The organism is Microcystis wesenbergii FACHB-1317 (genome assembly GCF_014696875.1).
GTDB lineage: Bacteria > Cyanobacteriota > Cyanobacteriia > Cyanobacteriales > Microcystaceae > Microcystis > Microcystis wesenbergii_A.
In genome coordinates this window covers 1-50,625 of the sequence record NZ_JACJQV010000132.1, presented here as the reverse complement: position 1 = coordinate 50,625, position 50,625 = coordinate 1, and the positions used below count along the sequence as shown (strand labels likewise).

The following is a 50,625-nucleotide window of genomic DNA, read 5'->3' as shown; positions in this document are numbered from 1 at the left end:
AAGACTTAATAGAAGGGATTGAATTGGCTATGTTAGAAGTTACTCAAAAAGATATTCGCAATTGGTTTACTCACTGTTGCTACTGTACCTCATAAGTCAGAGAATTGCTATAACAAAGATCGATCGATTCATCTTTGATATATTTCCGCAGCACTTCTAGGTTATCACCGTAGTATAGTTTATTGACCATAGAGATTAAGGGGATTGACTGCATCCTCAATTGTATTATTATTCCCTCTTAAAGAGGACAAATACAATCGCTCTGGAGAATAATATGATTGTACTAATTAGAAGAAGCGCATCATGTGCGCCCAAAATTTAATTTTTTTAAGTCTATCTAGCCTGAAAATGAGGGGGTCGCAGGCAGGCACGGATTCCCATTCTATAAATAAGTATATGTCAAGTGGTGGGATTTTGTCAAGAGGAATTATAAATCCGTTGAGTAACGCACAGAAAACGGGTTTCTCCGAGAAACCCGTTTTCTACTCATGCAAAAAGAAGCGCATCGTGGTCAGTGAGTTGCTCGAACTGTGTGCGCCCAAAATTTAATTTTTTTTAAGTCTATCTAGCCTGAAAATGAGGGGGTCGCAGGCAGGCACGGATTTCCATTCTATAAATAAGTATATGTCAAGTGGTGGGATTTTGTCAAGAGGAATTATCGTCACCGTCAAATTAATTTCGCCGCTAAAATCAAAGGTTCTTTCCAATCAACTAAAACCCTTATCTTGGGTGAGGTGGGATTCCTAACCGTTGTATGATTGAACAATGCGAAGACTCACAATGACTCGACCCGACGACTGGCACCTTCATCTCCGCGATGGTGCGGCAATGAAAGCGGTTCTACCCCATACGGTGCGTCAGTTTGCCCGTGCCATTATCATGCCGAATTTAAAGCCACCAGTGCGCTCGGTGGCCGATGCTGCCTCCTATCGCGAGCGCATTCTGGCAGCAGTTCCAGAGGGTCAACAGTTCGAGCCACTGATGACCCTCTATCTCACCGATAATACCAGTCCCGAAGAAATCGTGGCAGCGAAAGCCTCCCAGTTTGTCAAAGCGGTGAAATACTACCCGGCCGGTGCCACCACTAATTCCGACTTGGGGGTGACGGACCTTCGTCGGTGCGATGGCGTTTTGGCAGCGATGGAGCAGGTAGATATGCCGCTACTACTGCACGGAGAAGTCACCGATGGTGATATTGATGTGTTCGATCGAGAGAAAGTGTTCATTGAGAAGCACTTAATCCCACTGATAACAAGATTTCCGAAACTGCGTGTCGTCTTTGAACACATTACCACTGCCGATGCGGTCAAGTTTGTTCTATCTGCTAACAACAATGTCGCCGCCACAATTACGCCCCAACATTTATTGTTTAGCCGAAACATTCTCTTTACCGGTGGCATTCGTCCTCATTTTTATTGCCTGCCGATTTTGAAACGAGAGGATCATCGTTTGGCACTTTTGCAAGCGGCAACATCGGGCAATCCCAAGTTTTTTCTAGGGACCGATAGTGCGCCCCATTCTCGCTACAGCAAAGAAAGTTCCTGTGGCTGCGCGGGTTGTTATTCAGCCCTGCACGCCCTAGAGTTGTACGCAGAAGCCTTTGAGAGCGTTGATGCGATCGATCAACTGGAAGGGTTCGCCAGCTGCCACGGTCCAGATTTTTATCAACTCCCCCGGAATACCGAACAAATCACATTAAACAAAACCCCTTGGCGCATTCCCGATGAATTGCCATTTCCCGAATCCGGACTGGTGCCGTTACGAGCGGGTGAAGAGATAAGCTGGCAATTAGGGGAATAAAAACCGCCAGTTTTTATAGTTGCGGTCAAGAATTCACGATTAGTTAAGCTAAGACGCATTTAAAGTGCTTATTCTTAATATTAGCCGAATCTCCCTCAATCCCTTTACTGTTGCCTCTTGCCTCTTGCCTCTTGCCTCGTCTCAACAAGCAATTTAAATTACGAACAGCTTATTTCCCATGACAATGAGGAGGATCGATAACATTGGCAAAAATTGCCCAAAACACCATGAGCAGCATCGGCAACAAACAGATTAGCCATTGATGACCGGTTAGTGGGGCCGTTGCAAACAGACTGTTCATCACCCCCCATTGACTAAACAAAATTTGTAGGGCAACAGCAGCCACAATCCCCAAAATTAGGATCGGTGCATTAGTAATCGAGGTTGACTGACGACGCAGGTAGTTAACTAGGCTCATCCCTAATTGGCTGATACTGAGCAGATAGATAACCCGTGCTGCCACAAGTGATTGAATTGCCATTGTGCGGGCAACGGCAATATCTCCTGTGGTCGATTTAGCCCACTCAAACATACCAAAAATCAGAATCCAGTTAAACAATGAAACAGCCAAAATTCGGCGCAATAGTTTTTTGGTGATCAAAGGTTCATTGGGATTGCGTGGTGGTGACTGCATAATGCCGGGGGATTTTGCTTCAAAGGCCAGGGGAACAGTCATCGTGACCGAGTTGATCATGTTCAACCAGAGTACTTGTAGGGAGAGGATGGGTAAATCTCGCGCCAGTAAAGTACTGATCAGAATCGTCATCGATTCGCCACCATTGACAGGTAAGAGAAAGGAGATTGCTTTGCGTAAGTTTTGATAAACGGTGCGTCCTTCTTCGACAGCGGCCTTGATCGAGGCAAAGTTATCATCAGTGAGGAGCATATCAGCAGATTCCCTGGCGACTTCCGTTCCTCCTTTCCCCATGGCAATGCCGATATCGGCCTGCTTGAGAGCCGGCGCATCATTAACACCATCGCCCGTCATCGCCACGATTTCTCCTTGAGACTGGAGTACTTCCACCAGTTGCAGTTTTTGGGTAGGGGCAACCCTGGCAAATACCGATCCATCGACCACCGCTTGGGCCAGTTGATGATTATCCATTTGCGCTAATTGTTTTCCCTCAAATGCTAAGACTTGTGCTGCCGTTTTAATGCCCATCCGTTCCGCGATCGCCCGCGCCGTGACAAGATGATCACCAGTAATCATCTTGACGCGAATCCCAGCAGTTTGACAGGCATGAACAGCAGCGATCGCCTCTGGACGAGGCGGGTCAATCATGCCCTGTAATCCTAGAAACACCAAGCCTGTTTCGATATCCTCATGGTCGATAGAATGCTGATGGGTCGCGGCTGCTTTTTTGGCGAAGGCAAGCACCCGTAAACCCTGCTCTGCCATCGTTTCTACCGCTTGCTCGATCTGTTCGGCGTTCAGCGCGGTCATCTGACCATAGCGATCGATCATCTGGGAACAACGACGCATCAGCGACTCAACCGATCCCTTGACATAGATCAGACGAGGTATGCCATCATGCAGGGTTGCCATGTATTGGTACTCAGATTCAAAGGGAATTGCATCCAATCGTGGGGTTAAAGACAATAGCCCCAATTGACTGAGACCTGCTTTGGCAGCGGCCGCAATCAGCGCCCCTTCCGTAGGATCCCCCACCACTGACCAATCTTCTCCCGTTTGTTTTAGCCCGGAGTCATTACAAAGCAAACCAGCTACCAGACAATCCCCTAGGGCCGGGGGCAATTCCTCTGCAAAGGGGCTGCCAGGGTTGCCATCGGTGATCAGACTAATTTCGCCCTTGGGACTATAGCCACCACCACTAACGGCGTAATATTGCCCTTCAGTATAAATGGACTGTACAGTCATTTGATTTTCGGTCAGGGTTCCGGTTTTGTCAGAACAAATGACGGTCGCACTCCCCAATGCTTCCACTGCGGGCAGTTTACGAATAATCGCATGACGACGGGCCATGCGGTTGACCCCAATGGCCAAGGTAATCGTTACCACTGCCGGCAGCCCTTCTGGAATCGCACTCACTGCGAGGGCAACGGCAGCTTCAAACATATCGATCCAAGATTTCCCCCGTCCTAACCCGATGGCAAAGGTCAAGGTTGCTAGGGTCAAAATTGCGTAGAGTAGGGTGCGGCTAAATTGGGCAAATTTACGGGTCAGGGGTGTGCTAAGGCTGACTCGGCTTTCCATCGACTGGGAAATCTGCCCCACTTCGGTGGCGTTGGCCGTAGAGACAACAATCCCTTTGCCCTGTCCAAAGGTAACGAAACTCCCTGCGTAGGCCATGTTTGTCCGTTCTGCTAGGGGCGTATCCCCGGGTAAGGGTTCGATCGCTTTTGACCCAGGCAAGGATTCCCCGGTCAGGGCAGACTCATCCACCTGCAAATTGCGGACTTTCAGCAGCCTCAAGTCCGCCGGTACTTTATCCCCCGATGCCAATAAAACGATATCTCCCGGCACCAAATCCCGAGATGGAATCCGGAGGGTTTGTCCCTCTCGCAACACGGTCGCTTCTGTGGTTACGGCTTTGGCTAGGGAAGCGATCGCACCTTCCGCCTTAGCTTCCTGCACATAGCCAATAATGGCATTGATCAGGGTAACTCCCCAAATCACCGAGGCATTCGTCCAAGACCCTAAAAATGCCTTAATAGTACCCGCAAGCAAGAGAATATAGAGTAGTGGCTGATGAAATTGCTGCAAAAACCTCAACCAAGCTGGTTTCCCCGGCTTAAATCGCAGTTCATTCGGGCCATATTTTTCGTAGCGACTGGCCACTTCTTCTGCTGATAAGCCCGCTGACCCATCGCTGGTCAAGTATTCAATCACCTCTGGTTGAGAAAGTTGATGATACAAGGGCAATGATAATTGAACTGGCATCATGCTCTCCAATATTTAGCAGATGGATATTCTGATCCTATCAGTCGGATAGGTTCTTGCTCTTGCTGCACACCATAAGCGCTTTTGTCTTGTATCGGTTCACGATTGTTGATTTTTCCCGATATTAATTCCCCCGTCAGCGACAATTGATTAAGCGGCGGCTGCTCCTAGTTCTCTGGAGAGTTGGCATTGATAGCTTGATTCAGCAACGCCAAAACTCCCTGCTGCTGATACCAAACTGACTTTATTCTAGGAGGTCTTTGGGTGTAATTAGCTGGTAACGCTCGAAGGGTTGATGAATCCAAGGATTATCTGGGTAATATTCCACATAATAGTCAGGTTTGATTATTGATGCTGCTTTGTACCAGATCACCGCAGTTTTGATATTGGTAATCCCGTATTTTTCCTGTAACAAAATCGAGGTTTTTTGGAGAGTGATGCCCGAATCGACCAAATCATCCACTAATAACAAGGGACTGTCCAATTTGGTCTCGATCATGGCTAAATTCGAGGAAATAGTTAATTCTCCCCGAATTTGCTGATTTTGCCCCCCGTAGGAAGCGGCGTAGAGAATGGCTAGGGGTTGACGAAAAAGACGACAGAGAATGTCACCGACGCGCAATCCTCCCTTGGCTAAACAGACAATCTGATGAAATTGCCAACCAGAACGATCGATTTTTACCGCTAATTTTTCGATCAGACGATGGTATTCATCCCAAGAAACATAGACATCGGCCATATTTGCGATTCTCGATTCAGAATTTTTATTTTTCGGCAGGTCGATCACTACTCCAGGCCCACCAAACTCGATCGCATTGACAATGATAGAATTCCTGCCATTTACGACGGGAATCTTCTCCTAAAACGGGAGCGCGGCGATTGATCCAAACGGACTGAGCTTCTTTAGCCTTTGCCCCGCAGTAAGGACAACAAAAATTGTAGGCGTGAACGGCCTTCTCTGTCCAGTCAGGGGGAAAGGGACTAAAAGCATCCATAATGTCTCAGGTAAGGGGGTTAACAGTCAAAAAGGGGCAAGCGGTGTGTTTACGGTATAGGGCTGAATTTCTGCTTCGATAGCTTTTACAGCTTGCAGTGAGCTTGTCGAATCTGCCTTTCTCCCCAAGATGAAGTGTAACCTAATTTGGTATCGTCAACCGACGGCCAACTGGCCAAAACCAGAATAGCCATCGGTTGTAACGGGTGTTAAGTAAGCTGCCCGCGCCTTTAAATTGCTTATTGAGATGAGGCAAGACCCCCCCGATGTCGGGGGGCAAGGGGGGGGGAGATTCAGCTAATCCAAGGATAGGCGGTTAAGATGCGTCTTAGCTTAGCTACTGTTCTGGCGTTGCCTAAAACCAGAGACTTCCTACCTGACCGGGAAGATAACTGTTATAGTTGAGGTCAAACCACCTTGACAGGGCTGGAGTGTGAATTTAATTTTGTCCAACTACTTATGAGTAAATCTCAGGAAAAAAACCGGATTGCCTACCAGGAATGGGGAGATCAAAGTAATTCTCAAGCTTTTGAGCGTTCCATTCCTGAATTACCCCCGAATCAGCAGAATTTACGAGTACAAACCTCCCGCTCTGGTCGGGCGGGAAAAACCGTTACCATAGTTACAGGTTTTCAATGTCAAACCGAAACTCTGACTAAATTATTAAAACAGTTAAAAACCGCTTGCGGAACGGGTGGTACAGTGAAAGAAAATACTATTGAGATCCAAGGAGATCATCGCCAAAAAATCCGACAAATTCTCATTGAATCGGGTTACAAAGCCAAAATTAGCGGAGGATAGCCAAAAATCATGATTCCTTCTTGGTTGCTTATCGGTGTCGTGGGATTTTTGGTGGCGTTAGCTGGGGGATTGCTCAATTCTCGCGATGTCCGTTGGTTTGCGCGCTTACGTCGTCCCGATTGGTTAACCTTTGAAAGATTAATCCCTCTTATCTGGACAATTATCTATATTTGTGGGGCAATTTCTGCTTATTTAGTCTGGGAAGCTCAACCGGCTGATAAGTGGTTTTTGATGGCTTTTTATCTGTTGGTGGAATTGACTATTACTGCCTATACTCCTGTCACCTGTAAACTACGCAGTCTCAAAGCGGGAACGATTATCGGCGGTACGGGTTTTTTCTTGGGTTGTCTTCTGGCACTATTGGTTTTCCCTGTTTCTTCTTGGGCAGGCATCCTACTTCTACCCTACCTGATCTGGAGTCCGATCGGTACCTATGTGACTTGGGAAATGATCCATCTCAATCCTCGGGATGTCTAGATAAGTACCTAAGCAAAATTAATTACACAAATCTAACCCCCCCTTGCCTCTTGCCTCTTGCCTCTTGCCTTTCTTCACTAGGAAATTTATTTTGCACGACTAAGCTAAACGGCTTTTACTTCGGATCACCGATATAGACTCCAAAAGGGTTATAGCTATTGGATCATGCAGGTTAAGCGCCGTTTAGCTTACTTAGGTAAAGTGGGATGGGTTAAAAATTAAGTTTGTTACTTATAGGGAGCATCTCTTAGCTTAAAAACCCACACCCGACACCCTGCCCCCACCGAAAAACTTTTTCAGCACACCCCATATATTTTATCGTTCACAACCGACAACAGAAGCGGTGTAGGTATTACCGATGTGCTGAATACCATTGACAAAAAGATTGACTAGAAAAGGTTGATCATTTGCCCGGACTGTGGCAGTAATTGTTAAGGGTTTATCGGGTTCGATTCGTACTCCATTAGTATTAAAAAATTCCTCGTTAGTTTGATCGCTATACTTGAGAAACAGCCGGATATCAAAGGAGGCAGCCCGGGGGACAGAAACCGTAACGATAAACCTCTGAAAACTTCTACCCCCTGGAACTGCCCAATCGGTATTCCAATTATTACGAGTTATCGTGACACCGAAAGGACCTGGAACAGTGGGTTGTGAGACGGTTTTGGTAATTTCACTACCTTCACCCCCTAATAAAGAAAGTGGCCGACAATTTTGCGCCGCTGCCGGTAGATGTGAGCTTAATAATACCGCCGATAGACTCAATAAGCCGGTGATAGAGGTTAATTTTCTCATTGATTTTGTCTCCAATTAATAGATAGAACCTATCCAAAAATTATAGATGATCATGATGGCAAAAAACGGCGATTTAGCTTAATTGAGGGGAATTACTGAAAAATGCCGATCATCAACCTGAATTTTCAAAAAAGGGTTTAAAATTGATTCATAATTTCCATATAAATATGTTCTAACTGTACCGTCTGACGGGCGAGAGAATCAATATTAATGCCATCGAATGCCCGGATAATCTCGCTTAATTCTAGATGTTCATCTAACCAAAAAGCTAAATCTTTACCGTAAAATTTGGGAGTAAATCCTAATTGTTTACCTCGATTTATGGCCGCTTCTTGATCCTGGGTATCCATGATAATAATTTCTTTCGCAGGAATGTGCTGACGCAGCTGATTTAAATTACCTTCGGCAATAATACGACCTTGTTTTAAAATTCCTATACGTTGACAGAGACGCTGTGCTTCATCGAGGAGATGGGTAGTTAATAAAATTGTCATTCCCTGTCGCCGTAATTCTCCGATTAAATCCCAAATTTCATAGCGAGATTCGATGTCTAAACCGGTAGTTGGTTCATCAAGAATTAATAATTTTGGCTGATGAACAATAGCCACGGCAATATTCATTCGGCGCTGCATTCCACCGCTTAAAGTTTCCACCGGACTACGGGCGCGATCAAGCAAATTTACTGCGGATAAACTGGCTTTAATCCGATGACGACGCTGGGGGCGATCGAGTCCATAAATCTGAGCAAAAAAGTTGAGATTTTCCTCACAAGTAAGGGATTTGTACAATAAATTTTCTTGCGGTGCAACCCCAATTAATTCTTTAGTAACTCTGGAAATTGGCAAATAATTAAAGGTAATTTCTCCCGATGAGGGTTTTAATAAATTACAAATTAAGTTAATAGTGGTGGTTTTTCCCGCACCATTGGGACCAAGTAAACCGTAAATTTCTCCCGCTTCAATATGAAAGTTTAATTGATCTAATACTAAGCGTCTTCCGTAATTTTTTTTGACATTATTAATAGTCAGCATTTTTAATAAAGTAACAAGGATAGTCAGGCTTTTTTAGGCCATCAGCCGTCAGCTAGGTAATAGTACGAATAACAGGTAAATTGGCTAATTACACTGAAAAACTAAGAAGCTGAATAACTGATGGTGGGTTACGGCGAATAGATAAATTAATGATTAAGTCTGATAATTTGTCTCCGCCTAACCCACCCTACCTAACTGATAACTGATCACTGATAACTGATTTACAATCGGCGTTCAAGGTTTAACATTTGTCGATAGGTAAGCCAACCACCTGCTACCATAGCCAGAGCAAAAAGACAGAGAAAGCGAAAATGAGAGCTAATATCTTGGAGATTTTCGCCCTTTGCCCAAACAGCAATTAAAGCTTCATTCATGTGGTAGATCGGGTTATATTTAGCCAGAGATAGAATATTGTCGGGGAATAAAGCAGTCGGGAGAAAAACGCCGCCTAAAATTAATAAAGGAACCCCAAAAGTTCCCACCAAAGCATTAACATCTTCTGTTCTTTTCGCCAGTTGAGTACCGAGGATAAATCCTAAACCCACATAGGCGGTGATACTAAGGAAAATAATTAATAATTCTAGAGGAATTGAGCCTTTAAAAGTGGCTCCATACTGTTTAGCAATAGAATAAACTAAAACTGTCTGACAGGCGGCAATCGCACAATGGGCGAGAAAAATGCCGATAAAATAGGAAACACCGCTTAAAGGCGATAAAAATAACCGTTTAATCGTTTGTTGTTCCCTTTCTGCCACTACCGTCGCCACGGTTCCCCCCAAACAACTAAAGAAAAGTGCCGCCCCGACGAGGGTGGGAGGAGTAGCCAGAGCCATCGCCTCGGCAAGCTCAATTTTGCCTTTTTCTGCCATAATATAGCCATTTAAGAGCAGGACAAGGATCGGGAAAATGCCCCAGAGGATTAAGCTACGCCCGCGCCGGATTAATTCCACTAAAATTCGTTGAGCGATCGCTAAAATTTCCTGCCAATATTTCATAGAATGTTAGTGTAATTGTTTCTCCCTGTAGAGAAATAAGTTTTTCTACTTTCGACTTAGGCTTATTGTAAGTGTTCCAGAGCTTGATCGGCGCGCAATCTTACCACTATTTCCGCTTCTGTCTCCCGAATCTGTCCTAAAAGTTCCCGAATCGCCCCGCGAAATGCCGCCGCCGCAGTTCCTAATCCCTGCAATCCGACGATCGCCGCATATCTAACCACCCACTCTGGATCCCCTTGCGAAAGTTTCTCCAGTGCCGCAAAAACTGCCTTCTGAGCCTCAGAAACCCGACTTTCCTCCAAATCAGACCAAATTATATTTCCTAAGCCTCTAGCCGCCCCTCGCCGCACGCTAAAGGAAAAATCACTCACCGCCGCCTCAAGTAATAAGTCCAATCCTCGCACATCGCCAATTCCTGCTAGGGCGCGGGTTGCCCAAGCTCTCGCCCCATAATTATAACCGTCTAGGTTGGCCAGTAAATAGGGAACCGCCGCTTTGCCAATGGCGATTAAACCATCCACGGCTGCCACGGAGGCACCGGGGTTATTATATCTCAGCACATCGGTGAGGGTGGGTATTGCCGCTTCACTTTTGGCGGCGGCTAAATTTTCCACGGCGGTTAGTAACCCATTGGCTGAGTCGGCTTTTTCGACGGCAATAATTAAAGTTTCAACGGTGGGAAGCATTGGTTATTAGTAGAGGGGATGAGGGTTAGGGAGTGGGGTGTGGGGTGTGGGGTGTGGGGAAGTGGGGAAGTGGGGTGTGGGGTGTGGGGTGTGGGGTGTGGGGTGTGGGGTGTGGGGAGAATAAATAAAATAATCTCCTGTCTCCTGTCTCCTGTCTCCTGTCTCCTGTCTCCTGTCTCCTATATCCTAACCCCACCAACAAACTTTTAAAGATAATTTTATCGCCAAACTTTTTTCTGTAAAATCTGATTAATTTCTTGGGGAAAAGGACAATCATCGGGAAAGTTAAAGGATTGATAATCGGGGTTATCTCGCAAGCTTTTTAAAGCCGTGGCATAGCAATCTAAAAATACTTGATCCCAGTAGGGTTTTAAACTAGGAGAATCGGTTAAAAGTTCCTCTAGTTCCCGTTGACTGCGCCTAATAGTTTCTTGCCAACCTCGATAATCCTCAACGTAATCAGTATAGCAAAGTTTGAGGCATTGTTCTAAGATGGTGGTTAACCGGTTGCGGAGTTCACGTTTTTGACTTCTGCCCAAACTTTCTATCTCCTCGATCAAGTTTTCCCAGTCAACTTGATCAAAGTTTTTTTGTTTTAAAAGAGTGATTGTCTCGTTTAGCCAGCCAACATAATCGGTTTGAATTAGCATAAAAACCTCTGGATTTTATCGGTTTGAATTTAGATAAAAAATAAGCAATGATTAATTACAATAAACTATCCATTAAAGTGAGAATTTCGGAGATATTTTCGCCCCTAGAATTAGTTTTCAGATGGTTTTCTAAAAGTTCCTTGAGGGCAACCAGTTTCAGACTATTTTCCGCCAAAGTATTAGCAATCGCAGGGGCAGCCGGCAGATAACCCGTAGCGCCTAAATCCATTAAAGCAGAACGACGCAGCTGTAATTCTTCCCCTTGTAAGGCATTAATCAGAATATCGCCATAGTCGGGGTTAGCCGTGAGTTGATAGAGGGCGCGGGCAGCCGCATAACGCACTTTTTCGACGAAATGGGTTAAAAACGGTTCGATCAGGGGAATCGCTGCCGTTGCTTGCAGGGTTCCCAATGCTTCGATAATCGCCTCGTAGGGTTGGACTAAATGGGGTTTTCCCGCCACTAAAACAGCCACTTCGATGCCACCCTCTAATAGTTTCTTTAAAGGTGCGATCGCTCTTCGATCCTGAAGCATTGCCAATGCTTGGGCAGCCGATTCGCGCACATAATAATCTTCGCAGTCGAGACAGGCAATTAATGCGGGAAGACAACTGAGATCATCTAATTTCCCTAAAGCGCTGGCGGCGTTGCGTCGCAGGGGATAACCGCCGTCAGGAGTGCGATCGCTTTCGTCTTCTAAAGCGGCAATTAACGCCGAAATCGCCTCCGGTTGACGAACACGAAATCTACCCAACCACCAAGCAGCATAATAACGCGCTCCTAGGTCTTCTCTTTGCTGGATATTAGCGATCGCTTGTTCAACGGTATAGGCCGGATTATCGACGGCAGTAGAGTAAGAATCGCTCATAGACAAGTGAAAATGGGTGTGGGGTGTAGGGTGTGGGGTGTGGGGTGTAGGGTGTGGGGTGTAGGGTGTGGGGTGTGGGGTGTGGGGTGTGGGGTGTGGGGTGTGGGGTGTAGGGTGTAGGGTGTGGGGTGTAGGGTGTAGGGTGTGGGGAAGTGGGGAAGTGGGGTGTGGGGTGTGGGGTGTGGGGTGTGGGGTGTGGGGAGAAAAAAGCTGCCTCCTGACTCCTGACTCCTGACTACCGGCTCCTGACTACCGACTCAGTTTTTCATAGTTGCCGCGCCATTGCCAATACCAGAATAAATTAAACCCCGTTGAGCATCGAGACTAATGATCACCCCTTCGCGGATAATTTTCGTGGCATCTTTAACCCCGACAATCACAGGAATACCCAATTTTAAACCGATAGTAGCGGCGTGATTATTCATCGCGGTATCTTCGGTGATAATTCCGCCAGCTTTCCGCATCATATCCACATATTCGGCGCTGGTGGTGGGAACGACTAAAATCTCCCCGTTACTAAAACTACCCACTTCTCGGGCATTATGGGCTACTCGCGCCCGGCCACTAGCCACACCCTGGCCGATACCCGTACCCTTGCCCAAAAGGGATTTTACCACTTCCACCTTAATTAAATCCGTGGAACCGGCCACCCCTTGCAGAGTTCCCGCCGTCATCACCACTAAGTCACCATCCGCTAGGAGGTTATTTTCCTGGGCAAGATTCATCGCCACTTGAAAAGTTTGGCTGGTGGAGGGTAAATCGAGCAATAACATCGGTTTTACGCCCCAAACTAGCTGTAACTGCTGGGCCACTTCTCGATGGGGGGTAACGGCTAAAATCGGGGTTTTGGGGCGAAATCGGGAGACATTACGGGCAGTAGAGCCAGTTTTTGTCAGGGTAATAATTGCCGCTGCCCCCAATTGTTCGGCAATTTGACTGACTGCCGAGGAAATAGCGTTAGGAATCGATTGTTTATTGTTAGAGCGAGCGGCACTATTGATCTGTTCCCGTTCGATCCTTTCGGCAATGCGGGCCATGGTTGCCACCGCTTCGATGGGATAATGACCCACAGCCGTTTCATTGGAAAGCATGACCGCATCAGTGCCATCTAAAATCGCATTAGCCACGTCCGAAACCTCGGCGCGGGTGGGACGAGGATTACTGGCCATACTGTCAAGCATTTGAGTGGCGGTGATAATCGGGATGCCTAGCTGATTAGCGGTATTAATCAGGCGTTTTTGCAGGATTGGCACGTCTTCGGCTGGTAATTCTACTCCTAAATCTCCCCTAGCCACCATAACACCATCACAGAGGGATAAAATTGCCTCCATTTCCTCGATCGCTTCGTGTTTTTCAATTTTAGCGATCACGGGGATAGATTTACCCGCACTGGCGATTAATTCTTTAATTTCGAGGATATCTTGGGGATTACGCACAAAACTAAGGGCGATCCAATCCACATCCCACAGCAGTCCGAACATTAAATCTTTTTTGTCCTTATCGGTTAAAGCTTTCACCGACAGATAGACGTTGGGAAAATTCACCCCTTTATTACTGGATAAGACACCCCCAACCACCACGCGACAGGACAGGTCTCCTTTCAGGCGATCCACTGATTCCACCCGCATTTCGACTTTACCATCATCAAGCAGAATTCTCGAACCTTCTGGGACTTCTTGGGCTAGAGAGGGATAGCTAATGGAACTTATTTCCTGATTACATTCCACATCCCTAGAAGTAAGGGTAAAGGGTTCCCCCGGTTTCAGGGTAATCGACCCACAGGCAAATTTACCTAAACGAATTTTTGGCCCCTGTAGATCCTGAAGGATGCCAATCGGTTGATTGAGTTCAAAGGCTAACTGACGGATCAGGTTAATGCTGTGACGATGGTAATCGTGATCGCCATGGGAAAAGTTTAATCTAAATGTCGTCGCCCCCGCCTTGATCATCTGACGTAATGTTTCCTTATTTTGCGAGGCTGGGCCAATCGTGGCCACAATTTTAGTGCGACGGGGGAAAGACAGAGAGTGCATAGATAAGCAACTAAATAGGCGAAGTAAATATAACGGCGTTTGGTACGCTTCGCCCATCTTCTCATAAATGGTTATACCCAGTGATAAAGTTAAAAGTAAAAAAACGGTGAGATCTACAAATCCCACCGTTCTTATTGATCGAGTCCGTCAACTTAGCTTAGAAACGGAAAGTTGTCCGGAGAACACCAACAAAAATGGTGTCGTTATTACGGTTGTTAGCATTGAAGATCGCATAAGCACCGGGGGTAATCAGAATATTTTTGGTGACTGGGAACTTATACTGAGCTTCCACCATGTAGGAAGTGCCATCTTCCTTGTCGGAACGGGGTACTTGACCACCACCGATGGACAGGGCCGCACCTTCGGCAAAGAGATCGAGGACAGAAAGATTCAGGTTCCAAGACCAGATACCAGTGTTATTGTCTCCGATCGCATCATTAACTCCCGTGGCCGAAGCATCGGCGTAACCACCCCAGCCCGCTAGATTTAAGACTCCTGGGATAACTTGGGCGCTCGCTTGAAGACCGAAACGGTTAGCTACAGTGCCAACGTTACCGAAGGGACGTTCCGTGAGAGGGCTGCTGACGTTACCGAATAAACCAGAACTCATACTAGCCGCAGTTTGATAACTGCGAACGTAAACGAAGTTAATATCGGCAAATTTGATGAAGGAGAAACCAACCTGAGCACCCGCACTGTAGGAACCGTTAAATAAACCGCTACCAGGGTTAGGATTGCTGGCCCCATTAGTCCCACCATCAGCTAGGTAGGTTCCTGTGACTTGGAAAACATCCCCGATCTTAAATCTGACCGCCGCACCAACACCAGAAGGACCACGGAAGACGATGTTATTGTAGCGTTGACCGCGAGATAAAGCACCTGTACCGCTATCGGCGAGGAAGGGGTTCGCCGTAATAAAAACGTCATCTAGGTTTAACTGGTTAGCACCAACCCAAACGGTGATGTTACCGAAGGGAGTGCCGATGGGAGCGCGGTAGAACAAGTCATCGATGGTGACATCGTTGTCACGACCGTCATCGTATGCTAGACGGGTCATGTTGGTTCTCGTCGGACCGTTTTGGTTGAAAGTGGTGTTAAAGTTACCTGCTTGTAAACGGGTTCTTAACAAATCTTTACCGGTGAAGCTGGTTTCAAAGTTGAGTCGTACCCGGTTATTAAACACTGCTTGGGTCTGATCTTGATTGCTGCCATCAGTAACTGTCCCGTTGGTATTGGTAACGGAAGCTTGACCACCCCAGCTATCGGCGATACTGAAGATTACCTCACCTCTGAGTTTGGTGGTGGTAGAAAATTGATTATTTTCCAAGAAAGCAACGCGCTGTTCCAGGTTATCTACTCTAGCTCCTAAAGCCGCTAGTTCGCTTTCAAATTCTTGAACAAGACGTTTTAATTTATCGATATCTTCTCTGAGTACCCCAACACCATCTTGAATTAAACGTTCCATGACGTTTAAACAAGCGTTTAAACCTGCGGCAAATTCCCAACGAGTGGTGGCGCGATCACCGCGGAAGGTACGATCGGGAAAACCAACGATACAACCGTAACGTTCCACAAGACTTCTTAATGCCTCGTAGGCCCAAGCGGTGGGAGATACGTCCCGCAGTTGGTTAACGCTAGTCACCTGGGACATGGAACCTTGATAAACACCCGTATTAATCTGCTGACTACTTTGGGCGCGTTGAATGCGATCGAGTTGTTGCTGCGCAGCTGGGTCAATTTTAAGTTGAGGTGTACCAGGCATAGTTTGCGCTACTGCGCTGCCAGCAGCCGCTACGGAAGCACCTAATACTAAAGGAGTTACCTTTACTAAATTCTTGAATAGTTTTGACATGGGTCAATCCTCACACCTTATTTTATGGATTGAATGGACTATTAATACAAACAGACTATATGTCTAGCCTGGATCATACTCACATTCTATGCTAATTCCCTCTTGCCTAGGTTAAGTTAATTTTATGATATGACAGAAAAATTTCTGTCTAATCTTACTTAGATTGGTACTTACGCACTTTACCAATTCACCATGAGCTGCATCAATGAAAATCCCTCCTTTCAGACTTGCGGCGATTAACTCCAACGATAGCGATCGCTCAAAAATCATCAAGAAATCACGTTAAAATTCCTGAAACCCACAACGCACATTTGGTCAATCCTGTCAATAGGCAATTCCTAAAGATTTTGTTAAAATCTCAGCCTTTTCAGTTATCAGTTATCAGTTATCAGTTATCAGTTGACTGATTACTGTTCACTAGACCTCTTGCAAAAATCAAAAATCTGACCTTAGGTGAGGAGTCAGGCTTCGGTCGTGAGATCAGCCGAACGGAGCCAGTAGCTGGTCGTCAGGAGAATTAAGAATGAGCATTAATCAATTAAATGCTCTATTTAGTAATTTTATGCAGTTTTATGACTATTTTTCTCATTTTCGCACTCTCAAAAATTAATCATGCAAGAACTCTACTGATCACTGATAAAATCTCCCCACTCCCCTAACAATAGTTGTGTGAACGAGGGTGGTTAATATATTGCTAGACTTTGGGGTTAGAATATAGCTCGATGCCTAGAGTTAAAAACAGCAGGATTGCTTCTGAAAGCTGAGGGCTAGAGATAAAGACTCGATTCTTGAATTTAAGCACCGAGAAGGGAGATAAAGATGGTCAATTTTGGGCTGAATTCGGCCAGTATCTTAGGAATTTTTCTGGCAGTGGCCGGAGCCGGGTTATACTTCCTGCGCTCGGTGCGGCCAGAACTTTCCCGCGATCATGATATATTTTTTGCCGCCGTTGGTTTACTGTGCGGTTTAATTCTACTTTTTCAAGGGTGGCGACTGGATCCGATTTTGCAATTCGGACAATTTTTGCTGACCGGGGCAGCGGTGTTTTTTGCCTTCGAGACGGTAAAACTACGGGGTTTAACCACGGAACAGGCCCGCCGCGGCACGTCTTTTGTGGATGAACGTCCTGTGAGTCGGGAATATCGGGCCGAATTGGAACCCCTCGACACCTACGAACCGGAGGAACGTTACGAAGATAATCCCCGTTTACGCGGTTACGATGATCCTCGCTCTTCGCGCACTTCTACTTCTGGTTATCAGGACGAGGAACCCCGCAGCACCCGCACCCGTCGGCCGGCCGATACTAGCAGTCGCAAAACGGCTAATCGTCGTCCCCGCAATAGTTCCCCCACTAGCGATCGAGATGTTTATGATCAGCGCCGTAGCGGTGATGATTGGGAAGAAACCAGTCCCCGTCCCCGTCGTCGTCCCGCTAGTGAAGAGACGAGCAGTAAACCGCCCCGCACTAGCCAAAAACGTCGTCCTCGCCCAATAATTGAGGATGATCCGCCATTTAAAGGGGAATACGTCGATTATCAACCGATCGATCCTAGCGATACGAGCGATCGAGAAGATTGGCAGAGACCGGATAATAGTGAACGGGAGTCGAGTAATGATCATCCGACTAGGTTTGATTATTAAGGAGTAGGTCCGATGACCAAAGCTCCCTTTTTACTGTTTATCTGCTTGTTTTTAGGGGTTATAGGTGGTTGTAATCTCAATAACCCTGGTTTATCTACAGGAACCCTCAATAGTCGCTATAATGACGAAAAACCTGCCCTGAGCGGTGATGGTCGTTGGCTGGCTTTGCTGTCTAATCGTCGCGGTAGTAATCAGATACTGCTGTATGATTTGCAGACAAAACAATACCAAGACCTAGGTGGATTATATACGGGTCAAGAAATTACCGATAGCCCCAGTTTAAGCCAAACGGGGCGTTATCTGGCTTATGTGGTGATTATTGAAGGTCGTCCCGTCATCTCTTTATATGATCGCATTACCGATCGTTCTGAGTTATTGAGTCAAAATTATCGCGGTTGGTTGCGAAATCCCCGTCTTAGTCCCGATGGTCGTTATCTTGTCTTTGAATCCGCTCGTCGGGGACAATGGGATGTGGAGGTTCTCGATCGCGGTCCGAATATCGAGTTAGATCTTCCCGATGGCAGTCCCGTTGAAAGTCCCAAACCGTGAAACGTTATTTTTTTATTAGTCTTGTTGCTGTCATTAGTTTGTTAACTGGATGTGCGGGTTATCCCAGTTTATTGTCTTTTCCTTTCGATCGAGGGGGGAGAAGTTTAAATAGTGCTGCTAGTGAATTAACTCCCTATCTTGCCTCTCGCTATCTCGTTTTTGCCTCCGATCGCAATGGTTCCCAAGCTATCTATCTTTTTGATGCCATCGATCGCCGTTTATTGCCTTTACCCGGCCTAAATTCTCTCGATCAGATCGCTTCTAGTCCTTCCATTAGTGAAGATGGTCGTTATATCGTTTTTACTGCTAGTCGTCAGGGAAAAACGACTATTTATCTGTATGATCGACAAACTCAACAGAGAAGGGAAATTGCTCCCGATCTCCTCGCAGAAGTACGCAATCCGATCATCAGTGCCGATGGTTCTAAAGTGGCTTTTGAAGCGGCCAAAAATGGGCAATGGGATATTATGATTTATGATCTATCTGGACGGGTATTAGTCAATGAAAATCAGTGATCATTAGACCTCTTGTAAAAATCAAAAATTGTTGTTAGGGTTAGGAGTCCGTAGCCAGTAGTCAGTAGTCAGGAGAATTAAGAATGAATAATAATCAATTAAATAGTCTATTGACATATTTAATGCCATTTACTCCTTATTTTTGCCGTTTTTGAAACCTCAAAAATTATCCTAAACCCATAGCTTTTAGTCGATGTTCTAGAAACTGTTTTCCCTGTTTTTCGCCGTCAGCGATCAGACGCTGGATATTGGCAGGAGAGCGATCGAGTTTACTTTCATAGTTGAGACTATTGGCTAATTCCGCCGACATTTCGATCATAGGAATATGATAATTATGATCGGGATCTTCTGGGAAAGATTTAGGAATTTTTAGTGGTTCTGTTAATCCGATCTCGCTCAAAAATTCCTCTTTAAAGGCTCCTTTAAGAAATAATTGATTGAGAAAGTCAATCTGATCGAGACCTTGAAATAGGGAAACATTACCTTCTAATTCATTGCGGCGATCAGCAATATCATCGGATTGCACGGGGATCTTATCTCTGGAGGTGGGATTAATTTTAATTACCCAAATTTCATCGGGAATATTTTCGACTCCGACAAATTCACGGCGAATTAAAGAACGGATGGGGGGATTATCAGAAAATAGTCCATCCCAGTAGGCCATAGTTTCAATGGTGACAGCAGGAAAAATGTTAGGAACACAAGCAGAAGCTAGGATATGTTCAATTTTAACTGCTTCCTGGCGCGAGTTAAATTTACTTAATTTTCCTGTCAGGATATTACAGGCCCCCATTAATAAAATTGGTGGTTCTGGTTTAGCTCCCCAAGTGGCTAATTCCGAGAAGTCAATATGCGCTCTTAGTAACTGATCAAAGTTGGTAAAGCGACTGCGTAAACCATAGGTAGCTATAGAAAATAAGGTTTTAGTAATCGGAGAGGAAGGACTGAGATTATACTGGGGAATTAATCCTTTGCTGGCCAATTCTAGAGCTTTAATAGCTGAGTCATTAAATAGTTGTTCTTGGGGAGTTCGAGCGCTATTATCTTCCCAAAAATCAATCATTCTTTTCCAAACGATGCTATCACCTTTTTTGAGAGCATACCAGGTGAAAAAGGCACAGATAGCACCGCCAGAAGTACCACTGAGACTGACAATATTAAAGTAATCTTGTACTTTATTGTCAAATAATGCTTTTAATGCACCGGCAGTAAAAGCAGTTTGACTGCCGCCTCCCTGACAAGCGATCGCGATTTTGGCTTTCATAAATATCCTTATCTCCTGAATGGCTTCTATCTAAGTCCTAAGTAGGGAGGCACAATTATTTGTAGGATGGGTTAGCGGTAGCGTAAACTATGCGGGCGTTGGGTTTCATGCTTCAACCCAACCTACGTTCATCTTATATTTAATTCCACCCACCTACTTAGGGCTTTAATTTAAGGTTAATTGAAAACTTAGAATCGGATGCAAAAATATAGAAATTTTTCTGATTTTCAGAAGAGCGGCTCGGTAGATTTTGCTATCACTTCTAGAAAAGGATAGGATTTCAAGGGAATTGTCTAGGTAATTAGCTGAAGCCATCAGCCTGCGGCTATATCCAAGCGATAATAACTAGAAAAATGGAAAAACTGATAACTGATTACTGATTACTGATAACTGATAACTGATTACTGATTACTGATTACTGATTACTGATTACTGATTACTGATTACTGATTACTGATAACTGATTACTGATAACTGATAACTGATAACTGATAACTGATAACTGATAACTGATAACTGATAACTGATAACTGATAACTGATAACTGATAACTGATAACTGATAACTGATAACTGATAACTGATAGATTAAATCACTGTCCCGTCGGGAATAGTGGCATTTTTGAAAATAACCACGATGCCGCTGCGAACATAGAAACCTAAATCTTCGCGATTAGCTTCTTCCACACGATCTTTGTTAACAATTAAAACATTGGAACCAATGCGAGCATTTTTGTCCACAATTGCCCGACGAATAGTGGAACCGGAACCGATACCCACGGGAATTTTGGCATTCCCGATCAGACTTTCCCGTTCGGGGAAAGACTCATAAAAGTCGGCTCCCATCAGCATTGTATCCTCGATCGTGCAGTCTTTGCCGACTCGACTACGAATACCTAAAATCGAGTGATGGATGCGAGATTCTTTGAGAATACAACCTTCAGAAATCATCGATTCTGTCACCGTACAATTGAGCATTTTTGTGGGTGGCAGATAGCGAGAACGGGTATAGATGGGGGCTTTTTCGTCGTAGAAACTAAAGGCGGGATTTGGTTGTTGGGTCAGGGCGAGATTAGACTCATAAAAGGCTTCAATCGTCCCGATATCTTCCCAGTAACCTTTAAATAAATAAGCCTGAAGATTGTAGTCTTTAGCGGCCGAGGGAATAATTTCCTTGCCGAAATCGGTCTGTTCTTTATTGGCATCGAGCAGATCGATTAAAACATTCTTTTTAAAGACATAAATTCCCATGGAAGCGATGTAGGGACTTTGACGGGCTTGGTCGGGACTTAAGCCTAAAATCGTCGTATCTACCCGCATTCTTTCCAATTCTGCCCCTTTGGGTTTCTCATAAAAATCGACAATTCGCCCCGAATCATTAATTTTCATCACCCCAAAAGCGGAGGCGCGACGTTCATCGATGGGAACTACCGATAAAGTGATATCGGCGTTGGTTTCCCGATGGCGTTCGATGAACTTGCTGTAGTCCATGCGATAGAGATGATCTCCCGAGAGAATGAGATATTCATCGATATCCCAATCCTTCATCGTCCAGATATATTGTCGTACTGCGTCGGCCGTGCCTTGGAACCATTGAGGATTTTCCATGGTTTGTTGAGCCGCCAAAACTTCCACGAAACCATCACTAAAACCCGTAAAATTATAGGTACGATTGAGGTGACGATTGAGAGAAGCGGAATTAAATTGCGTCAACACATAGATTTTGTCAATCTGGGAGTTAATACAATTGCTGACGGGAATATCGATTAAGCGATATTTTCCCGCTAGGGGGACGGCAGGTTTGGCCCGCAGTTTCGTTAACGGATAAAGGCGAGTTCCAGCCCCGCCACCTAAGATAATAGCTAATACTTTTTTCACGCGCGTAACCCTCGCGATTGGCTGTTTCCTTCTCAAAGTAAGTGTAGGATGATAGCGCACCTTATTGATAGAGGGGAAACAAAAATCTAGATCTAAAAGTCATCAAGAGGGAATTGATCGGAGTCTTTGCGGATAAATTCGCTAAAATCATGAATTTTTGGGCTAAATCATTAATATTCACCTTTTTTATCCCTTTACCGTACCTAATGCCCGCCACGGTGACAGGCGATCGCTGTTCTTGGTTAGCCCAAGGTTCCGATGTACAGACTTTCGGTAAACAGGGCCAGAGCGGGAAAGCTGGCAAGGTCGGCAGCCAAGGCAAAAATAGTGACAGTTTAACCCTTTTTCTCGATGGTTCTCCCCTAAAACTCGATATTTCAGGACAAAAAGGGGTCGATGGTGAAAATGGCAGCAATGGCAGCGATGGCAACTGTAGCGGTCAACCTAGCAACGTCACCAGAAATCTCCAGGCGGCCGGTGGTGGTAACGGTGGCAATGGCGGTGATGGGGGTGATGGGGGCAATGGCGGCGCTTTAACCCTCTATGCCACTAATTTAGATTTTTTAAGACAAGTAACGGTTAATGCGGCCGGAGGCGCCGGGGGTTTTGGGGGTCAAGGAGGCCAGGGGGGCAAGGGTTGTCGCTGTTCCCAACCTTTCTGGACAATTCAAACCTGCAGCGGTAGGCCGGGTGATACCAATTATAGCTGTACCACCAGAGAATTTAGCTGTCAGGATGGTCTCGATGGGGCGACGGGTAATAGTGGTCGTAACGGTCGCGGGGGACGTTTAGGACAGTTAACTTTAATTCAAATCGATCGCCCTTTAACTGCCGATCAACCGAGCGCAACTGTTCCCCTTTCGGAGTTAAAAGAACGGGGTTATATTCTATCTAAAAATAGTTGGGAAACTCGCACCGGGGCAATGTCTTTATTTTCCCCCGGTTCCCTGATCGATGATCAATATCGGATTTTATTAGATCGATCGGAACGTTCTTTTATTTTAATTTGGAATGCGCCTCAAGAGTTTAACCGGTTTGCTAATCAGCGTTTTACTTTAACCCTCGATGATCAAAAGGAAATGAAGGTAACTGTCCCCAGTGAACTCTGGATCGAGGGAACCACTCAAAAACGCAATAATGTTACGGAATTTGTCGTTTATAATGCTGTTTTTGAACGAGATGTCACCCAATTAGAAGCAAAAGGTATTACAGGAAATGGTACTGATTTAAGGCTTTTTCTTGAAGATAAAGCTTCCCAATCGAATTTAATTGGCACTAAATTTAAACTGCGTTATCGCGTCACTCGTTGGCAAGCAGATGACCTGCAAACCAGTCCCAGAACCGATTTTGTCACTCGCTATGAAGGAGATATGCCTGCTAATTTAATCCGACAGGAGGGCAATCAATTTATTCTGGATATCGGTCAATTACCCTTACCCGTGGAATCCTTGCGATCGGGTACGGGGGTAGAAATCGAGTTACTTGCTACTCGTTCTTTTGCTGGTTATTCCAAAGAACAAAAAATCGTCATCCGCGACACGATTAAAGGAGCAAATATCCCACGGAGGTAAGTTAAAAAAGCTCCCTTCTCCCTTCTCCGGTGCAGTCTTAACCAGTAATTTAGATAGTCAACTTAAGTAGCTGGTTATAATTAAATTAAAAATAGATTTTAGGTTCGATCCCCCCTTAGTCCTAGGGTTGATTCATAGTAGGGTTGATTCATGAATCAACCCTACCCTTAGTCACCCCTTGATAAGGGTGGTGTCTGATAATTTTTAACGCCTACCTACTTACCAAAAAGCTTTAAAATATGTTGAGAGGAAGACTGGTTATTCTCTGGGTTTCCCCAGAGAATGTCCCGATCAGCGAAAAAATCAAGGGAAAGATGGGCAATATTTTAAGTGTGGCGCCGATGATGGATTATACCGATCGCCATTTTCGCTATTTTTTGCGACAAATTAGCCGTCGTCCCCTTCTCTACACGGAAATGATCACGACGATGGCGATTAAACACGGCGATCGCTATAAGTTGCTGGGGTTCTCCCTAGCAGAAAAACCTCTAGCTTTGCAGTTAGGGGGTGATAATCCCTATCTTTTGGCAGAATGCGCTAAAATAGCCGAAGATATGGGTTATGACGAGGTAAATCTCAATGTGGGTTGTCCTAGTTCTCGGGTAAAAGAGGGCAATTTCGGCGCTTGTTTGATGGCTAACCCGGAATTAGTCGCGAGGGGAATATCGGCAATGAATCAAGCTGTATCGATTCCCGTGACTGTAAAACAGAGAATTGGCATTGATGATCAGGATAGTTACGAAAATATGGCGAATTTTGTCCGTATTGTTGCGGATGCGGGTTGTCAACGTTTTACCATCCATGCGCGTAAAGCTTGGTTACAGGGATTAAGTCCCAAGGAAAATCGCACCGTTCCCCCTTTACGTTACGATGATGTTTATCGCCTAAAAAATCAGTTTCCCCATTTGTTTATTGAAATTAATGGCGGTATCATTAATTTAGAACAGGCTAGACAACATTTACAATTAGTAGATGCGGTCATGATCGGTCGGGCAGCCTACGATAATCCCTATTTATTTGCCACAGTCGATCGAGATTTTTATGGAGAATCGGTTACTCCTCCTACCCGGGAAGAAGTCATCAAAAAAATGCTTCCCTACATCGATGAGTGGGTGAGTAAAGGTTATAAATTACACCAGATCAGCAAACATCTTTTACAGCTTTTTGCCGGTCAGCCCGGAACTAAGGCCTGGAAGCGTTATATTAGTGAAAATAGCCATTTTCCTGGGGCCGATTCTGGGGTAATCTGGCAAGCTTTACAGCAAGTAAATTCCCTAAATGATCTGGCTAATCTGTCAGTTTCTCATTGATTTATTTTCCTCTCTATGATTACCCAATCCTCAATTACTGCCGGGGTAAAAAATTCAGCTATGGCGGATTTTGTTTATCAACCTCCCCCGGCAGCTATCACAGCTAAACGTATTTTAATTAAACCTAATTTAGGTTATCCTGTGCCACCACCGGTAACGGTTAGTCTGCCGGTATTAAGTCAAGTTTTGCGGGGATTGAGAGGGGTAAATCCCAGGGCAGAAATTATCTTGGTAGAGGGAGTTTGTTCGGCTATTTCTTTGAGAGAAATTATCGATATTTTGGGGGTAAAATCTATTCTCGATCCTGGAATAACTATTCTTGATGCTGATAGTTTACCCCAGCAAGAATATCCGAATCTTTCCCCTTTTCCTGTCCGTTTTTCCTCGATGTTTGCCCCTAAAATTATCGAAGAAGTGGACTGTCGGATCACGATTGGAACCTTAAAACGCACCCATTTAAAGGATGAACCCTTGATTTCTGCTTCTTTAAAAAATCTCTATGGACTCTTTCCCCGTAGTCATTATCAGGCCCGTAGTCCCAACTCCCGGGGGCAATTACATCGCCCCTCCGTACCGCTAATTTTACAGGATGTTTATTTTTGTATCGGTCATCTTTTTGATGGGGCAGTGGTGGACGCTAATCTCAAATATTTTAGTAGTAATTGGCGACCGGATCGAGGAAAATCTATTCCTCTGGGTCAGGTGTTTTGGGGTGATGATATGATTAGCGTGGATCGCAGTGCTTGTCTGTTGGGTGATGAACCGATGCCGAGTTATTTAGAGGCGATCGATTTGCTTCGTTCTCAACTTTTAAACGGAACTAAAATAGACAAACACTTGTATTAAATAAGAGCCAGCTTATTATTTCTACTGCCTTCATTTCCATTGGTTAATAAGCACCCTTGCCAAAAAGAACAATTCGCAGGGTTTCCACTAAGATATATAGGTCTAAATTCAAAGACCAATTATCGATGTAATACAAATCCAAGCGGGCTGCATCGTTAAAATCATCGATATCCGATCGCCCAGAAATCTGCCATAGTCCAGTAATTCCGGGTAAAACCTGATGACGGATATGATGCCATTGGGCGAATTTTTCCACATCCCGCAGGGGTAAAGGTCGCGGACCGACTAAACTCATTTGACCTGATAAAACATTAAATAATTGCGGCAATTCATCGAGGCTAGTTTTTCTGAGGAAATGACCACCTTTAATAATGCGCGGATCGTTTTTAATTTTAAATAAAACTCCATCCTGATTTTCGTTAGCGGCTTCTAATTGCTCTTGTAGCTGATCGGCATTGACTACCATAGTGCGAAACTTCCACATAAAAAAGGGTTTTCCCTGTAAACCCACCCTTTCCTGTCGGAAAAAGACCGGTCCGGGAGAAGAAAATTTTATTAATAGAGCAATAACAATAAATAGAGGTGATAGAAGAATCACACCCAAAAAAGCCCCGATAAAATCGATCATTCTTTTGAGCCGATAATCCCATCCTAAAAGTAAAGAGGCCTGGACGCGCAAAGTCGGTAAACCAGCGATGATTTCCGGTTGACCGCGACGATAGAGAATGTCGCGACGGTCGGGGAGAAGACGCAGGGTAATCCTCGATCGCCGCAATTGCCAGTATAATTTTGACGCTAGGTCCGTATTGGGAATATCATCGGCCAATACTTCCACCGCCCCAGAATCGGCGATCGCTTTTAGGGTAATGGGTGAGTTAGCGTCGTTAGCCAAGGCTGCCCCAACCACGGCATAATGATAGCGTTTTTCTAAGATCGAGGCTAATTTATGAATTCTAGCGGCGGGAGCAATAATAAAAACCGGTAATTTGCTATTTTTTGGCTGTATTTGTCTGATAATGAGGGTACCGATCAGACGAAATCCGAAGACAAGAATAACACTAAAAAACCAAGCGCTGAAAAAAAGCGATCGAGGGGGATCTAATTTCGGATCGTAAAAATAACCGACAACTAGAGAGCATAGGTAAACAATGCTAATTAATTGACCGGTTTTTAGATAATCTCGGCTTTTTGGGGAAGAACTATACAAGCCATTTTGGGCGAACAAAAATACGATCGCCCCAGCAAAAATCCAGAATAAACTAGGCAATCCCAACCAATTCCACCAGACTAATCCGGAAGGGATGGGGGAGAAAAATTGATTAAAATAACGAGCGCCAAACCAAGCCGCCCCTAGGGCCAAAATATCCCCCAAAATTAGCACAGATAAACCTTGCCATTGGGGGCGAGTGCGACGAAACCAGTGGATTCTCTGGGGTGAGCGAATATCGGATAGCCACTGACGGGGGAGACGGTGCATGGGAGGAGCAGGCGGCGGCGATGTAGCGTTTGGCATTCTCAAAGATTAACCCATTGTCGGTTAACGCAACTACTCTTTAGGTTGCCCAAAAACCTCCCTCAGTGATCAGTTATGCGTCTATCCAGATGCTGCCGTCTTCGATGCGAAGGGGATAAACCGGTAAAGCTTGGGGTTGAGAAACTGCCGCCATCGCTTTGTTAACCACAGGGGGCCAGGTAATCCAGTCTTTGACAGCACCACTACAGAGATCAAAAGAACTACGATGCCAGGGACAAACGATCGCGCCATCCTCGCTAATTTGGCCCTTCGTCATCGATAATTTGAGATGAGGACAACGATTAGCGACGGCGTGGAATTGACCGTTATTATTAATCAACAGAATGGAACTGTCCCCTACTTTTACCACTTGACGGGCGCCGGGGGCAAGGGAATCTACAGATAATACTTTTGTCCAACTCATATTTTTATTTAACTAAGGGAGAGATCGAGAATGGTTTCGGGGTAATTTTGGGCAATAATGTCCTGTTTAGCCCATTGTTGGTAATCTTGCAACAATTGACTCATTAAACGCTGTTTAATCCGCAATAAAACCCCTTTTAAGAGACTATTGCCAGTGATTTCTAACAGCGGACGCGGGGTTAACCATAATGGTGGTGGCAGGGCAACTTTCACCTCAAGATTGGCTTTTCCCGCTAGATAGGTTTGATGATTTTTCTGGACAGGAGCGAGTTTGCCTTTAACATCGAGGCTAAAGCGATCATTAATATAATCAATACCTTTGATCTGACAGTCTTCTGACTGTAAAAATATCGTCCCCCCAGAGGTGGCCCAGACATTGAGAATAACCGTGGGCTGAAAATAGTACAGATCCAAGAAGTTGAGGGGACGCATTTTCAGGCGAAACCGATTCTCAGACAAGTGTTCTGTTAAGCTAGTCTCAACAATGGATTGTACTAATCTTTGCGGTTGGCGCAGATAATGCTGAATTGGGATAGTTTGTTCAGCAACAACAATTTCTAGGGATTCGGCAGCGGTAAAAGTTACTTCCATATGTTGGCTATCTTAAATTTGTCTCCCTTCTTAATTTTACTTGACAAAACTTATGCTTTTCGGCAGTCGAGATGTAGAAATTTTATCCCTAAGAGGGGACGCAAACAGGATTTTTGCCAAGGAAGTGGGGTGTGGGGTGTGGGGTGTGGGGTGTGGGGTGTGGGGTGTGGGGTGTGGGATGAAACCCAACGCCCGCATAGTTTACGCTACCGCTAACCCATCCTACTGGACTGTTTCAGCTAAAATAGGGCAATAGATTTCGGCTTAAAGTCTTAGATTATAAAATTTATAGCATTTTTCTAACACACCAAATTAGCTGAAACAATCCACTACAAATAATTGTGCCTACCTACTTAATAATCTTCCGGTTGCCGTTTGCCAGGCTCAGAACTAGGATAGGAAAGAATAAGGTATTATTGCAGCCAGAGAGGCTTAGACTGTGACCAATGTAGCGATCGATGTCCGATTAACCGAGACTTCTCTGTGGCAATGGCAAACATGGCAAGGATTGCCCTTTCTTACCTGTAATCTCTTAGAGGACTGGTCCCACGGCTTTTTTACCCGTCATTATGACCCCCAAACCCCAGAAGCTTTTACGGCTGCACTAGGTGCAAATGTACCAGTTTATCGGGTCAAACAGGTACATGGCGATCGCCTATTAAATCCCCAAGGGATTGCTAACCCGGAAATAGCCGAAGCGGATGGAATTATCACCGATGCTTCCGGTCAAGGGATTTGGGTGGCCAGTGCTGACTGTACGCCCGTACTAATAGGTGATCGCTCTACTGGTGTTGGGGTGGCAATTCATTCTGGATGGAGAGGGACAGCCAAGGGGATAGTTGCCAAAGCAGTTAAACAGTTATTAAACTCCGGTAGTGGTTTAGATAACTTAGTGCTGGCCCTGGGGCCGGCAATTGCCGGGGAAGTGTATCAAGTAGAGACAGAAGTTGCCGCAGAAGTGGGTTTAAGTTTATTTCCCCAAGAAACTAATCCCGACCAAATTCTAGGGAATTTATTTAACCTGTCCCCTTCCCCCTTATTTGCTGACGAGGAAAAAGGAAAAGTGCGCTTAGATGTGCGACGGGTGATTTATCATCAACTACAACAGTTAGGAATTAGGGATGAACAAATTGCGATCGCTCCTTTTTGCACCTATCAACAAGAGGAGCATTTTTTCTCCTATCGTCGGGAAAAAGCCAAAAAAATTCAATGGTCTGGTATAGTTAGCCGTTAATAACTCAGTGGACATTCTCACTCAATAATTCGCCCTTTCTTTTCACTGATTACTGATTACTGCTCACTGATAACTGAAAAATCCCCCCTTTCCCATGCGTATTGTTTTTTTCGGAACCCCGACTTTTGCCGTTCCCACCCTCAAAAAATTATTAGCCAATCCCGATATAGAAGTAATTGCCGTCGTTACCCAACCGGACAAGCGCCGGGGAAGGGGTAATCAATTAATCCCCTCACCGGTGAAACAAATAGCCATAGAACAGCAAATACCAGTTTTGCAGCCCAAAAGTGTCAAAAAAAACGCTAAAACCTTAGATTTTCTCAGACAATCGCAAGCGGATGCCTTTGTGGTGGTTGCCTACGGACAAATCCTCTCCCCAGAAATTCTAGAGATGCCAAGATTAGGCTGTATTAACGTTCATGGCTCAATTTTACCGAAATATCGGGGAGCAGCCCCCGTGCAGTGGTGCATCGCTAGGGGAGAAAAAGAAACCGGCATTACCACCATGTTAATGGATGCGGGCATGGACACTGGACCGATGTTACTGAAAGCCTACAGCCCGATCGCTCTTTTTGACAATGCCGAACAGGTGGGAGCAACCCTAGGCCAAATGGGGGCGGATTTGCTCCTAGAAACCCTCTCTAAGCTCGATCGAGCAGAAATTACCCCAATTCCTCAAAATAACGACGATGCCACCTATGCCCCTTTAATTCAAAAATCTGACTATCTAATCCCCTGGCAAGATTCGGGCCGGACAATTCACGATCGAGTCCGGGGTTTTTATCCTAATGCGCTAACCACTTTCCGGGGACAAATCCTAAAAGTGATGGCCACTATTCCCCTAGACGATCCTAGTCAACTGCCTCGAGAATTACAGACAAAAGACCTTTCTCATCTAAGCGGAGAAGTGGGAGCGATCGTAGCTCTCTGGAAAAATTTCGGGCCGGTAGTGCAGACGGGAGCGGGTTTATTATTATTAGAAGAAGTGCAATTATCGGGGAAACCTCCGCGTTCTGGTGGGGATTTGGTCAATGGTTCCCGTTTAACTATCGGTGAGGTTTTCGGTCAATAGTTTTCGGGGTGTGGCTTTCCTTTGCTCCTCTATGCTTCACTGGCGAAGATTTTTTTCAACTTGCGAAAGCGATCGGAATAACTTCTTAATACTTCGATCGCAAACATGGGGGTTTCCTGCACGGCAAATAAAAACTGCGGTTGATTGAGATAGGCTAATTTACAATCAGTTTTGGCAATAGCTGTGGATTCTCGCAGTTTATCCCCATGCAGGAGCGCTCCTGCTCCGAATACATCCCCTTTTTCTAGAGTTTCTATCAATTGTTCCTTGATATACATCTCCACTTCTCCGCTAAGAATACCGTACATTAACTCGCCTTCCGTGCCATCGACAAAAATAACTTCACCAGCTGGAAAAGTGCGATCGGGATGATTTTCGAGAATTTTAATCGTTTCTACGGGACTTAACATGATTTAACAATAATTTTTCGGGTTATCTCTCCCATTTTCCAATAGATTGAACTCCCCGATCATCGTTTTTGTATCTAAGAATACTTGAAACTTCTCTACCTGACAAAGATTTGGTTTGACTCTCAGAAATGCTTTGTTTAATCCTTGTCGGGGAGAGAAATTTTCCGTCTTCATACCTTTATCCTCTTCCTACCCAACCCGATTTTTGAGTCTATTTTTTTCTCTCTTATCTTCTCTCGAAAACCCTATATATATGGGCGCACGGGTTCCCATTATACATAAAGTCTAAAGCAAGTCTCGCCATTTGTCAAGGGTTTTGAGAAAAAAAATCGGGCCGATTTTATAATCACCGTAACAACAATTCCTATCGTAGGGATAATTCCGTAGGGATAATTCCGTAGGGATAATTCCGTAGGGATAATTCCGTAGGGATAATTCCGTAGGGATAATATCGTAGGGATAATATCGTAGGGATAATTCATGAATTATCCCTACGATATTATGTGAAATTTTCCGTCTTCATACCTTTATCCTCTTCCTACCCAACCCGATTTTTGAGTCTATTTTTTTCTCTCTTATCTTCTCTCAAAAACCCTATATATATGGGCGCACGGATTCCCATTATACATAAAGTCTAAAGCAAGTCTCGCCATTTGTCAAGGGTTTTCTGAAAATCTCCCCCTCTCCCCACTTCCTTGAGAAAATACCGGGGTCAAAACTGTTTGATCGCTGTTTGACTGATTTCTGCGATCGCGGCTAAACTGGGACTAACTGGACCGGTATCGGTGGACAACCAGAGAAGATACTCGACGTTACCCGCAGGTCCGGTAATGGGAGACCAAGTTAAACCCCGATAGAACCATCCTAGTGCTTCGGCGGCCTGTAAAACCTGAAAAATTGCCACTGCTTGGTCTTGGTAGTCGCGAACTACCCCTTTTTTGCCGACTTTTTCCCGTCCCACCTCGAATTGGGGTTTGACCAATAAAATCGCCTCTCGCGGTGGATTTAATAGCGTCCACAGGGTCGGTAAAACTTTGGTCAGGGAAATAAAAGACAGATCCATAACTGCTAAATCGGCGGGTTTTTCCTGTCCGTATAACTTTTCTGGGGTTAAATAGCGAAAATTAGTTCTTTCTAGCAAAATAACTCGTTGATCCTGCCGTAAACTCCAGGCCACTTGTCCATAACCCACATCGACCCCATAAACCCGTTTTGCTCCTTTTTGCAAGAGACAATCGGTAAATCCCCCCGTGGAAATGCCTCCATCTAAACAAATGCGATCGCTGACATCGATGGCAAACAATTCTAAGGCCTTGGCTAATTTTTCGCCCCCCCTTGACAAATAGGGCAGTTTCTGCTTAACCTCGATCGCCGCTGACCGATCGATTTCTGTGGCCGGTTTATCGATAATTTGGTGATTGACTTTCACTTCTCCAGCGCGAATTAATCGCTGTGCCTGTTGACGGGAATCACAGAGATTTTTGGCTACTAATAATAAATCTAATCTTTGTTTCGGCAAGGAAGGCCTCCCAATAATCACCGCCTAATTCTAAAAAATACCTTATTTTTCCGCCAGCAATCCCAGAAGCAAGATTATAAATAGGGAGAGGGACAAGCGGAACCCATCAGCTAAATTTTCGCTGCCATCCCGATATTTTATGGATAAAGATACTCGATTCGCCATTTTAGTTATTGGCATCCCCTTTCTAGGACTAGCTTACTGTGGCTTGATTTTTGCCGTGATGATTTATTGGGTCTGGGCCCGGGAACATCCCGTAACCATGGCCACTTTTTTCGTCCTTGCTCCTTCTTTGATTTCTGGCTCTATCTGGCTGTTAGCTTCCTATAAAGCCCGTCAAAAGCAGCGTTTGGGTTTATAGTTGAATGTAGAGGCCGATGGTATTCTTTCAAGAAGAATCAATAATCAGTCTTTAGTCAGAATCAGAGCAGGACAAGGCTGAAGTTTGGGGCTGGCTGCGATAGGATGAAAAAGTGCTAGATAAAAACTCCTCTCCCTTACAGTCCCTAGTTGCGGGTCACTGGTTCAAGCTCATCTGTGGAGCTAGTTACCAAGATTTGCCCACGATTCGCAACCTCGCCTTGGCCTATACTATCGCCGGGGCCGATTGTATTGATGTGGCCGCCGATCGAGCCGTGATCCTTGCGGCCCGCGAAGGCATCGAAACGGCGGAAAAAATCGCCGGATTCCCCCCCAATCGACGACCTTGGTTAATGGTCAGTCTCAATGACGGTGAAGATCCCCACTTTCGGAAAGCTGTCTTTAACCCGCAACTCTGTCCGGTCGATTGTCCCCGTCCCTGCGAAAAAATCTGTCCCGCTTATGCTATCGATGGGGGGGGAGTGATTGAACAGCGCTGTTATGGTTGCGGTCGCTGCCTACCCGTTTGTCCCCTGCAAATAATTGAGACAAAATCCCGTGTCTGTCAACCCGCAGAAATTATCCCCTTAATTACCGAAATGGGAGTCGATGCGATCGAAATTCATACCCAAGTCGGTCATGGAGAGGGATTTGCTCGACTCTGGCAAGCGATCGCACCCCTAACTAAAAACTTAAAAATCCTAGCCATAAGTTGCCAAGATCATGAATATATCATTGATTACCTCCACTATCTGCGAGAAAATATTTCACCCCTAAGCTGTACTCTGATTTGGCAGACGGACGGCCGACCGATGAGCGGCGATATCGGCAAAGGAACCACCCACCCGGCCATTAATATGGCCAAAAAAGTCCTCTGTGCCAATCTGGCCGGATTTGTGCAGTTAGCCGGGGGAACCAATGACCATACCGTGACCAAATTACGGCAACTGGGACTGAGAGAAAAAATCGCTGGTATTGCATCTGGAAGTTACGCCCGTTCATTGATTTTGCCAATTTTAGAGCATTTAGACCAGCCTAACCTTGAAAATGACCCCCAAGCCTATCAAGAAGCCGTTAAAGCCGCTTCTCTGGGGGTTGCCCAATTGAAAGCCTAGCCTTGGTCAAAAAACTATAATATTTTTTTAATTGACAACTAACCCCTAAATGTGTTAGACCCCAAGAAAATCTTGGAAATAAAAACAACCAATTATCGCCAAAACCTTTTATTATTAATGCCAGAAACCCTACCCTCCTCTCGGATGCCAGTGACCGAAGATTTAAACAAACTCTTGGCAATTCTCCCCGCGCGGATTCGCGGCAAAATCGAGGAACAGCCGCGGCAGCATCAACTGATCGAAGTGGTTATGGATTTGGGACGCATACCAGAAGCGCGTTTTCCCGATGGGGCGATCGATCTGGGGGACGAACCGATCTCAAAAGAAGAAATCCAGTATTCGATCGCCCGGGTGGGCAGTTTTAGCGGCGATAATCGCGCTGGGATTGAACGCACCCTACACCGCATCAGTGCCATTCGCAATCGAGACGGGGAAATTATCGGTTTAACCTGTCGTATCGGTCGGGCCGTTTTCGGTACGATCACCCTGATTAACGACCTGGTGGAAACAGGAAAATCCCTGCTGCTGCTCGGTCGTCCAGGGGTAGGGAAAACCACGGCCTTGCGAGAAATAGCCCGAGTTTTAGCCGACGATCTCAATAAACGGGTAGTGATTATCGACACTTCCAACGAAATCGCCGGAGATGGAGATATTCCCCATCCAGCCATCGGTCGGGCCCGTCGGATGCAGGTGTCCCGTCCGGAATTGCAGCATCAAGTCATGATCGAAGCGGTGGAAAACCATATGCCAGAAGTGATCGTGATTGATGAGATCGGGACAGAATTAGAAGCTCTGGCCGCTCGCACGATCGCCGAACGCGGGGTGCAGTTAGTGGGAACCGCCCACGGCAATCAATTGGAAAATTTAATTAAAAATCCGACTTTATCGGATTTAGTTGGGGGAATTCAAGCAGTAACTCTCGGAGACGAAGAAGCACGCCGCCGGGGTTCTCAGAAGACCGTTTTAGAACGCAAAGCACCCCCCACCTTTGAGATTGCCATCGAAATGTTGGAACGTCAGCGCTGGGTCATCCACGAGGACGTATCCACCACGATCGACCAACTGCTGCGGGGACGGGAAGCAATTGCCCAAATCCGTTGGGTAGATGAGGAGGGGAAAGTACAGGTCGCCCAGGAAGAACCAAAACCGGAAAACCTCACCCCTTTGCGCGGCAATTATCTGCCAGAAATGGATAAACCCAAGGGATGGCGGGCCGATGGCCGGATGACTCCCGTGGCCCGTTTCCCTGCGGTCCCTCTCAACCGGGAAAACGATTTCGATCGCCTCCTCGAACAATCTTGGCTACAGGAAGAACCGGAAACGGAAAAAGTCCGCGTACCCGGTCCCAATGGCGAAGATTGGCCGGTTTATGTCTATCCCTACGGAGTCAGTCGCGCCCCGATCGAACAGGTAGTACAGGCCCTAGATTTGCCGATCGTGTTGACCAAAGATTTACAGGCGGCCGACGCGGTGCTGGCCCTGCGTTCCCACGTTAAAAATCAGTCAAAATTGCGGCAAATTGCCAAAGTAAGACAAATTCCCATCCACGGCATCAAATCCAATACCCTGCCCCAAATTTCTCGCGGTTTAAAGCGGATTTTGGGCATTGATGACCCGATGAATCAGGAAGGCGCGGATCTGCGTTTATTTGCCCGCAGCGGCAGCGATGACGAGATCGAAGCTTTGGAGGAGGCCCGGTTAGCGGTGGAACAAATCGTTATTCCTACTGGTCAACCCGTGGAGTTACTGCCGCGCTCGGCGAAAGTGCGGAAAATGCAGCACGAATTAGTGGAACATTACCGTCTCCAATCCGATAGCTTCGGAGAGGAACCGAATCGCCGTATTCGCATCTATCCAGCTTAGGAGTCGGGAATTTGAAGCGACGCACGCTCATCATTCTAGGTACAGGGGCGGCGATCGGTGCCCTGGCCGTCCGGATTATCCATCGTCCCGAATCGGCGGCGGAATTGCGGGCTAAAATGCCCCTAGCTGAAAGAATTAAGCTCTGTCTCGATCTAGCTAAGATGAAACTAGCGACTACGATCGATTATCTCGATAGTTATGCCCGTCGGGGAATTCTCTATCCCTATCTTACCCATCCAGAGCCATCGGGTTTTAATTTCTTCAATTGGCTACGGAGGGGGAATAGTCCCACCCACGGTACTTGGATGTTAGAAAAGGCCGATTTTTGGGCGGCAGGGGCTTTTCCTGCTCTATTATGGAAAATTGCTGACTTAGAATCAAACCCTATGGATGCGGGATTTTGGTCAGCTGCCGCGAAAAAATGGAGCGATCCCTTAAAAGAAGCTAGTTTGAAGAACAAAGACATCGCTCTTAATAATGTACTGGTGTTTGCTCCTTGGTTTGAGTCGGGACAGGGCCAGGAAAAACAGACAGCTTTAGAGATAACTTTACGGGGGGCCAGACAACTAGCGCAACCTTTTCAGGATGGTAAAGGGAGTTATCACACCGATATCGGGACTTTTGGCTGGTTACGCAAGGCCGATCGCACTGATCGGCAAGAACATTGGCACGTTTTTATGGACCATACGATCAGTATAGAACAACTGCTCTGGGCAAGTCGCCACAATCCTGACCCCAAGGAAGCAAAGGATTGGCAAGAAAAGGCCCTTTCCCACATCCGCACCATTAGCCGCACCTTTGGCACTAACCGTCGCCCAGGTAAAACGGGAACTTGGCAAAGAGGGTATTTTGATCAAAATGTCAACTCTCCCACCTATAGAAATTTCTTATTTAATGAGGGAAAACAGGGCTGGCGCGATGATAGCACTTGGTCCCGGGGTCAAGCTTGGTTTATTTATAGCGCCACGACAGCCTATATTTACACCGGCGATCCAGAAATGTTAACCATTGCCAAGGATGCCATTAATTATTATCTAGAAAATTTGCCCGATCGCTGGCCCGGTGAGCAAAGACGCGCCGGAGATTTTATCCCCCCCTGGGACTTTGATTATGCCTGGCAAAAAAATGCCGCTACCGAAAAGGATTCGTCGGCAGCAGCGATCGCTGTGGCGGGGATGATTCGCTTATTAAAAGCTTTACCTAGCAGTGATCCTAGTTATGGAACCTATCGAGAGGCGATCGATAATACTCTCTTGAATTTGACTTCTTTTCAGTATTTTCCCGACGAAACCGCCCCAGAGATGAGTCTATTGCGCCATGGTTGTTATCATCATCCTGCCGCAATTCAACCCACCCAAATCTATGATACGGGTTTAATTTGGGGAGACTTCTTTTTTATCAATGCTTTGGCTGAATACCAAGATTTACCCGATACTTAACAGACTACTTAATTCTTGCCCTTTTTGATGGGGGAAGTGGCAAACTATTAACTGTTACCGTTGAATGGGAAAAGACTGTGGATATTCGCTTAATCGTTGTCGATGTGGATGGAACGATCGCCGGGGATAACAATCAGGTTAATCCGGCCGTGGTGCAAGCTGTCTCAGCCGTCCAAAAAAAGGGAATTCCCGTCGCTATCGGTACTGGTAGGATGTACCGCTCGGCTTTACGCTTTCATCAACGTCTTAAATCCACTTTACCCATAATTGCTTACAATGGCGCTTGGATTCAAGATCCTGTTTCCCAAGTTCACCATCGACATACCCCTATTTCCCCCGACTTGGCGATCGATCTTTTAGATTATCTCGAACAACCCCAATGGAAGGAGAAAATCTCCCTTAATTTTTATATGGACGATGTGCTTTATGTGCGGCAATTAAATGCGGAAACGGAATTCTATCGTCAGCGATCGGGTATTATTGCCGAAGCAGTGGGAGATTTACGCAAAGTTGCCCACAAAACCACTAAAATCCTGGCCATGGGAGAAGATAAGCAATTTATCGCCGAGATTTGGCATCATTTACAGCAACGCTATCAAAATCAAGATTTATACTTTACCCAATCGAGTCCGACTTTTTTTGAAGTTACCCACGTTGATGCCACTAAGGGAAGCGCCACCCAATTTTTGGCCGAAGATATCCTAGGATTACAACCGCAAAACGTTATGGCGATCGGTGATAATTTTAATGATGTTTCTATGCTCACCTACGCGGGTGTCGGTGTCGCCATGGGTAATGCTCCCCAAGCCGTTAAGGATCAAGCCGATTGGGTTGCCCCCAGTGTAAACTTAAATGGGGTGGCTGCGGCCTTGGCAAAGTTTGTTTTAATTTGAGGAATGGGGGAATGGGAAAGTGGGGGAATGGGGAAGTGGGGAGTTTTAACTAAAACCCTAACATCCTACAATCCTCAAGCCCTAACACCCTAACACCAATCCGCTTTTCAGCGAGAAAATTATGACTATTAATACGCAAACTGTTACGATTTCTAACAAAGATATTGACATAGACGCTTATTTAGCCATTCCCGATCGAGTGGGAATTTATCCAGCAATTATCGTGATTCAGGAAATATTTGGCGTAAACGACCATATTCGCGATGTCACGCGCAGAATCGCCCAAGAAGGCTATATAGCGATCGCTCCTGCCATTTATCAGCGATTTGCTCCCGGTTTTGAAACGGGGTACAGTATGGCAGATATCGAAATCGGTCGTCAGTACAAAGAACAAACCAAAGCAGCCGAATTACTCAGCGATATCCAGGCCACCATCGATTATCTTTATAGTTTGCCACAGGTGCAAAAAACCGGTGTCGGCACGATCGGTTTTTGTTTTGGTGGTCATGTGGTTTATCTTGTCTCCACTCTAGAGGATATCAAAGTTACTGCCTCTTTTTACGGTGCAGGAATCACCACGGGAACCCCAGGGGGTGGTCAAGCGACAGTGAAGGTGACTCCCCAAATCAAAGGGACAATCTACGCATTTTTCGGGGTGTTAGATACCAGTATTCCTCAAAAGCAAGTGGATGAGATAGAAAACGCATTAACCCGTTATCAAATCCCCCATCGAGTTTTCCGCTATGAAAACGCCGACCATGGCTTTTTATGCGACCAACGGGCTAGTTATAATGCCAATGCGGCCAAATCTGCCTGGGATCATGTACTAGAGTTATTTAGCCTTCTTAAATCTTAATGGTCTGACTCCTCAAGCTTCAGCTTACACTGGAAGCAGTTCGAAATTATACTTGTAACCATTCTATTTATCATGACACCGAACCCAGCCTTTTCCATGGACGATTTTGCCAAAGCTCTTGATCAATACGATTATCAATTTGAAAAAGGGCAAATCGTGCGCGGGAGAGTCGATCAACACACCTCCGATGGAGCATTCATCGATATTGGCGGCAAATCCTCCGCTTTTATTCCTTTAAGGGAAATTTCCCTCGAAAATGTTACTTCCATTCCCGAAGCTTTACCTATAGGTGCAGAATTCGATTTTCTAATTACCCGTGGACAGGATGCGGAAGGACAAGTTACCCTGTCTCTGCGGCAATTATTACTACAAAAAGCTTGGGAAAATGTCAGGGAAATCTCTGAAAGTGGCAAGTCGGTACAGCTGCGCGTCACAGGGGTGAATAAGGGGGGAGTGACGGGAGAAGTGGAAGGATTAAAAGGATTTATCCCTCGCTCCCATTTAATCGAAAAAAATGATTTAGATTCCCTGATCGGACAACTTTTAACCGCAACTTTTATTCAAATCGATCAAGAAAATAATAAATTAGTTTTATCTCAGCGAGAAATTGCTCGCGCTAACGCTATCAGTCAATTAGCTGTGGGTAAGTTATTAAGTGGCACTGTGGTTAAATTACAACCCTACGGTGTCTTTGTCGATTGCGGTGGAGTGACGGGATTACTCCATGCTAAACAGGTGACAGGAGCCTTTTTTAATTCTCCCATGACTTTCTTTAAAGTTGGTCAAGCAATTCAAGTGGTAGTCGCGGAAATTGACGAATATAAAAACCGCATTTCCCTATCTACAAAAATCCTCGAAGCGCATCCCGGCGAAATTCTCGAAAACTTTGCAGAAGTCATGGAAACAGCAGCAGAAAGATTAAAACAAGCTCAGGGAAAACCCCCAGAAAGTTAGCGTAGGGTGGGTTAGGCGACAATAACTTAGATATTTTACCACCTGTTTAGTATTCGCCGTAACCCACCATCAGTTATCAGTTATCAGTTATCAGTTATCAGATGTGAGTTTTAAGTGGACAGTCTTAAGTAGGAAATTGCCGTTTTCTTTTCGCTGATTGCTGTTTTTTACTTTTTCCTTGATCAAGATGTTTCAAGAAAAGATGTTTCAAGATCGGATAGCAATTTTAGGGACTATGCACGGAAAAGAGCGGGTAATTGCACCGATTTTAGCGCAAGAAATAGGCCTTAAGGTGATTGTACCCGATAATTTTAATACCGATCGCTTTGGCACTTTTACCCGGGATATTAAGCGCATCGGGACACAAATTGAAACCGCTCGCAGGAAGGCACAACAAGCGATCGAGCTTTCGGGATACGATATCGGAATTGCCAGTGAGGGTAGTTTTTATCCCTATCCCAACTTGCCGCTAGTTTCCTGTAATCGTGAATTGATTTTATTGTTCGATCGAGTCCATAATCTAGAAATAATTGGTCAAGCAATAGTCACGGAAACTAATCACGCTCACCAAACTGTAACTAATCTAGCAGCTGCTTTAGAATTTGCCGAAAAAATCGGCTTTCCTAGTCATGGTTTAGTGGTGATGTTTGATAAAAATTCTCTCGACTCCGAGCAGATTTTTAAGGGAATTACTGACAAGAAAAATTTCGTTAAAATTGTTGAAGATATTCTTGACAAAAACGGCAAAGTACACCTAGAAACCGATATGCGTGCTATGCACAATCCCACGCGGATGAAAGCAATTGCAGCTGCGACAGCAAATCTGGTGCAGAAACTCAATCAATTATGTCCTAATTGTGGTTGTCCGGGGTTTGATATTATCGAAAGAAAAGCGGGTTTACCCTGTGGTTTATGTCACTTTCCCACCTCTTTAATTAAACTGGAACTATACGGTTGTCAAAGCTGTGATTATCGAGAGGAAAAACTCTTTCCCAACGGTGAAAAAACCGCCGATCCGATGTATTGTGAATATTGTAATCCTTAAAGATAGCTTTTCTATGGAAAGAATTTTAGAACCGGAAGTAATGGATGATCGGGAAGAAGCGATCGAATATGATGCCATGGACTTCACCGAAGTTAACACTAATTTTGCTAAAGAAGCCGTACAATTGGCCGGCATTAATGCTAGGGTATTAGATGTGGGAACCGGTACTGCACGCATTCCGATTATGATCAGTCAACTACGTCCCCAATGGCAAATTATCGCTATTGATCTGGCCGATTCTATGTTAGAAATTGGTCAAAAAAATATCCTGAGCGCTAACTGTCAAGAACAAATCAAATTAGAAAAAGTTGATGGGAAAAATCTTCCCTACCAATCCGAGCAATTTGATTTAGTTATTTCTAATAGTTTAATCCACCATCTCGAAAATCCTCTGCCTTTTTTACGGGAAATTAAGCGAGTTTTAAAACCGAATGGCGGCATTTTTTTAAGAGATTTATTCCGTCCCGATTCCGAGGAAATAATCCAGGGGATGGTGAGGGAAATCGATCCTAATTTTTCTCCCCGACAAGCGCAACTATTTAAGGATTCTCTCCAGGCCGCTTTTACCCTAGCAGAAATCGAAGATTTAATCCAGCAATCGGGCTTAGAAAATGTTAAAATTTATCAGTCTTCTAATCGTCATTGGACAGCCATAAAAACAAGCAAAAATTAATCAATAAATAAGGAAAAATCGAGTTATGAAAGTTGGATTTTTGGGAACGGGATTAATGGGAACGCCAATGGTAGAAAGATTATTAAATCAGAGAATTTCTGTTATTGCCTATAATCGCACCTTAGAAAAATTGACAGCTTTACAGCAGTTAGGAGCCAAAACAGTTAGCTGTCCCGATCAGGTAATTCAAGAGGCAGATTGTCTGATTTTAATGTTAACCAATGCCGCCGCTATCCAAGAGGTTTTAGGATTAAATTCCGAGCAATCTAAATTCAATAATCGTACTATTATCCAGATGGGAACCATTGCCCCTTCTGAAAGTAAACAACTGCGAGATCAAATTGTTGCTAAAGGGGGAGAATATCTAGAAGCACCCGTGTTAGGAAGTATTCCTGAAGCTAAAAATGGGACTCTCTTAGTTATGGTGGGAGCAACGGAGAAACAGTTCCATCAATGGTCAAATTTATTAGCACATTTTGGTCAAGAACCGATGTTAATCGGGGAAGTGGGAACCGCCGCGGCGTTAAAATTAGCTTTAAATCAATTAATTGCCGCTCTAACCAGTGCTTTTGCTTTGAGTTTAGCTTTTTTATCCCAGCAAGGAGTAGATCTAGAAAAGTTCATGACTATCCTGCGTCAAAGTGCCTTATATGCGCCTACTTTTGACAAAAAATTAACCAGAATGTTAGAAGAAAATTATGCTAACCCTAATTTTCCCACTAAACATTTACTCAAAGATGTCAATCTCTTTTTAGAGGAATCGGAGAAGTTAGATTTAACCACTTTTCCCCTAACAGGAGTACAGCGCCTTCTTGAAAAAGCTTTGGAAATGGGATTCGCAGAGGACGATTATTCAGCTTTATACGGGGCGCTGAAAAAAGAATTATAAACCGCTTACCCACATCAAAAAGACTCTCTTTGGTTTGTGTAGGAAGAAAAACTGGTAAAAGGCTTTAAATTTTCCTTAAGCTTTGTTGAGGTGGCAGGAAGAGGGGGTTAGAGTGGGAAGTGATGGAATTTTGGGCATATTTTCCTATGACGCTGACTGAATTTGGATTATTAGCGGGTTTACTTGTCCCTGGTATCCTGCTCTCGATTTTGGTGATGGTAAGTTTTGCCAAAGGGGGCTAAAAACTGATAGAGACACCGATGAAAGTGTCTCTATCTTTTTGGGGTGAAGATTAATCTATTTTTGGTTTTTTGCCCAATTTAATTGATTCTGTAGCTAACAAAATTGATTCTAAATGATGGCGCTTCTCCACTTGACCGAGGAAATAACCGGTCATCATCGCTGAAGCGAGAAGATTAGCCAAATTCTCGCGGTCGGTGGTAATTTGTACCGCAAAATCCTCTGAGGGCAACATTCCCACCAATCCCCTGACGTTTTGCGAGATAATATCTTTAATTTCGCTACTGACGGATTGGGCTATTCTCTCAAGGGTTTCAGGATGCTGCTGCTGGAGATACTGCATCAGACAGTTATCATTTTGTTCTTCGGTTTCCCAGGGAAAAAAATCAGGATTAAAAGTCATCAGAACTTCCACGCTGTAGTGGTTATTGGATCTAGGTTAACAAATCGCTCTTCTTGATTGCCTGAAGTCCCCCCCATCTTCCTCAAGTTTAGCTCAGTGATCAAACATTCACCCTTAATATACTCTCTCTCTCCTTATTCCCGATCGGTAGCTTCCAGAATACCCTGTTCTCTAAGATTGTCAACCTCGAAATATTGATGAAATTTATCGGTTACTTCTAACCAGTACGATCTACCTTCATTTTGCTTGCGTTTTCTCACAAATCCTCGTTCTACCAAGTCCTGAACCTGTTGATAGGCCGTACTGCCTCGTAAATTAATTAAATCCGCTTGTAAAATCGGTTCTTTTAGTGCGATCGCTGCTAAAGTGCGGAGGGTTCCCGTGCCTAATTCGGCCGGGATCAGGTCTTCGATCAAATTCTGATAAGCTGACCGCAATTGTAAACTATAACCGAGGGGGGTTTCCACCACTTCCAAGGCACTATCCCGGTGGGCATAATCGGACATTAACTCGATCATGGCATCTTCCACCGTCAAGCGATCGCTGTTGGTTAATCTCACCATCTCGGTTAAGGGGACAGGCTGCCCTTTTAGGTAAAGTATCGCTTCTAGACGGGTAGCTAGTCTGATCTCCTGGTGGGCTTCCGCGCTCAATCTCGACTACCTAAGTTTAGACAATGATTTGATATTCTACTAGAAGACGAACTAGAAAATTATGGAAACTTTTTGGAGTCAGGTTTTAGACTTTTGTTATCAGGCTACCGGCCAGGTTAGCGATCGCCTACTAGCTGATTTTGGCAAATTACAGGCCACCAATAAAGCAGACGGGACTTTAGTGACGGCTGCCGACCGTTGGTCCGATGGCGAATTGCGATCACTAATTGCCCGCACTTTCCCGGATCATGGAGTCTTAACCGAGGAAACTACCCATATTTTCCCGGATCAAGAATGGTGTTGGGTAGTGGATCCGATCGACGGCACGACTAATTTTACTCGCGGTATTCCCATCTGGGGCATTTCCCTGGGACTTCTCTACCGGGGGACTCCCGTGTTCGGATTTGTTTATCTCCCCTGCCTGAAACAGTCCTATTATGGTTATTGGTACGGTGAGACGGGTTTAACCGGTCCAGAGGGGGCCTACTGCAACGGTCAACCGATTCACACCAGCGACGATTTTCCCAGCAAAAATCATCTGTTTAATCTCTGCGCTCGTAGTACAGATGTATTTAAAAATCCCTTTCCCTGCAAAGTGCGGATGATAGGAGTGGCTAGTTATAATCTGCTTTTGGTTGCCGATGGCACTGTCTTGGGAGGAGTGGAAGCAACCCCGAAAGTCTGGGATATTGCCGCAGTTTGGGCGATTCTACAGGCCGCAGACGGGGTATTTATCTCTTTAGGAGAAAAGATTTTTCCCTTACAGGTGGGGGAAAATTATAGTGATCGATCCTATCCCTGTTTAGCCGTAGCTCGATCGAATTTAGCGCCAGTTTTCTTGCCTCTGGTCGGTTTTCTCAAGGATGCCAAGAATTAGCTGCACTGACCTTTGTTTCTTCGGGTTAAACTAGCAATGGAATTTGACTGGGACGCTAATAATATCGAGCATATTTCAAGACATAATCTAATTCCAGCAGAAGTCGAGCAGGTTTTTCAGGATACAAGAAAAATAGGGACGGCATCAAGGAAGACAGAGAGGGAAAAACGTTGGGCTATAATTGGGAGGAGCTATGGCGGACGTATTTTATTTATTGTCTATACTCGCCGGGATCAAAAAATTCGAGTAGTTACAGCTAGAGATGCCACCTTTTCTGAAAAAAGACTCTATCGGAGATGAACAATTATGACTCAATCTGTACCCAAAAAACTGACAGAAATCCATAGTTGGGAAGAAGTTCCTGATTTTAACTCTGAATCAGAAGAAGCGGATTATTGGGCTGATCATAGTTTGGCAGCAGATTTTTTTCAGTCGCCACAATTTATGATAATTATTCTTGAAGAGATACAATTGTTGCTGGAACGACTAGGAGATTGTTTAGAGGAAATACAAGGATTAGGAAAATGGGAAGCAGAAAAAAAAGCCGCCGATTTTCTCAGATTAATAAGACGAGATATTGAAGGGATTCTTTGTCTAGCTAATCAAGATGTGCGTCTGCTGCCACCAGCTTTAATTATTGCTCGATCGCTCCTTGAAACCTTTAGTAATTTAATGTGGATACTTAATGAAACTGAGGAAAATAAACGAGAAATAAGACTGGTAAGGATGATTAACTCTGAGATTGAGGAAACTGAAAAATATATCAAAGACTTAGAGGAATTGAAGTCAAACCCAGATGAAGTTGCTCAACTCAAAGAAGATAAGCAATCATTAGAGGATTATAAAAAAGAGATTGTGAAGAATATATCCAATTGTCCTCAACTGGAGAAAGATAGTAATAAGAAAAAGCCTTCTTTTTACGAGATAACTTGTGCCATTAATAAGAAGGATAAGACAGAAATTTATCCATGTTATAATAGATTATCTCAGACTGTCCACGGCGGTCATGCCGCCCCGTGGATTTATAAGGAATCTCTAGGCAATAGCGGAACTTTTGGGGAAATTATTGAAGCATATCATTGGCATACACCTTTGTATGTTTGTTATTACACCCTTAGCATAGCCGGGAGAAAATTTCTGCAAGAATTTGCTGGTAATCCCGACAGATTTATTGATGGAGAAATCCAGAATCGTCTAGAAAAAGCCTTAAATTCCTTACAAGAAAACAGATAGCAGGAACGACAGTTAATCAAGTTAAAATATGTGCATTTCTTCTAATTCTGACATCGGTTTTTGACTTTTTACTTTAATGATTTGACCCATGAGTTTTGATACTTCCTCTCTCAGCGAACGCAACGATAAAGCCGAAGTCTATCAGCCAGTAATTATTCGCCTCGAAAATGTGTCTAAAATCTACGGCAGTGGCGAAACCATGGTTAAAGCCCTCAATAACGTCAATTTAAGCCTGAAAAAAGGGGAATATTGCGCTATTATGGGGGCTTCGGGTTCGGGAAAATCCACAGCCATGAATATTATCGGCTGTCTTGATCGTCCCACCTCGGGGTCCTATTATCTAGAAAATCTCGACGTTTCTACGCTGCCGGATGGGGATTTAGCTCAGATTCGCAATCGCAAAATCGGCTTTGTTTTCCAGCAATTCCATCTTTTACCCCAGATGAGTGCGCTGGAAAATGTCATGTTACCGATGATTTATGGTGGGGTTCCTCCCCAGGAAAGAAAGGAAAGAGCGATCGCTGCTTTAACGAAGGTAAAATTGGATAATCGACTGCACAATAAACCCAATCAATTATCGGGGGGACAACAGCAGCGCGTCGCTATTGCTAGGGCAATTGTCAATCAACCCATATTATTACTTGCCGATGAACCGACGGGGGCGCTAGACTCGAAAACTACCCAAGAGGTGATGGCTATTTTCTCAGAATTGAATAACAGTGGCATTACTATCGTCATGGTAACTCACGAGGCTGATGTGGCGCGTCATTCTGGACGCATTATCTGGTTTAAGGATGGTGAAGTGGTTTATCCTAACCTCGCACCGACGGATTTACATGAGGTGATTGGGTAGGGTGGGGATTTTTCAGTTATTAGTGAAAAGAAAACGGCAACTTCCTAATTAGGGTTTGCGGCAAAAAGTTTTTCGTGGGGGTAGGGTGTGGGGTGTGGGGTGTGGGGTGTAGGGATTTACCCATTTTCAGGTGGTCAATTACCTAATTTTCAGGGAAAAAGTCCCTAAATTTTCCCCCTGATCACTCCAATGGTCGGCACTTTTTGAGGGTAAAAAAGTCTAAAAACCTTATCCAACAAGGTTTTTAGATTTATTCAGCAAACCCTAATTAGATCGCTGTTAGGGATTGGGAAGAAAACCAAAAAGTTTAGCTGCTCCTCCCAAAATGGCAACAACCAAAGCGATTAGAATCCCTCGATTGGTAAATTCCTGATTAGCGACTCTTGCAGTTAATCCTTTAATTTCTGTGGTTAGTCGCTCATCTAGGGCTTTAATCTCCCCTTTTAACTCCGATTGTCCTATTTCTAGCTTGTTAACATCCCTTTGTAGAGAGTCTATTTTCCCCTCGATCCTTGTTAGAACAGTTTCTAGGGAATAAGTCACGGTTTCGTTAGACATGGGCTAAACTCCTATATTTTGCTATGTTACAATCGCCTTATTTATGGGTTGCCACTGAGTAGAGAAAATCTGATACTAACGGTGATTATTGCCCCGATACCGGCACTAATTCCCCCAACAATCAGAGGTAAAATTAACCCCCGAAATCCCTGTAAGTCAGAAACAGACTTAACTAAAACAGATTGCTCGTTTTCTACTTTCTCTAATCTTTTATCGATGCCCTCAACCTTAAAGCCTAAGGCTTTAATCTCCCCTTTTAACTCCGATTGTCCTATTTCTACTTTGGTTAATCGTTCATCAATTTTGTCGAATTTTTGATTGACATCCCTTTGTAGAGAGTCTATTTTCCCCTCGATCCTTGTTAAAACAGCTTCTAGAGAATAAGTCACGGTTTCGTTAGACATGGGCTAAACTCCTATATTTTGCTATGTTACAATCGCCTTATTTATGGGTTGCCACTGAGTAGAGAAAATCTGATACTGACGGTGATTATTGCTCCGATACTGGCACTAATTCCCCCAACAATCAGAGGTAAAATTAACCCCCGAAATCCCTGTAAGTCAGAAACAGACTTAACTAAAACAGATTGCTCGTTTTCTACTTTCTCTAATCTTTTATCGATGCCCTCAACCTTAAACCCTAAGGCTTTAATCTCCCCTTTTAACTCCGATTGTCCTATTTCTACTTTGGTTAATCGTTCATCAATTTTGTCTATTTTCCCCTCGATCCTTGTTAGAACAGCTTCTAGGGAATAAGTCACGGTTTCGTTAGACATTGGCTAAACTCCTATATTTTGCTATGTTGCGGTCTCGCGTAGCGAGCGCGTTGCGACCGCCTAATCTTCTTTGGGCGCGATTGCTCCAGTGGGGACCAATTCTAATAATTCTCCAGGCTGTACTCAGTAGCGATCGCATTAAAATAATGACACAATCAATTAAAAGTATAATAATACTAAATCCGTTGAGTAACGCACAGAAAACGGGTTTCTCGGAGAAACCCGTTTTCTACTCATGCAAAAGGCAAAAGGGAGAATAAATAATCATTCTTTAATAACTGGATTTAATATTAGTAAAAATTATCAATTGAATGTTAAGAAGTGCGGAAAGTGGGATTTAATACTGCTCACTTAAAACTAAAATCTGATAACTGATAACTGGTAACTGATAACTGATAACTGATAACTCTTTAGATTTCGGGGGCTTTTAGGGAATAAAGGGAGAAACTAGGGGTTTTTGCCTTTGCCTGTTGCACTAAACTGGGGACAGAATTACGCGCTAGGGCGGTTAATTTATTGGTAGTAGCATCGTAAATTGTCGTAGCCACTTTGGGATAGAGTCCAATACCGATAATTGGCACTAATAGAGAAGCGATGATAAAGACTTCCCGGGGTTCCGCATCGACGAGGGCATGGTGTTCTTCTAATTCCTTATTTTCCGGCCCGTAGAGAATTTCTCGCAACATGGACAAGAGATAAATCGGGGTGAGAATGACACCGATAGCCGCTAAAAAGACGATAATGACGCGGAAAGTGGGACTATAGGCATCACTGGTGGCAAAACCGATAAATACCATTAATTCCGCCACAAACCCGCTCATCCCGGGCAAAGCCAGGGAAGCGAGGGAACAGGTGGTCCACATGGCAAAAACTTTCTTCATTTTCTTGCCGACACCGCCCATCTCGTCTAACATCAGGGTATGGGTGCGATCGTAGGTACAACCGACCATAAAGAATAAACTCGCCCCAATCAGTCCGTGGGAAATCATCTGTAACATCGCCCCACTCGTACCAATATCGGTAAAGGAAGCCATACCAATCAGGACAAATCCCATGTGAGAGATGGAAGAATAGGCAATTTTGCGCTTAAGATTGCGTTGGGCAAAAGAGGTTAAGGCGGCGTAGATAATATTAACTACCCCTAAAATCACCAAAACGGGGGCGAAAACGGCGTGAGCATCGGGTAACATCCCCATATTCATCCGTAGGAGCGCATAACCACCCATTTTAAGCAAAATTCCCGCTAGTAACATATGGGCAGGGGCGGTGGCTTCGCCGTGGGCATCCGGCAGCCAAGTATGGAGGGGGAAAATCGGCAGTTTTACCCCGTAGGCAATCAGAAAACCGGCGTAGAGGAATAATTGCAGTTTCAGGGGAAAATCCTTGCCAGCAATAGTCACCATGTCAAAGGAGACGGTATCGCCATAAAAAGCCATCGTCAGCGCCGCTACAAGGATGAAGAGGGAGCCTCCGGCGGTGTAAAGGATAAATTTGGTGGCTGCGTAGAGACGGCGCTTACCGCCCCAAATAGAGAGGATCAGATAGACGGGGACTAATTCTAATTCCCAGACGAGGAAGAACAGTAACAGATCCTGCACGGCAAACACTGCAATCTGCCCCCCGTACATCAACAGCATCAGGAAGTAGAATAGTTTCGGTTTAAAAGTCACCGGCCAAGCCGCTAAGATAGCCAGAGTGGTGATAAATCCCGTTAAGATAATCAGAGGCATGGAGAGGCCATCGGCTCCTAAAGACCATCTTAGGTCAATTTCGGGCAACCATTGGTAACTTTCCACTAATTGCAGATTGGGATTAGCGAAATCGTAACTGCTATAGAAAGCGTAGATAATTAGGGCAAAGTCGATTAATCCCACCGTCAGAGCAAACCATCTCACGGTTTTACCGTCTTTATCGGGAATTATGGGAACCAATAAGGCGGCGACGATGGGAAAAAGGATGATGGCAGTTAACCAAGGAAAGTTCGTTAGATTCATCGGCTGTTTTAATATTTATTTAATCGTCAGAATCGAGAAATTAAGCTAGGGCTTTTTGGCGGTTTTACCGGGGAAAACCGCTTTTTTTCTCTTGTTCTCGCGGTTACAGTTAACTGTACCTAACTCAATCTAGCAATTATTTTCCCGTCCTTGTCTGTTAATATTGTTAAGTTTCAACAGACTTCCGGCCTAATTAATTTTTGGGAGTTCAAAAATGGGAAAAATAGGCCTAAAGTTGCAGAAAATCTCTAAATAAGTAGGTAGGTGTTAAAAATTGTCCGATACCCCCCTTAATAAGCTATCCATTAGTCGGATCTTTCTTAACAAAAAGAGAAGAAACTTAAAAAAAGGGGAAACGATTGATAGGTATAGTTTTGAAAGAAGGAATCAAGGTGGAGGTAAGCAAAAAAATGGAGAAATGGGCAGCCCAAGAATTACAGTATGCAGACCTAGGGGACACCAGAAGAAAGAAAAGGTTAATCAGTATCGTGGAAAACTTGGCCAGCCAACCTAGTACAAGTGTGCCACAAGCTTCGGGAAATCTAGCGGCAGCGAGTGCCACCTACGACTTTTGGAATTCCCCCTATTTTCACCCCTCAGATATAATTGCCGCCCAGGCCAAAAGTACCGTAGAAAGAATCAAAGAACATCCAATAGTTTTGGCAGTTCAAGACACAACAAGTTTAGACTTTACGACCCAAAAAGCCAAAAAAGGAATGGGTTATCTAGATTA

The 50,625-nt window shown here is 44.8% G+C and carries 52 protein-coding genes; 26 read left to right on the top strand and 26 right to left on the bottom strand.

Annotated elements, in window-relative coordinates:
* Positions 1-765: 765 nt before the first annotated feature.
* The gene (gene pyrC / locus H6F92_RS11465; RefSeq protein ID WP_190357935.1) at positions 766-1,800 is read left to right on the top strand and encodes a dihydroorotase; all 1,035 of its coding nucleotides are present in this window, start codon (positions 766-768) and stop codon (positions 1,798-1,800) included.
* Between the two features lie 169 nt (positions 1,801-1,969).
* On the opposite strand, the gene H6F92_RS11460 is transcribed toward pyrC, so the two are convergent.
* The 3 genes from H6F92_RS11460 to H6F92_RS11450 form a co-directional block, all read right to left on the bottom strand.
* The gene (locus H6F92_RS11460) at positions 1,970-4,702 is read right to left on the bottom strand and encodes a cation-transporting P-type ATPase (protein WP_190357942.1); all 2,733 of its coding nucleotides are present in this window, start codon (positions 4,700-4,702) and stop codon (positions 1,970-1,972) included.
* A 244-nt stretch (positions 4,703-4,946) separates the two neighbouring features.
* Entirely contained in the window at positions 4,947-5,441 is a 495-nt protein-coding gene (locus H6F92_RS11455; protein WP_190357934.1) for a phosphoribosyltransferase, read from the bottom strand.
* Between the two features lie 25 nt (positions 5,442-5,466).
* Positions 5,467-5,697, bottom strand: coding sequence for a hypothetical protein (locus H6F92_RS11450; RefSeq protein ID WP_190357933.1), 231 nt, complete (start codon positions 5,695-5,697; stop codon positions 5,467-5,469).
* Positions 5,698-6,155: 458 nt separating this feature from the next.
* Here H6F92_RS11450 and H6F92_RS11445 point away from each other — a divergent pair, with 458 nt between their 5' ends.
* Both H6F92_RS11445 and H6F92_RS11440 read left to right on the top strand, forming a co-directional pair.
* Positions 6,156-6,497, top strand: a complete 342-nt coding sequence (locus tag H6F92_RS11445) for a translation initiation factor (protein WP_190357932.1) — start codon at positions 6,156-6,158, stop codon at positions 6,495-6,497.
* Between the two features lie 9 nt (positions 6,498-6,506).
* Positions 6,507-6,974 (top strand): TspO/MBR family protein, encoded by a 468-nt coding sequence (locus tag H6F92_RS11440; protein ID WP_190357931.1) that lies wholly within the window; start codon positions 6,507-6,509, stop codon positions 6,972-6,974.
* A 315-nt stretch (positions 6,975-7,289) separates the two neighbouring features.
* Here the strand turns inward: H6F92_RS11440 and H6F92_RS11435 are convergent, their stop codons facing one another.
* The 8 genes from H6F92_RS11435 to H6F92_RS11400 all read right to left on the bottom strand — a co-directional run bounded on the left by H6F92_RS11435 (position 7,290) and on the right by H6F92_RS11400 (position 15,884).
* Positions 7,290-7,769 (bottom strand): hypothetical protein, encoded by a 480-nt coding sequence (locus H6F92_RS11435; protein ID WP_190357930.1) that lies wholly within the window; start codon positions 7,767-7,769, stop codon positions 7,290-7,292.
* Between the two features lie 137 nt (positions 7,770-7,906).
* Complete coding sequence (locus H6F92_RS11430; protein ID WP_190357929.1) at positions 7,907-8,800, bottom strand: ABC transporter ATP-binding protein; 894 nt, start codon at positions 8,798-8,800, stop codon at positions 7,907-7,909.
* Positions 8,801-9,021: 221 nt separating this feature from the next.
* The gene (locus H6F92_RS11425) at positions 9,022-9,795 is read right to left on the bottom strand and encodes an ABC transporter permease (protein WP_002761938.1); all 774 of its coding nucleotides are present in this window, start codon (positions 9,793-9,795) and stop codon (positions 9,022-9,024) included.
* Positions 9,796-9,857: 62 nt separating this feature from the next.
* Positions 9,858-10,481: a HEAT repeat domain-containing protein gene (locus tag H6F92_RS11420; protein ID WP_190357928.1), complete on the bottom strand. Its 624-nt coding sequence runs from the start codon at positions 10,479-10,481 to the stop codon at positions 9,858-9,860.
* A gap of 218 nt (positions 10,482-10,699) precedes the next feature.
* A complete protein-coding gene (locus H6F92_RS11415) occupies positions 10,700-11,131 on the bottom strand; it encodes a DUF29 domain-containing protein (protein WP_190357927.1) in 432 nt (143 codons plus the stop codon).
* A 55-nt stretch (positions 11,132-11,186) separates the two neighbouring features.
* Positions 11,187-11,999 carry a HEAT repeat domain-containing protein gene (locus H6F92_RS11410; protein WP_190357926.1) on the bottom strand — a complete coding sequence of 271 codons (813 nt, stop codon included), beginning with the start codon at positions 11,997-11,999 and terminating at the stop codon, positions 11,187-11,189.
* A gap of 257 nt (positions 12,000-12,256) precedes the next feature.
* Positions 12,257-14,032: a pyruvate kinase gene (gene pyk / locus H6F92_RS11405; protein WP_190357941.1), complete on the bottom strand. Its 1,776-nt coding sequence runs from the start codon at positions 14,030-14,032 to the stop codon at positions 12,257-12,259.
* A gap of 157 nt (positions 14,033-14,189) precedes the next feature.
* Complete coding sequence (locus H6F92_RS11400; protein ID WP_190357925.1) at positions 14,190-15,884, bottom strand: iron uptake porin; 1,695 nt, start codon at positions 15,882-15,884, stop codon at positions 14,190-14,192.
* Positions 15,885-16,703: 819 nt separating this feature from the next.
* Here H6F92_RS11400 and H6F92_RS11395 point away from each other — a divergent pair.
* Genes H6F92_RS11395 through H6F92_RS11385 form a run of 3 tightly spaced genes read left to right on the top strand, consistent with a single transcriptional unit; the run spans position 16,704 to position 18,589 of the window.
* The gene (locus tag H6F92_RS11395) at positions 16,704-17,525 is read left to right on the top strand and encodes a Ycf66 family protein (protein WP_190357924.1); all 822 of its coding nucleotides are present in this window, start codon (positions 16,704-16,706) and stop codon (positions 17,523-17,525) included.
* A gap of 12 nt (positions 17,526-17,537) precedes the next feature.
* A complete protein-coding gene (locus tag H6F92_RS11390; protein WP_190357923.1) occupies positions 17,538-18,074 on the top strand; it encodes a TolB family protein in 537 nt (178 codons plus the stop codon).
* Entirely contained in the window at positions 18,071-18,589 is a 519-nt protein-coding gene (locus H6F92_RS11385) for a TolB family protein (protein WP_002789939.1), read from the top strand. Before H6F92_RS11390 ends, H6F92_RS11385 begins: the two co-directional genes overlap by 4 nt.
* A gap of 166 nt (positions 18,590-18,755) precedes the next feature.
* On the opposite strand, the gene H6F92_RS11380 is transcribed toward H6F92_RS11385, so the two are convergent.
* Both H6F92_RS11380 and H6F92_RS11375 read right to left on the bottom strand, forming a co-directional pair.
* On the bottom strand, positions 18,756-19,853 hold the full coding sequence (locus H6F92_RS11380) for a patatin-like phospholipase family protein (RefSeq protein WP_190357922.1): 1,098 nt from the start codon (positions 19,851-19,853) through the stop codon (positions 18,756-18,758).
* Between the two features lie 587 nt (positions 19,854-20,440).
* Positions 20,441-21,730, bottom strand: a complete 1,290-nt coding sequence (locus tag H6F92_RS11375; protein ID WP_190357921.1) for a glucose-1-phosphate adenylyltransferase — start codon at positions 21,728-21,730, stop codon at positions 20,441-20,443.
* A 206-nt stretch (positions 21,731-21,936) separates the two neighbouring features.
* Here H6F92_RS11375 and H6F92_RS11370 point away from each other — a divergent pair, with 206 nt between their 5' ends.
* From H6F92_RS11370 to H6F92_RS11360, 3 genes are all read left to right on the top strand, one after another.
* Complete coding sequence (locus H6F92_RS11370; protein ID WP_190357940.1) at positions 21,937-23,301, top strand: collagen-like protein; 1,365 nt, start codon at positions 21,937-21,939, stop codon at positions 23,299-23,301.
* A gap of 314 nt (positions 23,302-23,615) precedes the next feature.
* On the top strand, positions 23,616-24,611 hold the full coding sequence (gene dusA, locus H6F92_RS11365) for a tRNA dihydrouridine(20/20a) synthase DusA (RefSeq protein ID WP_190357939.1): 996 nt from the start codon (positions 23,616-23,618) through the stop codon (positions 24,609-24,611).
* A gap of 15 nt (positions 24,612-24,626) precedes the next feature.
* Positions 24,627-25,457 carry a DUF362 domain-containing protein gene (locus tag H6F92_RS11360; protein ID WP_190357920.1) on the top strand — a complete coding sequence of 277 codons (831 nt, stop codon included), beginning with the start codon at positions 24,627-24,629 and terminating at the stop codon, positions 25,455-25,457.
* 43 nt (positions 25,458-25,500) lie between these two features.
* On the opposite strand, the gene H6F92_RS11355 is transcribed toward H6F92_RS11360, so the two are convergent.
* The 3 genes from H6F92_RS11355 to H6F92_RS11345 form a co-directional block, all read right to left on the bottom strand.
* Positions 25,501-26,970, bottom strand: a complete 1,470-nt coding sequence (locus H6F92_RS11355; RefSeq protein WP_242030099.1) for a sugar transferase — start codon at positions 26,968-26,970, stop codon at positions 25,501-25,503.
* A gap of 73 nt (positions 26,971-27,043) precedes the next feature.
* Positions 27,044-27,394, bottom strand: coding sequence for a Rieske (2Fe-2S) protein (locus H6F92_RS11350; RefSeq protein ID WP_190357919.1), 351 nt, complete (start codon positions 27,392-27,394; stop codon positions 27,044-27,046).
* Positions 27,395-27,402: 8 nt separating this feature from the next.
* Complete coding sequence (locus tag H6F92_RS11345) at positions 27,403-27,984, bottom strand: DUF1997 domain-containing protein (RefSeq protein WP_190357918.1); 582 nt, start codon at positions 27,982-27,984, stop codon at positions 27,403-27,405.
* Positions 27,985-28,423: 439 nt separating this feature from the next.
* Between H6F92_RS11345 and pgeF the strand changes: the two genes are divergently transcribed.
* Together pgeF and fmt are read left to right on the top strand one after the other, a co-directional pair.
* Positions 28,424-29,218 (top strand): peptidoglycan editing factor PgeF, encoded by a 795-nt coding sequence (gene pgeF / locus H6F92_RS11340; RefSeq protein ID WP_190357917.1) that lies wholly within the window; start codon positions 28,424-28,426, stop codon positions 29,216-29,218.
* Positions 29,219-29,312: 94 nt separating this feature from the next.
* Entirely contained in the window at positions 29,313-30,290 is a 978-nt protein-coding gene (gene fmt, locus H6F92_RS11335; protein ID WP_190357916.1) for a methionyl-tRNA formyltransferase, read from the top strand.
* A gap of 29 nt (positions 30,291-30,319) precedes the next feature.
* Here fmt and H6F92_RS11330 read toward each other — a convergent pair whose 3' ends face one another.
* From H6F92_RS11330 to H6F92_RS11315, 4 genes are all read right to left on the bottom strand, one after another.
* Entirely contained in the window at positions 30,320-30,700 is a 381-nt protein-coding gene (locus H6F92_RS11330) for a cyclic nucleotide-binding domain-containing protein (protein ID WP_190357915.1), read from the bottom strand.
* A gap of 3 nt (positions 30,701-30,703) precedes the next feature.
* A complete protein-coding gene (locus tag H6F92_RS11325; protein ID WP_190357914.1) occupies positions 30,704-30,874 on the bottom strand; it encodes a type II restriction endonuclease in 171 nt (56 codons plus the stop codon).
* A gap of 98 nt (positions 30,875-30,972) precedes the next feature.
* Positions 30,973-31,182, bottom strand: coding sequence for a hypothetical protein (locus tag H6F92_RS11320; protein ID WP_190357913.1), 210 nt, complete (start codon positions 31,180-31,182; stop codon positions 30,973-30,975).
* Positions 31,183-31,412: 230 nt separating this feature from the next.
* The gene (locus H6F92_RS11315; protein WP_190357912.1) at positions 31,413-32,219 is read right to left on the bottom strand and encodes a TlyA family RNA methyltransferase; all 807 of its coding nucleotides are present in this window, start codon (positions 32,217-32,219) and stop codon (positions 31,413-31,415) included.
* Positions 32,220-32,358: 139 nt separating this feature from the next.
* Between H6F92_RS11315 and H6F92_RS11310 the strand changes: the two genes are divergently transcribed.
* The 10 genes from H6F92_RS11310 to H6F92_RS11265 all read left to right on the top strand — a co-directional run bounded on the left by H6F92_RS11310 (position 32,359) and on the right by H6F92_RS11265 (position 42,306).
* Complete coding sequence (locus H6F92_RS11310) at positions 32,359-32,580, top strand: hypothetical protein (protein ID WP_002736250.1); 222 nt, start codon at positions 32,359-32,361, stop codon at positions 32,578-32,580.
* Positions 32,581-32,692: 112 nt separating this feature from the next.
* Entirely contained in the window at positions 32,693-33,694 is a 1,002-nt protein-coding gene (gene ldpA / locus H6F92_RS11305) for a circadian clock protein LdpA (RefSeq protein ID WP_190357911.1), read from the top strand.
* Between the two features lie 51 nt (positions 33,695-33,745).
* On the top strand, positions 33,746-35,557 hold the full coding sequence (locus H6F92_RS11300; RefSeq protein ID WP_190357910.1) for a R3H domain-containing nucleic acid-binding protein: 1,812 nt from the start codon (positions 33,746-33,748) through the stop codon (positions 35,555-35,557).
* Between the two features lie 11 nt (positions 35,558-35,568).
* The gene (locus H6F92_RS11295) at positions 35,569-36,996 is read left to right on the top strand and encodes a hypothetical protein (RefSeq protein WP_190357909.1); all 1,428 of its coding nucleotides are present in this window, start codon (positions 35,569-35,571) and stop codon (positions 36,994-36,996) included.
* Positions 36,997-37,073: 77 nt separating this feature from the next.
* A complete protein-coding gene (locus H6F92_RS11290) occupies positions 37,074-37,889 on the top strand; it encodes a Cof-type HAD-IIB family hydrolase (RefSeq protein ID WP_190357908.1) in 816 nt (271 codons plus the stop codon).
* A 121-nt stretch (positions 37,890-38,010) separates the two neighbouring features.
* Positions 38,011-38,745, top strand: a complete 735-nt coding sequence (locus H6F92_RS11285) for a dienelactone hydrolase family protein (protein ID WP_190357907.1) — start codon at positions 38,011-38,013, stop codon at positions 38,743-38,745.
* Positions 38,746-38,841: 96 nt separating this feature from the next.
* Entirely contained in the window at positions 38,842-39,699 is an 858-nt protein-coding gene (locus H6F92_RS11280) for a S1 RNA-binding domain-containing protein (RefSeq protein WP_190357937.1), read from the top strand.
* 187 nt (positions 39,700-39,886) lie between these two features.
* Positions 39,887-40,744 (top strand): DUF6671 family protein, encoded by an 858-nt coding sequence (locus tag H6F92_RS11275; protein ID WP_190357906.1) that lies wholly within the window; start codon positions 39,887-39,889, stop codon positions 40,742-40,744.
* Between the two features lie 13 nt (positions 40,745-40,757).
* A complete protein-coding gene (locus H6F92_RS11270; protein WP_190357905.1) occupies positions 40,758-41,417 on the top strand; it encodes a class I SAM-dependent methyltransferase in 660 nt (219 codons plus the stop codon).
* A gap of 25 nt (positions 41,418-41,442) precedes the next feature.
* Positions 41,443-42,306 carry an NAD(P)-dependent oxidoreductase gene (locus tag H6F92_RS11265; protein WP_190357904.1) on the top strand — a complete coding sequence of 288 codons (864 nt, stop codon included), beginning with the start codon at positions 41,443-41,445 and terminating at the stop codon, positions 42,304-42,306.
* A 292-nt stretch (positions 42,307-42,598) separates the two neighbouring features.
* On the opposite strand, the gene H6F92_RS11260 is transcribed toward H6F92_RS11265, so the two are convergent.
* Both H6F92_RS11260 and scpB read right to left on the bottom strand, forming a co-directional pair.
* Positions 42,599-42,949, bottom strand: a complete 351-nt coding sequence (locus H6F92_RS11260; RefSeq protein ID WP_002735620.1) for a DUF760 domain-containing protein — start codon at positions 42,947-42,949, stop codon at positions 42,599-42,601.
* Between the two features lie 134 nt (positions 42,950-43,083).
* Entirely contained in the window at positions 43,084-43,602 is a 519-nt protein-coding gene (gene scpB, locus H6F92_RS11255) for an SMC-Scp complex subunit ScpB (RefSeq protein ID WP_190357903.1), read from the bottom strand.
* 61 nt (positions 43,603-43,663) lie between these two features.
* Here scpB and H6F92_RS11250 point away from each other — a divergent pair, with 61 nt between their 5' ends.
* The 4 genes from H6F92_RS11250 to H6F92_RS11235 all read left to right on the top strand — a co-directional run bounded on the left by H6F92_RS11250 (position 43,664) and on the right by H6F92_RS11235 (position 46,565).
* Entirely contained in the window at positions 43,664-44,479 is an 816-nt protein-coding gene (locus H6F92_RS11250; protein ID WP_190357902.1) for an inositol monophosphatase family protein, read from the top strand.
* Positions 44,480-44,515: 36 nt separating this feature from the next.
* Positions 44,516-44,779: a BrnT family toxin gene (locus H6F92_RS11245; protein ID WP_190357901.1), complete on the top strand. Its 264-nt coding sequence runs from the start codon at positions 44,516-44,518 to the stop codon at positions 44,777-44,779.
* A gap of 6 nt (positions 44,780-44,785) precedes the next feature.
* Complete coding sequence (locus H6F92_RS11240) at positions 44,786-45,712, top strand: DUF5677 domain-containing protein (protein ID WP_190357900.1); 927 nt, start codon at positions 44,786-44,788, stop codon at positions 45,710-45,712.
* A gap of 88 nt (positions 45,713-45,800) precedes the next feature.
* On the top strand, positions 45,801-46,565 hold the full coding sequence (locus H6F92_RS11235; protein WP_190357899.1) for an ABC transporter ATP-binding protein: 765 nt from the start codon (positions 45,801-45,803) through the stop codon (positions 46,563-46,565).
* Between the two features lie 279 nt (positions 46,566-46,844).
* On the opposite strand, the gene H6F92_RS11230 is transcribed toward H6F92_RS11235, so the two are convergent.
* From H6F92_RS11230 to ndhD1, 4 genes are all read right to left on the bottom strand, one after another.
* Positions 46,845-47,123 (bottom strand): DUF4164 domain-containing protein, encoded by a 279-nt coding sequence (locus H6F92_RS11230; protein ID WP_190357898.1) that lies wholly within the window; start codon positions 47,121-47,123, stop codon positions 46,845-46,847.
* Positions 47,124-47,164: 41 nt separating this feature from the next.
* Complete coding sequence (locus tag H6F92_RS11225; protein WP_190357897.1) at positions 47,165-47,527, bottom strand: DUF4164 family protein; 363 nt, start codon at positions 47,525-47,527, stop codon at positions 47,165-47,167.
* Between the two features lie 41 nt (positions 47,528-47,568).
* Positions 47,569-47,898 carry a hypothetical protein gene (locus H6F92_RS11220; RefSeq protein WP_190357896.1) on the bottom strand — a complete coding sequence of 110 codons (330 nt, stop codon included), beginning with the start codon at positions 47,896-47,898 and terminating at the stop codon, positions 47,569-47,571.
* 410 nt (positions 47,899-48,308) lie between these two features.
* Positions 48,309-49,892, bottom strand: coding sequence for a photosynthetic/respiratory NAD(P)H-quinone oxidoreductase subunit D1 (ndhD1, locus tag H6F92_RS11215; protein ID WP_002768562.1), 1,584 nt, complete (start codon positions 49,890-49,892; stop codon positions 48,309-48,311).
* 410 nt (positions 49,893-50,302) lie between these two features.
* On the opposite strand from ndhD1, the gene H6F92_RS11210 reads away from it, so the two are divergent.
* The coding region (locus H6F92_RS11210; RefSeq protein ID WP_190357936.1) for an IS4/Tn5 family transposase DNA-binding protein at positions 50,303-50,625 on the top strand (323 nt) is incomplete at its 3' end.

What these genes read in the sequence shown, in the direction of transcription:
- pyrC (WP_190357935.1), top strand. Translation starts at nt 766, where the DNA reads ATGCGAAGACTCACAATGACTCGACCCGACGACTGGCACCTTCATCTC.
- H6F92_RS11460 (WP_190357942.1), bottom strand. Translation starts at nt 4,702, where the DNA reads ATGCCAGTTCAATTATCATTGCCCTTGTATCATCAACTTTCTCAACCA.
- H6F92_RS11455 (WP_190357934.1), bottom strand. Translation starts at nt 5,441, where the DNA reads ATGGCCGATGTCTATGTTTCTTGGGATGAATACCATCGTCTGATCGAA.
- H6F92_RS11450 (WP_190357933.1), bottom strand. Translation starts at nt 5,697, where the DNA reads ATGGATGCTTTTAGTCCCTTTCCCCCTGACTGGACAGAGAAGGCCGTT.
- H6F92_RS11445 (WP_190357932.1), top strand. Translation starts at nt 6,156, where the DNA reads ATGAGTAAATCTCAGGAAAAAAACCGGATTGCCTACCAGGAATGGGGA.
- H6F92_RS11440 (WP_190357931.1), top strand. Translation starts at nt 6,507, where the DNA reads ATGATTCCTTCTTGGTTGCTTATCGGTGTCGTGGGATTTTTGGTGGCG.
- H6F92_RS11435 (WP_190357930.1), bottom strand. Translation starts at nt 7,769, where the DNA reads ATGAGAAAATTAACCTCTATCACCGGCTTATTGAGTCTATCGGCGGTA.
- H6F92_RS11430 (WP_190357929.1), bottom strand. Translation starts at nt 8,800, where the DNA reads ATGCTGACTATTAATAATGTCAAAAAAAATTACGGAAGACGCTTAGTA.
- H6F92_RS11425 (WP_002761938.1), bottom strand. Translation starts at nt 9,795, where the DNA reads ATGAAATATTGGCAGGAAATTTTAGCGATCGCTCAACGAATTTTAGTG.
- H6F92_RS11420 (WP_190357928.1), bottom strand. Translation starts at nt 10,481, where the DNA reads ATGCTTCCCACCGTTGAAACTTTAATTATTGCCGTCGAAAAAGCCGAC.
- H6F92_RS11415 (WP_190357927.1), bottom strand. Translation starts at nt 11,131, where the DNA reads ATGCTAATTCAAACCGATTATGTTGGCTGGCTAAACGAGACAATCACT.
- H6F92_RS11410 (WP_190357926.1), bottom strand. Translation starts at nt 11,999, where the DNA reads ATGAGCGATTCTTACTCTACTGCCGTCGATAATCCGGCCTATACCGTT.
- pyk (WP_190357941.1), bottom strand. Translation starts at nt 14,032, where the DNA reads ATGCACTCTCTGTCTTTCCCCCGTCGCACTAAAATTGTGGCCACGATT.
- H6F92_RS11400 (WP_190357925.1), bottom strand. Translation starts at nt 15,884, where the DNA reads ATGTCAAAACTATTCAAGAATTTAGTAAAGGTAACTCCTTTAGTATTA.
- H6F92_RS11395 (WP_190357924.1), top strand. Translation starts at nt 16,704, where the DNA reads ATGGTCAATTTTGGGCTGAATTCGGCCAGTATCTTAGGAATTTTTCTG.
- H6F92_RS11390 (WP_190357923.1), top strand. Translation starts at nt 17,538, where the DNA reads ATGACCAAAGCTCCCTTTTTACTGTTTATCTGCTTGTTTTTAGGGGTT.
- H6F92_RS11380 (WP_190357922.1), bottom strand. Translation starts at nt 19,853, where the DNA reads ATGAAAGCCAAAATCGCGATCGCTTGTCAGGGAGGCGGCAGTCAAACT.
- H6F92_RS11370 (WP_190357940.1), top strand. Translation starts at nt 21,937, where the DNA reads ATGCCCGCCACGGTGACAGGCGATCGCTGTTCTTGGTTAGCCCAAGGT.
- dusA (WP_190357939.1), top strand. Translation starts at nt 23,616, where the DNA reads ATGGGCAATATTTTAAGTGTGGCGCCGATGATGGATTATACCGATCGC.
- H6F92_RS11360 (WP_190357920.1), top strand. Translation starts at nt 24,627, where the DNA reads ATGATTACCCAATCCTCAATTACTGCCGGGGTAAAAAATTCAGCTATG.
- H6F92_RS11355 (WP_242030099.1), bottom strand. Translation starts at nt 26,970, where the DNA reads ATGCCAAACGCTACATCGCCGCCGCCTGCTCCTCCCATGCACCGTCTC.
- H6F92_RS11350 (WP_190357919.1), bottom strand. Translation starts at nt 27,394, where the DNA reads ATGAGTTGGACAAAAGTATTATCTGTAGATTCCCTTGCCCCCGGCGCC.
- H6F92_RS11345 (WP_190357918.1), bottom strand. Translation starts at nt 27,984, where the DNA reads ATGGAAGTAACTTTTACCGCTGCCGAATCCCTAGAAATTGTTGTTGCT.
- fmt (WP_190357916.1), top strand. Translation starts at nt 29,313, where the DNA reads ATGCGTATTGTTTTTTTCGGAACCCCGACTTTTGCCGTTCCCACCCTC.
- H6F92_RS11330 (WP_190357915.1), bottom strand. Translation starts at nt 30,700, where the DNA reads ATGTTAAGTCCCGTAGAAACGATTAAAATTCTCGAAAATCATCCCGAT.
- H6F92_RS11325 (WP_190357914.1), bottom strand. Translation starts at nt 30,874, where the DNA reads ATGAAGACGGAAAATTTCTCTCCCCGACAAGGATTAAACAAAGCATTT.
- H6F92_RS11320 (WP_190357913.1), bottom strand. Translation starts at nt 31,182, where the DNA reads ATGAATTATCCCTACGATATTATCCCTACGATATTATCCCTACGGAAT.
- H6F92_RS11310 (WP_002736250.1), top strand. Translation starts at nt 32,359, where the DNA reads ATGGATAAAGATACTCGATTCGCCATTTTAGTTATTGGCATCCCCTTT.
- H6F92_RS11285 (WP_190357907.1), top strand. Translation starts at nt 38,011, where the DNA reads ATGACTATTAATACGCAAACTGTTACGATTTCTAACAAAGATATTGAC.
- H6F92_RS11280 (WP_190357937.1), top strand. Translation starts at nt 38,842, where the DNA reads ATGGACGATTTTGCCAAAGCTCTTGATCAATACGATTATCAATTTGAA.
- H6F92_RS11275 (WP_190357906.1), top strand. Translation starts at nt 39,887, where the DNA reads ATGTTTCAAGAAAAGATGTTTCAAGATCGGATAGCAATTTTAGGGACT.
- H6F92_RS11270 (WP_190357905.1), top strand. Translation starts at nt 40,758, where the DNA reads ATGGAAAGAATTTTAGAACCGGAAGTAATGGATGATCGGGAAGAAGCG.
- H6F92_RS11265 (WP_190357904.1), top strand. Translation starts at nt 41,443, where the DNA reads ATGAAAGTTGGATTTTTGGGAACGGGATTAATGGGAACGCCAATGGTA.
- H6F92_RS11260 (WP_002735620.1), bottom strand. Translation starts at nt 42,949, where the DNA reads ATGACTTTTAATCCTGATTTTTTTCCCTGGGAAACCGAAGAACAAAAT.
- H6F92_RS11250 (WP_190357902.1), top strand. Translation starts at nt 43,664, where the DNA reads ATGGAAACTTTTTGGAGTCAGGTTTTAGACTTTTGTTATCAGGCTACC.
- H6F92_RS11245 (WP_190357901.1), top strand. Translation starts at nt 44,516, where the DNA reads ATGGAATTTGACTGGGACGCTAATAATATCGAGCATATTTCAAGACAT.
- H6F92_RS11240 (WP_190357900.1), top strand. Translation starts at nt 44,786, where the DNA reads ATGACTCAATCTGTACCCAAAAAACTGACAGAAATCCATAGTTGGGAA.
- H6F92_RS11235 (WP_190357899.1), top strand. Translation starts at nt 45,801, where the DNA reads ATGAGTTTTGATACTTCCTCTCTCAGCGAACGCAACGATAAAGCCGAA.
- H6F92_RS11230 (WP_190357898.1), bottom strand. Translation starts at nt 47,123, where the DNA reads ATGTCTAACGAAACCGTGACTTATTCCCTAGAAACTGTTCTAACAAGG.
- H6F92_RS11225 (WP_190357897.1), bottom strand. Translation starts at nt 47,527, where the DNA reads ATGTCTAACGAAACCGTGACTTATTCTCTAGAAGCTGTTTTAACAAGG.
- H6F92_RS11220 (WP_190357896.1), bottom strand. Translation starts at nt 47,898, where the DNA reads ATGTCTAACGAAACCGTGACTTATTCCCTAGAAGCTGTTCTAACAAGG.
- ndhD1 (WP_002768562.1), bottom strand. Translation starts at nt 49,892, where the DNA reads ATGAATCTAACGAACTTTCCTTGGTTAACTGCCATCATCCTTTTTCCC.